Annotated in this window: 52 protein-coding genes and 1 tRNA gene; 24 read left to right on the forward strand and 29 right to left on the reverse strand. The window is 60.4% G+C overall.

Annotated elements, in window-relative coordinates; genetic code table 11:
* Window positions 1-256: 256 nt before the first annotated feature.
* Window positions 257-1,198, reverse strand: a complete 942-nt coding sequence (gene epsC, locus F2S13_RS01565; RefSeq protein WP_166358476.1) for a serine O-acetyltransferase EpsC — start codon at window positions 1,196-1,198, stop codon at window positions 257-259.
* Between the two features lie 217 nt (window positions 1,199-1,415).
* Here epsC and F2S13_RS01570 point away from each other — a divergent pair, with 217 nt between their 5' ends.
* From F2S13_RS01570 to F2S13_RS01625, 12 genes are all read left to right on the forward strand, one after another.
* The gene (locus F2S13_RS01570) at window positions 1,416-2,414 is read left to right on the forward strand and encodes a D-cysteine desulfhydrase (protein WP_166358330.1); all 999 of its coding nucleotides are present in this window, start codon (window positions 1,416-1,418) and stop codon (window positions 2,412-2,414) included.
* A gap of 117 nt (window positions 2,415-2,531) precedes the next feature.
* Window positions 2,532-3,326, forward strand: a complete 795-nt coding sequence (gene tcyJ / locus F2S13_RS01575; RefSeq protein ID WP_166358332.1) for a cystine ABC transporter substrate-binding protein — start codon at window positions 2,532-2,534, stop codon at window positions 3,324-3,326.
* Complete coding sequence (gene tcyL / locus F2S13_RS01580; protein ID WP_166358334.1) at window positions 3,323-3,991, forward strand: cystine ABC transporter permease; 669 nt, start codon at window positions 3,323-3,325, stop codon at window positions 3,989-3,991. Before tcyJ ends, tcyL begins: the two co-directional genes overlap by 4 nt.
* Before the next feature lie 4 nt (window positions 3,992-3,995).
* Window positions 3,996-4,748, forward strand: a complete 753-nt coding sequence (gene tcyN / locus F2S13_RS01585) for an L-cystine ABC transporter ATP-binding protein TcyN (RefSeq protein ID WP_166358336.1) — start codon at window positions 3,996-3,998, stop codon at window positions 4,746-4,748.
* 563 nt (window positions 4,749-5,311) lie between these two features.
* On the forward strand, window positions 5,312-6,031 hold the full coding sequence (locus tag F2S13_RS01590; protein WP_166358338.1) for a hypothetical protein: 720 nt from the start codon (window positions 5,312-5,314) through the stop codon (window positions 6,029-6,031).
* A gap of 204 nt (window positions 6,032-6,235) precedes the next feature.
* Window positions 6,236-7,477 carry an SfnB family sulfur acquisition oxidoreductase gene (locus tag F2S13_RS01595; protein ID WP_166358340.1) on the forward strand — a complete coding sequence of 414 codons (1,242 nt, stop codon included), beginning with the start codon at window positions 6,236-6,238 and terminating at the stop codon, window positions 7,475-7,477.
* Between the two features lie 20 nt (window positions 7,478-7,497).
* Window positions 7,498-8,703, forward strand: coding sequence for an SfnB family sulfur acquisition oxidoreductase (locus tag F2S13_RS01600; RefSeq protein WP_166358342.1), 1,206 nt, complete (start codon window positions 7,498-7,500; stop codon window positions 8,701-8,703).
* Entirely contained in the window at window positions 8,703-10,061 is a 1,359-nt protein-coding gene (locus tag F2S13_RS01605) for an LLM class flavin-dependent oxidoreductase (RefSeq protein ID WP_166358344.1), read from the forward strand. Before F2S13_RS01600 ends, F2S13_RS01605 begins: the two co-directional genes overlap by 1 nt.
* 91 nt (window positions 10,062-10,152) lie before the next feature.
* The gene (locus F2S13_RS01610) at window positions 10,153-10,941 is read left to right on the forward strand and encodes a MetQ/NlpA family ABC transporter substrate-binding protein (protein WP_166358346.1); all 789 of its coding nucleotides are present in this window, start codon (window positions 10,153-10,155) and stop codon (window positions 10,939-10,941) included.
* 1 nt (window position 10,942) lies between these two features.
* Window positions 10,943-12,067 (forward strand): methionine ABC transporter ATP-binding protein, encoded by a 1,125-nt coding sequence (locus F2S13_RS01615; RefSeq protein WP_166358348.1) that lies wholly within the window; start codon window positions 10,943-10,945, stop codon window positions 12,065-12,067.
* The gene (locus F2S13_RS01620; RefSeq protein WP_166358350.1) at window positions 12,057-12,701 is read left to right on the forward strand and encodes a methionine ABC transporter permease; all 645 of its coding nucleotides are present in this window, start codon (window positions 12,057-12,059) and stop codon (window positions 12,699-12,701) included. The genes F2S13_RS01615 and F2S13_RS01620 overlap by 11 nt, the downstream gene beginning before the upstream one ends.
* 38 nt (window positions 12,702-12,739) lie before the next feature.
* The gene (locus F2S13_RS01625) at window positions 12,740-13,366 is read left to right on the forward strand and encodes a class I SAM-dependent methyltransferase (protein WP_166358352.1); all 627 of its coding nucleotides are present in this window, start codon (window positions 12,740-12,742) and stop codon (window positions 13,364-13,366) included.
* 122 nt (window positions 13,367-13,488) lie between these two features.
* Here the strand turns inward: F2S13_RS01625 and F2S13_RS01630 are convergent, their stop codons facing one another.
* From F2S13_RS01630 to F2S13_RS01640, 3 genes are read right to left on the reverse strand one after another with little or no spacing between them, the layout of a single operon-like run.
* Window positions 13,489-16,545 (reverse strand): efflux RND transporter permease subunit, encoded by a 3,057-nt coding sequence (locus F2S13_RS01630; RefSeq protein WP_166358354.1) that lies wholly within the window; start codon window positions 16,543-16,545, stop codon window positions 13,489-13,491.
* Entirely contained in the window at window positions 16,542-17,612 is a 1,071-nt protein-coding gene (locus F2S13_RS01635) for an efflux RND transporter periplasmic adaptor subunit (RefSeq protein WP_166358356.1), read from the reverse strand. Before F2S13_RS01635 ends, F2S13_RS01630 begins: the two co-directional genes overlap by 4 nt.
* Window positions 17,609-18,703, reverse strand: coding sequence for an efflux RND transporter periplasmic adaptor subunit (locus F2S13_RS01640; RefSeq protein WP_166358358.1), 1,095 nt, complete (start codon window positions 18,701-18,703; stop codon window positions 17,609-17,611). The genes F2S13_RS01635 and F2S13_RS01640 overlap by 4 nt, the downstream gene beginning before the upstream one ends.
* A gap of 139 nt (window positions 18,704-18,842) precedes the next feature.
* Here F2S13_RS01640 and F2S13_RS01645 point away from each other — a divergent pair, with 139 nt between their 5' ends.
* Window positions 18,843-20,003 carry an AAA family ATPase gene (locus tag F2S13_RS01645; protein ID WP_166358360.1) on the forward strand — a complete coding sequence of 387 codons (1,161 nt, stop codon included), beginning with the start codon at window positions 18,843-18,845 and terminating at the stop codon, window positions 20,001-20,003.
* Window positions 20,004-20,272: 269 nt separating this feature from the next.
* Here the strand turns inward: F2S13_RS01645 and F2S13_RS01650 are convergent, their stop codons facing one another.
* The 4 genes from F2S13_RS01650 to F2S13_RS01665 form a co-directional block, all read right to left on the reverse strand.
* On the reverse strand, window positions 20,273-21,058 hold the full coding sequence (locus F2S13_RS01650) for a MetQ/NlpA family ABC transporter substrate-binding protein (protein WP_166358362.1): 786 nt from the start codon (window positions 21,056-21,058) through the stop codon (window positions 20,273-20,275).
* Between the two features lie 144 nt (window positions 21,059-21,202).
* Window positions 21,203-22,150, reverse strand: coding sequence for a sigma 54-interacting transcriptional regulator (locus F2S13_RS01655; protein ID WP_166358364.1), 948 nt, complete (start codon window positions 22,148-22,150; stop codon window positions 21,203-21,205).
* 68 nt (window positions 22,151-22,218) lie between these two features.
* Window positions 22,219-22,800, reverse strand: coding sequence for an alpha/beta hydrolase (locus F2S13_RS01660; RefSeq protein ID WP_166358366.1), 582 nt, complete (start codon window positions 22,798-22,800; stop codon window positions 22,219-22,221).
* Between the two features lie 275 nt (window positions 22,801-23,075).
* On the reverse strand, window positions 23,076-24,119 hold the full coding sequence (locus F2S13_RS01665) for a fatty acid desaturase (protein WP_246237675.1): 1,044 nt from the start codon (window positions 24,117-24,119) through the stop codon (window positions 23,076-23,078).
* Between the two features lie 144 nt (window positions 24,120-24,263).
* Here F2S13_RS01665 and F2S13_RS01670 point away from each other — a divergent pair, with 144 nt between their 5' ends.
* Complete coding sequence (locus tag F2S13_RS01670) at window positions 24,264-25,268, forward strand: AraC family transcriptional regulator (RefSeq protein WP_166358370.1); 1,005 nt, start codon at window positions 24,264-24,266, stop codon at window positions 25,266-25,268.
* 28 nt (window positions 25,269-25,296) lie between these two features.
* Complete coding sequence (locus F2S13_RS01675) at window positions 25,297-25,806, forward strand: Mpo1 family 2-hydroxy fatty acid dioxygenase (RefSeq protein ID WP_166358372.1); 510 nt, start codon at window positions 25,297-25,299, stop codon at window positions 25,804-25,806.
* A gap of 144 nt (window positions 25,807-25,950) precedes the next feature.
* On the opposite strand, the gene F2S13_RS01680 is transcribed toward F2S13_RS01675, so the two are convergent.
* The 6 genes from F2S13_RS01680 to dibA all read right to left on the reverse strand — a co-directional run bounded on the left by F2S13_RS01680 (window position 25,951) and on the right by dibA (window position 32,184).
* Window positions 25,951-26,940 carry a sulfate/molybdate ABC transporter ATP-binding protein gene (locus F2S13_RS01680; protein WP_166358374.1) on the reverse strand — a complete coding sequence of 330 codons (990 nt, stop codon included), beginning with the start codon at window positions 26,938-26,940 and terminating at the stop codon, window positions 25,951-25,953.
* 3 nt (window positions 26,941-26,943) lie between these two features.
* On the reverse strand, window positions 26,944-27,816 hold the full coding sequence (gene cysW, locus F2S13_RS01685; protein WP_166358376.1) for a sulfate ABC transporter permease subunit CysW: 873 nt from the start codon (window positions 27,814-27,816) through the stop codon (window positions 26,944-26,946).
* A 14-nt stretch (window positions 27,817-27,830) separates the two neighbouring features.
* On the reverse strand, window positions 27,831-28,649 hold the full coding sequence (gene cysT, locus F2S13_RS01690) for a sulfate ABC transporter permease subunit CysT (protein ID WP_166358378.1): 819 nt from the start codon (window positions 28,647-28,649) through the stop codon (window positions 27,831-27,833).
* A 66-nt stretch (window positions 28,650-28,715) separates the two neighbouring features.
* Window positions 28,716-29,723, reverse strand: a complete 1,008-nt coding sequence (locus F2S13_RS01695; RefSeq protein WP_166358380.1) for a sulfate ABC transporter substrate-binding protein — start codon at window positions 29,721-29,723, stop codon at window positions 28,716-28,718.
* A gap of 120 nt (window positions 29,724-29,843) precedes the next feature.
* On the reverse strand, window positions 29,844-30,026 hold the full coding sequence (gene oscA / locus F2S13_RS01700; RefSeq protein WP_166358382.1) for a sulfur starvation response protein OscA: 183 nt from the start codon (window positions 30,024-30,026) through the stop codon (window positions 29,844-29,846).
* Window positions 30,027-30,288: 262 nt separating this feature from the next.
* The gene (gene dibA, locus F2S13_RS01705; protein ID WP_166358384.1) at window positions 30,289-32,184 is read right to left on the reverse strand and encodes a phosphodiesterase DibA; all 1,896 of its coding nucleotides are present in this window, start codon (window positions 32,182-32,184) and stop codon (window positions 30,289-30,291) included.
* Between the two features lie 148 nt (window positions 32,185-32,332).
* Here dibA and desA point away from each other — a divergent pair, with 148 nt between their 5' ends.
* Window positions 32,333-33,517: a delta-9 fatty acid desaturase DesA gene (gene desA / locus F2S13_RS01710; protein ID WP_166358386.1), complete on the forward strand. Its 1,185-nt coding sequence runs from the start codon at window positions 32,333-32,335 to the stop codon at window positions 33,515-33,517.
* A gap of 75 nt (window positions 33,518-33,592) precedes the next feature.
* Window positions 33,593-34,582 carry a GGDEF domain-containing protein gene (locus tag F2S13_RS01715; protein ID WP_166358388.1) on the forward strand — a complete coding sequence of 330 codons (990 nt, stop codon included), beginning with the start codon at window positions 33,593-33,595 and terminating at the stop codon, window positions 34,580-34,582.
* A gap of 127 nt (window positions 34,583-34,709) precedes the next feature.
* On the opposite strand, the gene F2S13_RS01720 is transcribed toward F2S13_RS01715, so the two are convergent.
* From F2S13_RS01720 to gabD, 3 genes are all read right to left on the reverse strand, one after another.
* On the reverse strand, window positions 34,710-35,918 hold the full coding sequence (locus F2S13_RS01720) for a response regulator (RefSeq protein WP_166358390.1): 1,209 nt from the start codon (window positions 35,916-35,918) through the stop codon (window positions 34,710-34,712).
* Between the two features lie 128 nt (window positions 35,919-36,046).
* Entirely contained in the window at window positions 36,047-37,327 is a 1,281-nt protein-coding gene (gabT, locus tag F2S13_RS01725) for a 4-aminobutyrate--2-oxoglutarate transaminase (RefSeq protein ID WP_166358392.1), read from the reverse strand.
* Between the two features lie 180 nt (window positions 37,328-37,507).
* The gene (gene gabD / locus F2S13_RS01730; RefSeq protein WP_166358394.1) at window positions 37,508-38,950 is read right to left on the reverse strand and encodes an NADP-dependent succinate-semialdehyde dehydrogenase; all 1,443 of its coding nucleotides are present in this window, start codon (window positions 38,948-38,950) and stop codon (window positions 37,508-37,510) included.
* A 352-nt stretch (window positions 38,951-39,302) separates the two neighbouring features.
* Here gabD and F2S13_RS01735 point away from each other — a divergent pair.
* Window positions 39,303-39,379 (forward strand) — tRNA-Arg (locus F2S13_RS01735).
* Window positions 39,380-39,473: 94 nt separating this feature from the next.
* On the opposite strand, the gene F2S13_RS01740 is transcribed toward F2S13_RS01735, so the two are convergent.
* The gene (locus F2S13_RS01740) at window positions 39,474-40,499 is read right to left on the reverse strand and encodes a virulence RhuM family protein (protein ID WP_166358396.1); all 1,026 of its coding nucleotides are present in this window, start codon (window positions 40,497-40,499) and stop codon (window positions 39,474-39,476) included.
* A 514-nt stretch (window positions 40,500-41,013) separates the two neighbouring features.
* Here F2S13_RS01740 and F2S13_RS01745 point away from each other — a divergent pair.
* The gene (locus F2S13_RS01745; protein WP_166358398.1) at window positions 41,014-41,322 is read left to right on the forward strand and encodes a DUF3077 domain-containing protein; all 309 of its coding nucleotides are present in this window, start codon (window positions 41,014-41,016) and stop codon (window positions 41,320-41,322) included.
* Here F2S13_RS01745 and F2S13_RS01750 read toward each other — a convergent pair.
* On the reverse strand, window positions 41,220-42,380 hold the full coding sequence (locus F2S13_RS01750; RefSeq protein ID WP_166358400.1) for a helix-turn-helix transcriptional regulator: 1,161 nt from the start codon (window positions 42,378-42,380) through the stop codon (window positions 41,220-41,222). The genes F2S13_RS01745 and F2S13_RS01750 overlap by 103 nt on opposite strands.
* A gap of 78 nt (window positions 42,381-42,458) precedes the next feature.
* Between F2S13_RS01750 and F2S13_RS01755 the strand changes: the two genes are divergently transcribed.
* Both F2S13_RS01755 and F2S13_RS01760 read left to right on the forward strand, forming a co-directional pair.
* Window positions 42,459-43,262 carry an SEL1-like repeat protein gene (locus tag F2S13_RS01755; protein WP_166358402.1) on the forward strand — a complete coding sequence of 268 codons (804 nt, stop codon included), beginning with the start codon at window positions 42,459-42,461 and terminating at the stop codon, window positions 43,260-43,262.
* A gap of 55 nt (window positions 43,263-43,317) precedes the next feature.
* Entirely contained in the window at window positions 43,318-44,367 is a 1,050-nt protein-coding gene (locus F2S13_RS01760) for a hypothetical protein (protein WP_166358404.1), read from the forward strand.
* A 76-nt stretch (window positions 44,368-44,443) separates the two neighbouring features.
* Here the strand turns inward: F2S13_RS01760 and F2S13_RS01765 are convergent, their stop codons facing one another.
* Window positions 44,444-45,964 (reverse strand): amino acid permease, encoded by a 1,521-nt coding sequence (locus F2S13_RS01765; RefSeq protein WP_166358406.1) that lies wholly within the window; start codon window positions 45,962-45,964, stop codon window positions 44,444-44,446.
* Between the two features lie 599 nt (window positions 45,965-46,563).
* On the opposite strand from F2S13_RS01765, the gene F2S13_RS01770 reads away from it, so the two are divergent.
* Window positions 46,564-47,004, forward strand: a complete 441-nt coding sequence (locus F2S13_RS01770) for a CBS domain-containing protein (protein WP_166358478.1) — start codon at window positions 46,564-46,566, stop codon at window positions 47,002-47,004.
* Window positions 47,005-47,024: 20 nt separating this feature from the next.
* Here the strand turns inward: F2S13_RS01770 and F2S13_RS01775 are convergent, their stop codons facing one another.
* The 3 genes from F2S13_RS01775 to F2S13_RS01785 form a co-directional block, all read right to left on the reverse strand.
* On the reverse strand, window positions 47,025-47,663 hold the full coding sequence (locus F2S13_RS01775) for an NADH:ubiquinone oxidoreductase subunit N (protein WP_166358408.1): 639 nt from the start codon (window positions 47,661-47,663) through the stop codon (window positions 47,025-47,027).
* A gap of 66 nt (window positions 47,664-47,729) precedes the next feature.
* Window positions 47,730-47,969 carry a DUF2789 family protein gene (locus F2S13_RS01780; protein ID WP_166358410.1) on the reverse strand — a complete coding sequence of 80 codons (240 nt, stop codon included), beginning with the start codon at window positions 47,967-47,969 and terminating at the stop codon, window positions 47,730-47,732.
* 62 nt (window positions 47,970-48,031) lie between these two features.
* Window positions 48,032-48,493, reverse strand: a complete 462-nt coding sequence (locus F2S13_RS01785) for an aminoacyl-tRNA deacylase (protein WP_166358412.1) — start codon at window positions 48,491-48,493, stop codon at window positions 48,032-48,034.
* Between the two features lie 239 nt (window positions 48,494-48,732).
* On the opposite strand from F2S13_RS01785, the gene F2S13_RS01790 reads away from it, so the two are divergent.
* Window positions 48,733-50,118 carry an NfeD family protein gene (locus F2S13_RS01790; RefSeq protein ID WP_425500202.1) on the forward strand — a complete coding sequence of 462 codons (1,386 nt, stop codon included), beginning with the start codon at window positions 48,733-48,735 and terminating at the stop codon, window positions 50,116-50,118.
* A gap of 2 nt (window positions 50,119-50,120) precedes the next feature.
* Window positions 50,121-50,879: a slipin family protein gene (locus tag F2S13_RS01795; protein ID WP_166358416.1), complete on the forward strand. Its 759-nt coding sequence runs from the start codon at window positions 50,121-50,123 to the stop codon at window positions 50,877-50,879.
* Window positions 50,880-51,009: 130 nt separating this feature from the next.
* Here F2S13_RS01795 and F2S13_RS01800 read toward each other — a convergent pair whose 3' ends face one another.
* The 6 genes from F2S13_RS01800 to F2S13_RS01825 all read right to left on the reverse strand — a co-directional run bounded on the left by F2S13_RS01800 (window position 51,010) and on the right by F2S13_RS01825 (window position 56,986).
* Window positions 51,010-52,434, reverse strand: coding sequence for an efflux transporter outer membrane subunit (locus F2S13_RS01800; RefSeq protein ID WP_166358418.1), 1,425 nt, complete (start codon window positions 52,432-52,434; stop codon window positions 51,010-51,012).
* Window positions 52,431-53,321, reverse strand: a complete 891-nt coding sequence (locus F2S13_RS01805) for an efflux RND transporter periplasmic adaptor subunit (protein ID WP_166358420.1) — start codon at window positions 53,319-53,321, stop codon at window positions 52,431-52,433. Before F2S13_RS01805 ends, F2S13_RS01800 begins: the two co-directional genes overlap by 4 nt.
* On the reverse strand, window positions 53,318-53,527 hold the full coding sequence (locus F2S13_RS01810; RefSeq protein WP_166358422.1) for a DUF1656 domain-containing protein: 210 nt from the start codon (window positions 53,525-53,527) through the stop codon (window positions 53,318-53,320). Before F2S13_RS01810 ends, F2S13_RS01805 begins: the two co-directional genes overlap by 4 nt.
* Window positions 53,524-55,590: an FUSC family protein gene (locus tag F2S13_RS01815; RefSeq protein ID WP_166358480.1), complete on the reverse strand. Its 2,067-nt coding sequence runs from the start codon at window positions 55,588-55,590 to the stop codon at window positions 53,524-53,526. Before F2S13_RS01815 ends, F2S13_RS01810 begins: the two co-directional genes overlap by 4 nt.
* Before the next feature lie 23 nt (window positions 55,591-55,613).
* Complete coding sequence (locus F2S13_RS01820) at window positions 55,614-56,060, reverse strand: MarR family winged helix-turn-helix transcriptional regulator (RefSeq protein WP_166358424.1); 447 nt, start codon at window positions 56,058-56,060, stop codon at window positions 55,614-55,616.
* Window positions 56,061-56,152: 92 nt separating this feature from the next.
* Window positions 56,153-56,986 (reverse strand): tetratricopeptide repeat protein, encoded by an 834-nt coding sequence (locus tag F2S13_RS01825; protein ID WP_166358426.1) that lies wholly within the window; start codon window positions 56,984-56,986, stop codon window positions 56,153-56,155.
* Between the last annotated feature and the right edge of the window lie 157 nt (window positions 56,987-57,143).

Here is a 57,143-nt window from a genome sequence, read left to right on the forward strand (position 1 = left end):
TAAATAGAGCGGGTTCAGCAAGGGAATCCTCCTGTTGAACACCGGTAGCGAACCACCGATTTAACTTGAACGGACGTTCAAGTTAAACATGGATGGGGGTGACAAGACCAATCGGGGCAGACTTGAGGCCGCTTTGCGGCCTAATCGCTGGCAAGCCAGCTCCCACAGAGGTAACAGGTGACCACCAAATGATTGGCCGGTCACTAAACCCTGTGGGAGCGGGCTTGCCCGCGATGAGGCCCGCCATCTGAAATACTTACTTCTGCGACCCATCATCATGCTGCAGATTAGCCTGGGTCAGATTGCTCCCCGGCGCTACGCTGCGCGTCAACCAGACATTGCCACCGATGGTCGACCCCTTGCCGATCGTGATGCGCCCAAGGATAGTCGCCCCGGCATAGATCACCACATCGTCCTCGACGATCGGGTGGCGCGGTTGGCCTTTCTGCAACTGCCCGTCTTCGTCGGCCGGGAAGCGCTTGGCGCCCAGGGTCACGGCCTGATAGATGCGCACGCGCTCGCCAATGATCGCCGTCTCACCGATCACAACGCCGGTACCGTGGTCGATGAAGAAGCTCGGGCCGATCTGTGCGCCGGGGTGAATGTCGATGCCGGTCGCCGAATGGGCGAGCTCCGAACTGATCCGCGCCAGCAAGGGCAAGCCGGCACGGTACAGATGATGGGCCAGGCGATGATGGATCACCGCCAGAATTCCCGGGTAGCACAACAACACTTCATCGACGCTGCGAGCCGCCGGATCACCGTGGTAAGCCGCCAACACATCGGTATCGAGCACGCCGCGCAAGCCCGGCAAGGCCGCTGCGAAGTCCTGGACCAGGCGCACCGCATGGGCATCGATCTCGGTGTCATCGGCCTTGCCTCGGCGCGCCACATACCGCAGTTCAAGACGCGCCTGAGCCAGTAGCGAATTGAGGGCGACATCGAGGGTATGCCCGACGTAAAAGTCCTCGCTCTCTTCACGCAGGTCCACCGGCCCCAGCCGCATGGGGAACAAGGCACCGCACAGCTGCTCGAGGATTGTGCGCATGGCCTCGCGGGACGGCAACTCACGACCGCCATGTTCACCGCTGCTGCGCCCGTTCTGGCTGCGCCATTGATCACGGGCAGCACGCAGTTGACCCACAATCGTCTGCAACTGCCAATGCCCCGAACTGCTTTCGGCCTGTGCTTGCGCAATCTCGCTCACGGTTCCCACTCCTGCCACGCTCGTTGGTCGACGGCACCGTAAAAATGGCCGCCCTTTCGGCGCCCACTCTACGGCAAAACCGTCATGTTCAAAAAATAACGGATTCTGTCGGGACCGCTTCATCCGGACATAAGCCGGCTCGTGAAGGCAGTTGCCCAGTGCTCGATGGCTGCCTATAGTCGAGGCTTTACCCCACAGCTGAAATCCCATGATCAAACAACAGCTCGCTCGCTTCAATCGCCTGGATCTGCTTGGTGCCCCGACCGCACTGGAAAAGCTCGAGCGCCTGTCCGAGTGGGCTGGTCGCGACATCTACGTCAAGCGCGATGACACCACGCCACTGGCCCTTGGCGGCAACAAACTGCGCAAGCTCGAATACCTGGGCGCCGATGCCCTGGCCCAGGGTGCCGACACGCTGATCACCGCCGGCGCGATTCAGTCGAATCACGTACGGCAGACGGCTGCCCTGGCCGCCAAACTCGGCCTGGGTTGCGTCGCCCTGCTGGAAAACCCCATCGGCACCACCCAGAGCAATTACCTGCAAAACGGCAATCGCCTGCTGCTGGACCTGTTCGACGCCAAGGTCGAGCTGGTGGAAAACCTCGACAATGCCGACGAGCAACTGCGCGCCCTGGCCGTACGCCTGCAAGCCGGCGGCAAGAAACCGTACCTGGTGCCCATCGGCGGTTCCAATGCCCTGGGAGCCCTGGGTTATGTGCGCGCAGGTTTTGAACTGGCCGCACAAATCGAGCAGACCGGCCTGAACTTCGCCGCTGTGGTGCTGGCTTCAGGCAGTGCCGGCACGCATAGCGGCCTGGCCCTGGCGCTAGGCGAAGCATTGCCGCAACTGCCGGTGATCGGTGTGACCGTATCGCGTACCGACCAGGACCAACGTCCGAAAGTCCAGGGCCTGGCCGAACGTACCGCCGAATTGCTTGGCGTGCCGATGCCGGACAGTTTCAAGGTCGAGCTGTGGGACGAGTACTTCGCCCCACGCTATGGCGAGCCGAATGCCGGGACCCTGGCGGCGATCAAACTGCTGGCCAGCCATGAAGGCCTGCTGCTCGACCCGGTCTACACCGGCAAGGCCATGGCCGGCATGCTGGACGGCATTGGCCGTCAGCGCTTCAACGATGGCCCGCTGATTTTTCTGCACACCGGTGGGGCTCCTGCATTATTCGCCTACCCTGATGTCTGGGCGAGTTGATACGGGTAAATTCAAAGACACAAAAAGGTATATGAAAATTATTTTTTATTATTTTCCACTATATCTGGTCACCTATAATCTTGCCGCCTGACCTTAACAACAACATTGGGGCTTTCCATGAGAATTTCTGCATTCGGTAAACACCTTCTCTCTGCCAGCCTGGGCCTGGTGCTCGGCGCCAGCCTGCTCGGTCAGGCCGTTGCCGGTGACCAGCTCAAGGAGATCAAGGAAAAAGGCGTGATCAACGTCGGCCTGGAAGGGACCTACCCGCCGTTCAGTTACGTCGATGAAGCCGGCAAACTCGCGGGCTTCGAAGTCGAGTTCTCTGAAGCACTGGCCAAGGAGCTGGGGGTCAAGGCCAAGCTGCAACCGACCAAGTGGGACGGCATCCTGGCCGCACTGGAATCCAAGCGCCTGGACGTGGTGATCAACCAGGTGACCATCTCCGATGAGCGCAAGAAGAAGTACGACTTCTCCACGCCCTACACCATATCCGGCATTCAGGCCCTGGTTCTGAAAAAGAACGAAGGGACCATCAAGACGGCCGATGACCTGGCCGGCAAGAAAGTTGGTGTAGGCCTGGGCACCAACTACGAGCAGTGGCTCAAGGACAACCAGCCAAAAGCGATCATCAAGACCTACGACGATGACCCGACCAAGTACCAGGACCTGCGCGTTGGCCGTATCGATGCCATTCTGGTCGACCGCCTGGCCGCTCTGGAGCTGACCTCCAAGGCCAAGGACACCGCGGTCGCCGGCGAACCCTTCTCCCGCCAGGAAGCCGGTATCGCCATGCGCAAGGGCGAACCCGAACTGCTGGACGCGATCAACAAGGCCATCGCGAAGTTGAGTGCCGACGGTACCCTTGCCAAGCTGTCGCAGAAGTACTTCAACGCTGACGTCACCAAATGATCGAAGACAGTCTGCAGCTTGCCCTGGACTCCGCGCCCTTTCTGCTCAAGGGCGCGTACTTCACGGTCATCCTGAGTCTGGGGGGCATGTTTTTCGGTCTGTTGATGGGCTTCGGGCTGGCGCTGATGCGCCTGTCCCGTTTCATGCTGCTGCGCTGGATCGCGCGGGTGTATGTGTCGTTCTTTCGCGGCACACCGTTGCTGGTCCAGCTGTTCGTGATCTATTACGGGTTGCCGCAGCTCGGTCTGGAACTCGACCCGCTGCCGGCGGCCCTGATCGGCTTTTCATTGAACATGGCAGCCTATGCCTGCGAAATCCTGCGTGCGGCGATCAGCTCGATCGATCGTGGCCAATGGGAAGCCGCCGCCAGTATCGGCATGACCCGGGCCCAGACCCTGCGCCGGGCGATCCTGCCCCAGGCGGCGCGCACTGCGTTGCCGCCGTTGGGCAACAGCTTCATATCACTGGTCAAGGACACGGCGCTGGCCGCAACGATCCAGGTGCCTGAGCTGTTCCGCCAGGCGCAATTGATCACTGCCCGCACCTTCGAAATTTTCACCATGTATCTTGCCGCCGCCTTGATCTACTGGGTTCTGGCCACTGTCCTGGCGCACTTGCAGCACCGCCTGGAAGCGCGGGTCAACCGGCACGACCTGGAGTTCTGACAGCATGATTGTGGTAGAAAAACTGACGAAACAATTCAACGGCCAGACCGTCCTCGACGGCATCGACCTGCGGGTCGAGGCCGGCGAAGTGATTGCGATCATCGGCCCCAGCGGCTCAGGCAAGACCACCTTCCTGCGTTGCCTGAACTTCCTTGAAGTCCCCACCAGCGGCCGGATCCGCATGGGCGACATCGAGATCGATGGCAGCCGTCCGCTGAACCAGCAACAGGGCCTGATTCGCCGCTTGCGCCAGCAGGTCGGCTTCGTCTTCCAGAACTTCAATCTGTTCCCCCATCGCACCGCGCTGGAAAACGTGATCGAAGGCCCGCTGGTGGTGAAGAAGACCCCGCGCGTCGCTGCCGTCGAACTGGGACGCAAACTGTTGGCCAAGGTGGGGCTGGCTGGCAAGGAAAACGCTTACCCACGCAGGCTCTCCGGTGGCCAGCAGCAACGCGTGGCGATCGCCAGGGCCCTGGCCATGGAACCTGAGGTGATTCTCTTCGACGAACCGACCTCGGCGCTCGACCCTGAGCTGGTTGGCGAGGTGCTGGCGACCATTCGTGCCCTGGCCGAAGAAAAGCGCACCATGGTCATCGTGACCCACGAAATGGGCTTTGCCCGAGACGTGGCCAACCGGGTGATCTTTTTCGACAAGGGCGTCATCGTCGAGCAGGGAGAGGCCAAGGCACTGTTCGCCAATCCCCAGCAAGAGCGCACCCGCCAGTTTCTCAGCAAGTTCCTCACTTCGGGGAACTGACGCTGTCGTACTTTATAAGCAATTTTTCGATCGCGACTTTCACTACTTGAAGGTCGCGTATTGTCCTGCCCGCACAAACCCAATGAGCCCGAGATATTTACTTACCACCAAAACAGCCGCACTTATTACCACAACCATAAATTAAACATGACACTTTCAATTGCGCGAACGTTATCTCAGTGGAAGCACCCTCCCGGATAGCCAATAGCAATCTTCCTCGCTTCCTGAACTTCCGCTGAACGACAGCCACCAAATAAATCAAGGCTTTCAGCGCATTCAGCGTTCACACCCTCGCTAACGATTTATAGCTTGCGCGGAAGTTCAAGATCATACAAATGAAGTTCCTACGTAGGACCGTTCCGAACAAAGCCTGATCACAACAACCTGCTCCTTGCCCACTTGACACCCTCTCCCGTAAAACTTATCTAATCGAACAGCAACAACTTAACCCTCTTAACAGACTATATATTTGCCACCCGCCTGCCGTTATCCAACAGTCACAGCAAATGACTGTAACGAGTGGCTTCAGGGATTACATCATCGATTAGCCAAGGGAGAAGAAAATGACCCATGCATACAAGGATTCCGTACTGCCGCCGCCCTCACTCGCGCATAACGCGCACAAGGGCATCGGCTTGCATGCTGCAGCCAACCTGCTGATCCGCATCGACCCCAGCCCGGACATGGACGAAGGGGATCTGCTGGAACTGTTCTGGGACGATTGCTATGTCACTTCACACCCACTGACTGCAGCAGAGGTCGGCAAACCCGTGTTTCTCAGCATTCCGGAAAGCTTCCCCGACAGCACCACCGCCCGCATTCACTACCGGCTGATGAAAACGGGTCGTTGTCCGCGCATCTCTTGCGCGCTGCCGGTGCTGATCAAACTGGACTGCCCGGGCGGTCCCCCGATTCACCCCGATGATGAGGAAAACCAGGCGCTGGCCCCCGTCGTTCTGCCTACGGCGCTGCGCCGACAAGGGGTCAGCGCGCCACAACTCAGAAGCGGCGTGCCCTTTGCCATCGAGCCCTACCTGAACATGGCCCCTGACGATGAGATCACGTTGCGCTGGGGTGACGTGCGCCTGGACCTTCCCGTGCTCAAGGCCGGCAACGTCGGCAAGATGGTTCGCGGCAGGGTGCCTGCGGCCAGCATTCTGGAAGCCGGAGAGGACGACCATCTGGAAATCAGCTACTGCATCATCGACCGGGTCGGCAACAGCTCGCGCTGGTCGCCACCGCTCAGGCTCAAGGTTTTCGGGCTCGATCGGCGCCACGCCTGAGCGCTTCTATTCATATTCCTAAAAGTTAGTATATTTAAAATTTAAGGATGATTAGGGTATATAGACCGGACCACCGGACCACCGCATTTTTGTTATCGCTGCGATTACGCAGCGCTCCATATGACGTGAGGAAGGTATGGTCGGGAACACAATCACCCCAGTGGGTAACGCCAGGGCATTGAGCGCAGCCAAGGAGCGGCACTGATGTCCAGTCTGGCAGATTCCAACGTCCAGAGCGATCTGGACCACGCCCCGCTATTGCTGCCTGCCAAGGTCCTGCGCAACGATGCCCAGGTCCTGCAGGCAGCTCATGAACTGGCCGAGGCCGCACGGCCGCAAGCCGCTCGCCGTGATCAACAACGCAAACTGCCCTGGGCTGAAATAGAGCTGTTTACCCGTAGTGGGCTGGGCAGTATCACCATCCCGAGGCAATACGGCGGCCCGCAGGTTTCCTTCGTGACCCTGGCCGAGGTATTCCGGATTATTTCCGCAGCAGATCCTGCATTGGGACAAATTCCGCAAAACCAGTTCGGCATCCTTCAGGTGATACAAGCCACCGCGAGCGAGCGGCAGAAGCAACAGCTGTTCGCCTCGGTGCTCGATGGCTGGCGCATCGGCAATGCCGGGCCCGAGCGGGGTAGTAAAAACACCCTGGAGCTCAAGGCTCGCATCACCCGCAGCACCGATGGCTTTGTCATCAACGGACAGAAGTTTTACTCCACCGGCGCCCTGTTTGCGCACTGGGTGGCGGTCAAGGCCATCAATGACGAGGGTCGGCAAGTCATGGCCTTTGTGCGTCGGGGCAGCCCTGGGCTGCGCATCGTTGACGACTGGTCGGGCTTTGGCCAGCGCACCACGGCCAGCGGCACCGTACTGTTGGACAACGTGCCTGTCGATGCCGACCTGGTGGTGGAAAACTGGCGCCTGGCCGAATCGCCGAACATCCAGGGCGCAGTCTCGCAACTGATCCAGGCGGCCATCGACGCCGGCATTGCCGAGGCAGCCATCGACGACAGCGTCCGCTTCGTTCGCGAGCGCTCGCGACCGTGGATCGACGCCAAGGTCGAGCGGGCCAGCGATGACCCCTATGTGATCGCCGACATCGGTCGGCTCAAGCTGGACCTGCACGCCGCCCAGGCGCTATTGCGCAGGGCCGGGAAGGTCCTGGACGAAGTCCGTGCCGCCCCCATCGATGAAAGCGCTGCAGCTCGCGCCTCCATCGCCGTGGCCGAAGCCAAGGTGCTCACCACCGAGATCTCGTTGCTGGCCAGCGAGAAACTATTCGAGCTGTCCGGCAGCCGCGCCAGCCTCGCCGAATTCAACCTGGATCGGCATTGGCGCAATGCGCGCGTCCATACCCTGCATGACCCGGTGCGCTGGAAATACCACGCCGTGGGTGCCTGGCACTTGAACGGTAAGTTGCCTGCCCGGCATTCCTGGATTTGACCAGACCTCTGGAGCCCCCTATGAGCTTTTTGCCGCAACCGCACGACCCCGTGACGGTCATCGAAAGTGATGCCCACGCCCTGACCATTGCCAGCGAACTGGCGCAAGTCCTGCGCCAGGACAGTGCCCTGCGCGACCGTGAACGGCGCCTGCCCCATGCCGAACTTGCGCTGTTTTCGCGCTCTGGCCTGTGGGGTATCAGCGTACCGAAAGCCTTCGGTGGCGCCGGTGTATCCAATGTCACCCTGGCCCGGGTCATCAGCCTGATTGCCCAGGCCGATGCCTCCCTGGGGCAGATTCCACAAAACCATTTCTATGCCCTCGAAGTGCTGCGGGTCAACGGCAGCCCCGAGCAGCAGCGGCGTCTTTACGCCGAAGTACTGGCCGGTCGCCGTTTCGGCAATGCCCTGGCAGAGCTGGGAACCAAGACCGCTCACGATCGCAGCACTTCATTGACCCGAGAAGGCGATGGTTTTCGCATCAATGGCCGCAAGTTCTACGCCACCGGCGCGCTCTACGCCCAGCGCATCCCCACCTCGGTGATCGACGAACAGGGCGTACAACAACTGGCTTTCGTCGCCGCAGACAGCCAGGGCCTGAACGTGATCGACGACTGGAGCGGCTTTGGCCAGCGCACGACAGGCAGCGGTTCGGTGGTATTCGACAACGTGCCTGTCGCGGCGGCCGATGTGGTGCCGTTCCAGACGGCATTCGAGCGCCCTACGCCCGTCGGCCCGCTCGCGCAGATCCTGCATGCCGCCATCGACACAGGTATCGCTCGCGCAGCCTATGAAGATGCCTTGCACTTCGTCCGTACCCGCACTCGCCCCTGGATCGACTCAGGTTTCGATAAAGCAGTCGATGACCCGCTGACACTCAAAAGCTTTGGCCAGATTGCCATTCGCCTGCACGCAGCCGAGGCTCTGCTGGAGCGCGCCGGGGAGTACCTCGACCGGGCCCAGACGCAACCCACCGCAGAAACCGTGGCGGCCGCGTCCATCGCCGTGGCTGAGGCACGCGCCATCAGCACCGAGATCTCCCTGACCGCCGGCAGCACCCTGTTCGAGCTGGCCGGCAGCCAGGCCACCCTGGCCGAGCACGGCCTTGACCGGCATTGGCGCAATGCACGTACCCACACCCTGCACGATCCCGTGCGCTGGAAGTACCACGCCATCGGCAATTACTACCTCAATGATGAAAAGCCTCCGCTGCGGGGGACCATCTGATGGCGAAGAAAAAAATTCTGCTCAATGCCTTCAACATGAACTGCATCGGGCACATCAACCATGGCCTGTGGACGCATCCACGGGACACCTCGACCCAGTACAAGACGCTCGAATACTGGACCGAGCTGGCCCGGTTGCTGGAGCGGGGCCTGTTCGACGGCTTGTTCATTGCCGATATCGTCGGGGTCTACGACGTCTACCAGAACTCGGTCGACGTACCGCTCAAGGAATCCATCCAGCTACCGGTCAACGACCCGTTATTGCTGGTTTCGGCCATGGCCGCGGTCACCCGGCACCTGGGCTTCGGCCTGACCGCCAACCTGACCTATGAGCCGCCCTATCTGTTCGCCCGCCGCATGTCGACCCTTGACCACCTGAGCCGTGGCCGGGTTGGCTGGAACATCGTCACCGGCTACCTGGACAGCGCGGCCAAGGCCATGGGCCTGCACGAACAGCCCGAGCACGACCGGCGCTACGACCAGGCCGACGAATACCTGCAAGTGCTCTACAAACTCTGGGAAGGCAGCTGGGAAAACGATGCGGTGCTCAACGACCCGCAACAGCGGATCTATGCCCAACCGGACAAAGTCCACAAGGTGAAGCACCAGGGCGAGTTCTATCAGGTCGAGGGCTATCACCTTTGCGAGCCATCGCCACAGCGCACGCCCGTGCTGTTCCAGGCCGGCAGCTCCGAGCGCGGCCTGGCGTTCGCCGGGGAGCATGCCGAATGCGTGTTCATCAGCGGCCAGAACAAGGCCTCGACTCGCGCCCAGGTGGACAAGGTCCGCGCCAGTGCCCTGGCCGCAGGGCGTGATGCCGATGCCATCAAGGTGTTCATGGGCGTGAGCGTGATCGTCGCTGAAACCGAGCAACTGGCCCGCGCGAAATACGAGGAATACCTGCGTTACGCCAGTGCCGAAGCCGGAGTTGCCCATTTCTCCAGCTCCACCGGCATCGACTTTGCCGAATACGGGCTGGACGAGCCGATCCAGTACGTGAAGAGCAATGCCATCCAGTCGGCTACCAAGAGCTTGCAGAACAACGACTGGACGCGGCGCAAATTGCTCGACCAGCACGCCTTGGGCGGCCGCTACATCACTCTGGTCGGCTCAGCCGAACAGGTCGCCGACGAACTGGAGTCCTGGATCGCCGAGACCGGCTTGGACGGCTTCAACCTGACCCGCACTGTTACGCCGGAAAGCTATGTCGACTTTATCGATCTGGTGATTCCGGAACTGCAGCGACGCGGTTCGTACAAGACCGAATACGAGAGTGGGAGTCTGCGCGAGAAGCTGTTTCGTGGTGGGCAGGCGCATTTGCCTGCGCAGCATATCGGCGCTCGTTTTCGAGAATTTTGAAGGTACTGCGGACCTTGGCGCTGCCGCAGGCTGCGCCCGGCCGCAGAGCGGTCGTAACCCAAACAATCCTATACCGATTGGAGTACACCCAATGCTCAAACAAACCCTTCTCACACTGGCCATCGGCCTGTTCACCCTCGGCGCACACGCCGCCGATGCCCTGAAAATCGGCACCACCGCCGCCTTCGCCATCCCGCTGGAAGCCGCCGTCGCCGAAGCGGACAAGCAAGGCCTGAAAGTCGAACTGGTGGAGTTCAGCGACTGGATCGCGCCAAATGTCAGCCTCGCCAGTGGCGATATCGACGTGAACTACTTCCAGCACATCCCCTTCCTGGAAAATGCCAAGGCCGCTGCCGGTTTCGACCTTGTGCCCTATGCGCCCGGAATCATCAACAACGTCGGTCTCTACTCGAAAAAATACAAAAGCTTCGACGAGCTGCCCACCGGCGCCAGCGTCGCCATTGCCAACGACCCGATCAACAGCGGACGCGGCCTGCAATTGCTGGCCAAGGCGGGGCTGATCACGCTCAAGCCTGGCGTCGGCTACAAGGCTACCGAAGACGACATCATCGCCAACCCAAAGCAGCTCAAGATCCTGCAAGTCGAAGCCGTGCAACTGGTGCGCGCCTATGACGATGCCGACCTGGTCCAGGGCTACCCGGCCTATATCCGCCTGGCCAAGACCTTCGATGCCGGCTCCGCACTGCTGTTCGACGGCCTCGACCACAAGGAGTACGTGATCCAGTTCGTGATCAAGCCCGAGAGCAAGAACGATCCGCGCCTGGCCAAATTCGTCGATATCTACCAGCACTCGTCCAAGGTGCGTGCCGCACTGGAGCAGGCCCACGGCAAGCTCTACCAACCAGGCTGGGAGAGCTGAAATGACAACCGCCAATGCCCAACGAATTCAGGATGAAGTGGCACACGCGACGGTGCCGCCGACGGCACTGCACCCGGATCTGAACACCGCCCACGTGCGCTTTGTCGGCGTTGGCAAAACCTACAACGGCCAGCAAGGCCCGGTGGCAGCCCTGGAAGGCATCGACCTGGCGATCCAGCGCGGCGAAATCTTCGGCATCATCGGTCGCAGCGGTGCCGGCAAATCGTCGCTGATCCGCACGATCAATCGCCTGGAGCAGCCCAGTGTCGGGCGAGTATTGATCGACCAAATCGACATCGGCCCGTTCAATCAAGACCGTCTGGTGGAACTGCGCCGGCGCATCGGCATGATCTTTCAGCACTTCAACCTGATGTCGGCCAAGACCGTCTGGCAGAACGTCGAACTGCCCTTGAAGGTGGCGGGCGTAGGCAAGGCGCTGCGCCAGCGCAAGGTCACCGAACTGCTGGAACTGGTCGGCCTGCAGGACAAGCACGACGCCTACCCGGCCCAGCTGTCCGGTGGCCAGAAACAGCGCGTGGGCATCGCCCGAGCTCTGGTCCATGATCCGGAAATATTGCTGTGCGACGAGGCCACCTCGGCACTGGACCCGGAGACCACCGAATCGATTCTCGTCCTGCTCAAGGACATCAACCAACGCCTGGGCCTGACCGTCATTCTGATCACCCACGAGATGTCGGTGATCCGCGATATCTGCGACCGGGTTGTGGTGCTCGAGCGCGGTCGGATCATCGAGCAGGGGCCGGTATGGCAAGTGTTCGGCGATCCACGCCACGAGGTCAGCAAGACCTTGCTTGCCCCCTTGCAGCATGACTTGCCGCAAGAACTGCAAGCGCGCCTGCACAAGCACCCCATCAGCCCGAACGCCGCCCTGGCACTGCGCTTGCGGCTCACCGGCAACGACGATCGGGCGCCAGAACTCTCGACGCTGTTCAGCACCCTGGGTGGGCAAGTCAGCCTGCTCCAGGGCGGCATCGAGCAGATTCAAGGACGCACGCTGGGGCAATTGGTGGTGACGGTGGCCAACTCGCCCCACGACCGCGACACCTTGGTCAATCGTGCCCGACAGTGGGCGCATCAGGTGGAGGTACTCGGCTATGTGGTTTGAGCGCTTGCTGCAGGGCGTAGTCGATACCTTCCTGATGGTCGGAGTGTCGTCATTGATAGCGTTGGTGCTGGGCATTCCGCTGGCGGTGATCCTGGTCACCAGCAGCAAGGGCGGCATCTTCGAGGCGCCAGCGTTGAATCGGGCGCTGGGGGCCTTCGTCAATCTGTTCCGGTCGGTGCCCTTCCTGATCCTGATGGTGGCGCTGATCCCGTTCACCCGCCTGATCGTCGGTACCACCTACGGCGTCTGGGCTGCTGTGGTGCCATTGACCATCGCCGCAACGCCATTCTTCGCTCGCGTCGCCGAAGTCAGCCTGCGCGAGGTCGATCATGGCCTGATTGAAGCGGCGCAAGCCATGGGCTGCCGGCGTTGGCATATCGTTTGGCATGTGTTGTTGCCTGAAGCCCTGCCAGGAATTGTTGGTGGCTTCACCATCACCCTGGTCACCATGATCAATTCTTCGGCCATGGCCGGCGCCATCGGAGCCGGGGGGTTGGGTGACATTGCCTACCGCTATGGCTATCAGCGTTTCGACAGCCAGATCATGTTCACGGTGATTGTGTTGCTGGTGGTGCTGGTTGCATTCATCCAGTTGAGCGGTGATCGCTTGGCAAGGGTGCTGAACAAACGTTGAGGTATAGTCGTGGGACTCCCTTTTCCGGCAGCCCCGCGATGACCCTGGAACCTGACGAACTCAAGCAGATCAGCGCGACCACGGTCGCTCATTACAACTACAGTGCCGAAGATTTTCGCGCAGGCACCCGCGATCACGATGTCAGTCAAAACATCGAGGCACTGCTACGGCATATCCAGGGTCAGCCCCCCTTTCAGATTCTCGACTTCGGCTGCGGGCCGGGCCGCGACCTGAAAACCTTCACGGCCCTTGGCCACGTCGCCACCGGCCTCGATGGCGCCGAGCGTTTTGCCGAAATGGCCCGCGCCGACAGCGGTTGCGAGGTCTGGCAGCAGGACTTCCTCAATCTCGATTTACCCGATGGCCGCTTTGACGGGATCTTCGCCAACGCAGTGTTGTTTCATGTACCAGGCCAGGAACTGCCGCGGGTACTAAGGCAGCTGCACGCCACGCTCAAGCCCGGTGGCGTGTTGTTTAGTTCCAATCCACGCGGGGAGAATCAGGAGGGTTGGAATGGCAATCGGTATGGGGCGTACCACGACCTTGAGCATTGGCGGCAGTTGCTGACGCAAGCGGGGTTTGTGGAGTTGGAGCATTACTATCGGCCAGCAGGGCTGCCGCGGGAGCAGCAGCCTTGGTTGGCCAGCGTTTGGCGCAAAGATTGATGACACCGCCCATGTAGCCGCTGCCGCAGGCTGCGCTCGCGCGCGTAGCGGGCGCAGGGTCTCAAGACCACCAGGGGAGCCCCTGCGGGGCTCCAGCGCAGCCTGCGGCAGCGGCTACAGGGTTAGTGCGTCGCCGTATTGGCAGGCTCCTTGACCTTGTACCAGGCCACATAAAGCGCCGGCAAAAACAGCAACGTCAGCAAGGTCGCAATGATGATCCCGCCGATCATGGCATAAGCCATCGGCCCCCAGAACACTTCCCGGGCGATGGGGATCATGCCCATGCTGGCCGCCGCCGCCGTCAGCAGAATCGGCCTGCGCCGGTGCTCGGTAGCCTGTACCACGGCATCCCAGGGCGTATAACCACTGCGCTCGTAGGCATCGATCTGGGTCACCAGGATGACCGAGTTGCGGATGATGATGCCGATCAACGCCAGAATCCCCAGGATCGCCACAAAGCCCATCGGCGTGCCCGTCGGAATCAATGCCAGCACGACGCCGATAAGTCCAAGCGGCGCCACGCTGGCCACCAGGAACAGCTTCTGCACGCTGTGCAACTGGATCATCAGAAAGGTCGCCATCAAGAACAGCATCAACGGAATGACCTTGGCAATCGGCCCCTGGGCCTTGCCGCTCGACTCAACGGTACCCCCCGTGGCCACCGAATAGCCCTGCGGCAAGTTGGCGGCGAACTCATCGATACCCGGTTTCAGCAGCTTGACCAGATCGGTGGGCTGGATCGCGTCGCGCACACCGGCCTTGATGGTGATGGTCGGCTTGCGATCACGTCGCCATACCAGCGGCTGCTCCAGTTCATAGCGCACAGTCGCGAAGGACAACAGCGGAATCGATGTCCCGCTGGGCGTGACGATCTGCAGGTTCTGCAGGGTCTCGGGGGTGCCCCGTTCGCTGTCCACCGCACGCCCGACCACATTGATGAGGTAGATGCTGTCGTGCACCTGGGTGACGGTCGAGCCGCTGACAATACCGTTCATCAGGTTAGCCACATCCTCGGAGGACAGGCCCAACTGCCGCGCCTTGTCCTGGGCGATGTCGATACGCAGGACTTTGCCGGGCTCATTCCAGTCGTAGATCATCTCGCCGACGTGTTCGTTCTTGTCGAGCAACGTGGCCAGGTCAATCGCATGCTTGCGCACCTGGTTGATATCCGGGCCACTGACCCGATACTGGATAGGCCGACCGACCGGCGGCCCCATCTCCAGCGCCCCGACAAAGCTGCCGATGCCGACGAAGTCATCGCGCAGGCGTTGGCGCAAGCGTTCGCTCAAGGCGGTGCGCGCCTCGAAATCCTTGGCGACGATGACCAACTGGGCGTAGTAGGGGTTCTGCAGTTGCACATCCAGCGGCAGGTAGAAACGGATCGCGCCCTGGCCGATGTAGGAACTCCAGCGAACGATTTCCGGGTCATCCTTGAGCGTCGCTTCAAGGCGGTCGACAGCCTTGCGGGTTTCGTCGAGCGAAGCGTTCTGCGGCAGGTTCAGGTCCACCAGGATTTCCGGGCGGTCGGACGCCGGGAAAAACTGGTTTTGCACGAAGCGCATGGAAAACACGGCCAGCACAAACAGGAGCACAGTGAGGATGATCGCAGTCCAGTGATTGCGCATGCACCACATCAGCCCACCGTTGAAGGCCTTGCCGATTCGGCCGGGCTCTTCGGAATGGGGTTTTACGTCCTTGCTCAAGATATGTACGCCAAGCACCGGAGCGAACAGCACCGCGACTATCCAGGACACGATCATGGCCACGGCAATCACTGCGAACAGGGTGAAGGTGTATTCCCCGGCAGAGCTCGCGTTAAGGCCAATGGGCACGAAGCCGGCGACCGTCACCAGGGTGCCGGTAAGCATCGGAAACGCCGTCGAGGTATAGGCGAAGGTTGCCGCCTGCTCCTTGGTCTCACCCAGCTCCAGCCGCGTGACCATCATCTCCACGGTGATCATGGCATCGTCCACCAACAGACCGAGGGCAATGATCAGGGCGCCCAGGGAGATCCGCTGCATGGTAATGCCGCTGTACTCCATGAACACGAAGACCATCGCCAGCACCAACGGAATCGAGCAGGCCACCACCAGGCCAGCACGCACGCCGAGGCTGACGAAACTCACCACCAGCACGATCACGACGGCTTCGAACAAGGCGCTGGTAAAGCCGCCGACCGCCTCTTCAACCACCACGGCCTGGTCGGAAACGATATGCACGCCGACACCCACGGGCAGGTCGGCGATCAGGCTGTCCATCTTCGCGTGCAGCGCGCTGCCGAAGGCCTGGATATTGCCACCGGACTTCATGGCGATGCCCAGGCCGATGGCGGGCTGGCCGTTGTAGCGGAACATGGGTGAGGCCGGGTCGACATAGCCGCGGCTGATGTCGGCAATATCGGCCAGCCGATAGAACCGATCATTGACCCGCAGGTTGACCGCTTCCAGGTCTTTCTCCGAAGCGAACTGCCCCGAGGTGCGCACCGAAATCCGCTCGGGGCCGGCTTCGATCACCCCGGCTGGCGTCACCGCGTTCTGGGTCTGCAGGCTTTGCAGCACCTGGCGCTGATCAAGCCCGAGGCCGGCCAGCTTGCGCGTGGAAAAATTCAGGTAGATCACTTCGTTCTGCTGGCCGATCATCTCGAGCTTGCCCAGGTTGGGCACCTCACGAATCTCGGCGCGGACCTGTTCGACGTAGTCGCGCAGCTGGCGCATGGTCAGGCCATCGGCCGTGAACGCATAGATCGAACCGAACACATCGCCGAATTCGTCGTTGAACGCCGGCCCCTGGATACCCGCCGGAAATTGCCCGCGAATGTCCTGGATCTTCTTGCGCACCTGGTACCAGATCTGCGGAATGTCCTTGGCGCTGGTGGTATCGAGCAGGTTCACATACACCGTCGATTCACCGGGACGGGTATAGCTTTTCACGTAGTCGAGCGAATCCAGCTCTTCGAGCTTTTTCTCGATGCGGTCGGTGATCTGGTCCAGGGTTTCTTCCTGGGTCGCCCCCGGCCAGCTGGTCTGGATCACCATAGTCTTGATGGCGAAGGAAGGGTCTTCCTCACGTCCCAGATTGAAGTAGGAAAATACCCCCATCAACAACGCGACAAACATCAGGTACCAGACAAAGGATTGGTGCTTGAGCGCCCATTCGGACAGGTTAAAGCTTCCGTTCATCGCACTGCTTCCTCGTCGACCTTAACCTTCTGCCCCTCTTTGAGGCTGTTCACACCGGCGGTAACCACGTGCTCTCCGGGCTTGATACCCGATGTCAGCAATGCGGTGCCAGGACCCCGGCTGGCGACCTTGACCACACGCGTCGAAACCGTCTTCGCCTGCATATCGATCACCCACACCCGTACTTCGCCATCGCGCTCCAGCAGTGCGGTGAGCGGTACCTCGGTGTGCGGTTCGATCGACGAGCTGAGCGTGACGCTGATGGCCGAACCCAGCCGGAACCCCTCAGGCGTAGTGGCCAGCGTCAAGCGGGCACGGCGCGTGCGGGTGGTACTTTCGGCCTGGGGCTCGATCTCGCGCAGGGTCGCGGTGGTATTGATGCTCGGATCGAGCTGGGCCGCGACGATGAACTCGAGGCCGACCGGCAATTGTTCGGCCAGTGTCGCGGGCAGGTCGATCACCGCCTCCTTGACGTCCGGTCGTGCCAGGGTCACCACGCCCTGGCCGGCACTGACCACTTCACCCGCCTCGGCATGCCACTGGGTGACGACAGCGGCGTGGTCGTTGCGCAATTCAATGTAAGCCAATTGATCCTTGGCCTGGTCGACTGCCGCCTGGGCCTGGTCGACCGAGGCTTTGGTGGTGCTCAGGTCGGTTCGTGCGGCATCCAGTTGTGCCTGGGCACCCACGCCCCGGTCGAACAACTGCTGCTGGCGCCGCGCATTGGCCTGGGCATTGATCAACTGCGCCTGGACCTTGGCCAGGTCGCCCTGGGCCGCGCGCAACTGGTTCTGCTGATCGATCGGGTCAAGGGACGCCAGCAACGTGCCCTTCTCGACCTCGCTGCCGACGTCGACATAACGCTGGGCAATGCGCCCGGAGACACGAAAGCCCAGGACGCTTTCATAGCGCGCCTGGATGCTTCCGGCAAAACGCCCCAACTGCTCCTGGCTCTGTTCCTTGGCCGTAGTGAACAGCACCGGCCGCACAGGTTCGGCAGGTGCCTCCTTTTTTGAACAGGCTGCGAGCATCAGGCCGCACAACACAAGCACCGGTAAATGCCTCATGGCGCGAATCCATCCTTGCTCGAGTTGGCGATCTCCACTTGCATGCCCGGATGCAACAATTGTCCACCTGCAACCACCACTTTTTCCCCGTCCTTGAGGCCATCATTGAGAATGACTCTGCCGGTCAGGTACCGAACGACCTTGACCGAGCGCAAGCTCACCTTGTTGTCGCCATCGACCACCCACACGGCAGGCTCGTCCAACCCCTTGGTCAGTGCCGACCAGGGCAACTCGATGCTTACCTCGCCTTTTTGCACTTCCCCGGTCGCGCTGACGACGGCGCCGAGCTCCATCCCCGCAGGCACTTCCAGCAAAGCGATCTTGACCTGCACCGTGCTGGTTTCGGCGGAGACCACCGGCGTCACCTCACGGATTTTGCCGGGTGCCTTGATATCCGGGTTTTCAATCAGGCTGACCGTGACCGGTTGATCCCTGCGGGCACCGATCAGGACCGATTCGTAGACGTTGAACACCGCATCGCGCTCACCGTCCCGAGCCAGGGTGTAGATCGGCATTGTGGCTTGCACGACCTGGCCAACCTCGGCTTGCCGCGCGGTGATCACACCGGGTGCATCGGCGACCAGCGCGGTATAGCCCAATTGGTCGCGGGCATTGGCCAACTGCGCCTGGGCGGCTCGCAGCGCGCTCTGGGTGCTGCGCAGGGCCGCCTGGGCGGAATCGAATTCACTCTGGCTGGTGTAGCCCTTGGGCAACAGTTTGACCTGGCGGTCGTACGCCGCACTGGCCTGCTTGACCCGCGCCTGCTCGGCGGACACAGCGGCCACGGCCGAGTCGACATTGGTCTGCAAGTCCTTGGGATCAAGCCGTGCCAGTACTTGCTGGGCAGTGACCCGGTCGCCGACATCGACCGATCGGGAGATGATCTTGCCACCGACCCGGAATGACAGGTCGGACATCACCCGCGCCTGTATATCGCCCGTCAATGTCACGGACGCGGCAAAATCCCCTGCCTTGACCTGCTGGACACTGACTCGAGGACGTTGCGGTTCAGCAGGGTTTTGCTCGCCACACCCGGCGAGTACGGCCAGAACCCCCAGGCCGACGATAAACTTCCATCGTAAAACAGCCATGCAGGCTCCTTGCTCATGCTGTACTGCTCGGTTTTCTTGCGATTGTTAGCGTAGTTCACGGTTACAACTGTGCCCACCCCATTACAGACGCTTGCCTTTTATACTTCGTTGATTTGCCTCAACGAAGCAAGGACGCCACATGCTCACCAGCCTGGCAGTTGCCAATTACCGCTCCATCAACCACCTGGTCATGCCCCTGCAACGCCTGAACGTCATCACCGGCGCCAACGGCAGTGGCAAGTCCAACCTGTACAAGGCGCTGCGCCTGCTGGCCGAAACGGCCCAGGGCGGGGTGATCAATGCGCTGGCGCGTGAAGGCGGGCTGGAGTCGACCTTCTGGGCGGGGCCCGAGGCCATCAGCCGACGCATGAGCAAGGGTGAGGTGGAGATTCAGGGCGGGCCACGGCAAGGCGTCAAGCGTTTGCGCCTGGGTTTCAGTGGCGAGGATTTCAGTTACGCGATTGGACTCGGCTTGCCGGAACCGAGCCGCTCGATGTTTGCCCTGGACCCGGAGATCAAGAAGGAAAACATCTGGGCCGGCCCCGTGTACCGACCGGCCAGCCAACTGGTGGACCGGCAGGGGCCGATGATCCGTGCTCGCGAGGGACGCAACTGGGACGTGCTGGCGCAACACGTGCCCAGCTACGACAGTCTGTTCGATCAGGTCGGCAACCTGCGCTCTTCCCCTGAAGTCCTGCACCTGCGTGAACAAATTCGCGGCTGGCGCTTCTACGACCATTTCCGCACCGACAGCGACGCCCCGGCACGGCGCGCGCAACTCGGCACACGCACCCCCGTGTTGCACCATGACGGCCGCGACCTGGCGGCGGCGCTGCAGACCATTTTCGAGATCGGCGACCCGCAAGCCCTGCACGAGACCATCAGCGATGCTTTCCCAGGTGCGACGCTTGCAATCGACGCGGTACCGGGCGGGCAGTTTCGCGTGGAGTTTGCGCAGCAAGGGCTGTTAAGGCCGTTATCGGCCGCCGAGCTGTCGGACGGTACGTTGCGTTACCTGCTATTGGTCGCAGCCCTGCTGACGCCCCGGCCCCCGACCATGATGGTCCTGAACGAACCGGAAACCAGCCTGCACCCGGACCTGTTGCCGGCACTGGCCCGCCTGATCATTCGTGCATCGCAACATTCCCAGGTGTGGGTTGTGTCACATGCGCGCCGCTTGATTGCCGCGTTGGAAGCGGCGCCGGGCTGTAATTCGATTATGCTTGAGAAGCAACTGGGCCAGACGAGGATTGTCGGCCAGGGAATGCTGGATGAACCGGCCTGGCATTGGCCGGACTGATTCAACAGAGGAAATTGTTGCGCGAATCGGGATCTTTTCCGCGCAAACGCTATCGAAGCGTCGATAGCTCAACGCGTGACAATCACTTTCAAGGACGAAAACCATGAATGGCCAACAGTGCCCACCCACGCTCGACCCCCAGGATGCGCTCAAACTGCTCGAGGCATTGCGCCGCGCCTTGCAGTCGCATTCATGAACCTGCAGATGTAAAAACACCGACGCTGTAAAAGCCGTCGGCGTGGGAAACCTCATGACCGGTTGCAGTCGAATTAGAACGCCGGCAGTACCGCGCCATTGTATTTCTTCTCGATGAACGCCTTCACTTCCGGGCTGGTCAGTGCCTTGGCCAGCTTCTGGATCGCGGCACTGTCCTTGTTGTCAGGACGGGCGACCAGGAAGTTAACGTAAGGCGAGTCGCTGCCTTCGATGACCAGGGCATCCTTGGCCGGGTTCAGGCCTGCTTCAAGCGCGTAGTTGGTGTTGATCATGTCCAGGTCGACCTGATCCAGCACACGCGGCAGCATGGCCGATTCGAGTTCCTTGAACTTGAAGTTGTGCGGGTTCTTGGCGATGTCCTTTGGCGTGGCCAGCGCATTCTTCGGATCTTTCAGTTCGATCAGGCCGGCCTTCTGCAACAGGATCAACGCACGGCCGCTGTTGCTGCCTTCGTTAGGGATGGCAATGGTGGCGCCGTCCTTGAGTTCAGCCAGCGTCTTGACCTTCTTCGAGTAGCCGCCGAACGGTTCGACGTGAACGCCGATCACGGTTTCCAGGTGCGTGCCCTTACCTTCGTTGAAGCTCTTGAGGTACGGCAGGGTCTGGAAGTAGTTGGCATCCAGGCGCTTCTGATCGACCTGCACGTTTGGCTGTACGTAGTCGGTGAAGACCTTGATTTCCAGGTCCACGCCTTCCTTGGCCAGGGTTGGCTTGATCAGCTCGAGGATTTCCGCATGAGGGATCGGAGTGGCAGCGACCACCAGTTTTTCCCCGGCCTGGGTGAAACCGGCAACCGACAGGGCGGCCGCCAATGCAGTGAACAACAAAGCCTTTTTCATGCGCAGTCCTTATTCGAATATCACAGCCGTACAGCGACGGCTTGAAAGGGGGTGCCGAGCGTCGATTAGCGCTGGCGTGGAGCGGACGATACCGAGATTTTTTATACCGGAACAATATCTTTTAATTAGCTTCTTATTCCTTTTTTACAAATCCTGTTCCAGACGCTGCAGGCTTTGTTCCAGCAGCGACTTCAATACCGACAGCTCAGCCCGGTTCCCCTGCACCAACACCTGCTCCAACTGCTGCCCGATGTCGGTTACCGACGCTGCCGCGCGTGGCAGATTCAGGTGTTCGGGCAAGATCTCGTCACCGCTGCTGACCAGCAGGGCAAAATGAATAACGTTTTCCAGCTCACGGGTATTGCCCGGCCAACTGTGTTGTTCCAGCAACGCTTGTGCACTTTCGCTGATCAGCGGCACTGCCAGGTTGAGGCGTTGGCTGTAGATACCGACGAAGTACTCGGCCAACGGCAGGATGTCGCCGACCCGTTCACGCAAGGCCGGCAACAGCAGGTGGCCCTCGCGTAGATAGTGATATAGACGCTCATGGAACTTGCCGACCGCCACCGCCTGGGCCAGATCGATGCTCGAAGCCGCGACCAGGCGTACATCCACCGGGCTCGGCTGTTGCGCGCCCACGCGAGTGACTTCGTGGTTCTCCAGGGCGGCCAGCAACTTGATCTGAATCGGCAAGGGCAGGTCGCCGATTTCATCCAGGTACAGCGTCCCGCCATTGGCCGATCCGAACCAGCCGGCGCGGCTGCTGGCCGAGCCGCTGTAGGCGCCGGCGCTGTAGCCGAACAGCTCAGCGTCGGCATAGGTGGGGCTGATTGCACCGCAATTGACCGATACGAATAGCCCTGCGCGATCGCTGGCACGATGGATCTGCCTGGCCAGCAACTCCTTGCCGGTTCCGGTTTCCCCGCGGATAAGCACTGGCAGAGCGCTTGGCGCGAGCTGTTCGAGCTCTTCGCGCAACTGCCGCGAGCGCGGGTCGACGAAAACCAGAGCCTTGGCACGTATGCTCAAGGGGCTCTTGTCGGCTTCAGGGAAGGTCAGCAATGGCTGACCGGAGGTGTCTTGAAAACTCATGGCGAACTCCCGCCCAGGCGCTTATGGGCCTGGGCGTTTTCAGCAGAATCAATGGATGCGCGAGAAAATCAGGCGCGGCGTAAAGCGTGCTGTTCCAGCCGGTTCTGCAGGCGATACAGGTAGGCGAACCCCTGCTCCCAGCGCTGATGCCCGGACTTGACGTTGATGTGACCGGCGCCTGCAAGAATCCCTGCCTCGGCGCCCCATGCACGTGCCAGCTGCATCGCTCGAGGAGCGCTGACGGCAGCATCGTTGTCGGAGCTGACCACCTGGCACGGGAACGGCAACAGGTGTTGCGGGATCGGCGCAAAGTTGCGCAAGGCCGGAGCGCAGGTCGGGCGTTCGACATCGGCTGGCGCCACCAGCAAGGCACCACGCACCCGTCGCAACAAACTCACCGACGCCTGGCTGGCCCAATGCGCGACCGTGATGCAGCCCAGGCTGTGAGCGATCAGAATCACCGGCGTACTGTCGGCGGCAATCGCCTGTTCCAGTGCGCCAACCCAGTCCTGGCGCTTGGGTGTCAGCCAGTCGGCCTGCTCCACGCGGGCGCTGTTGGGCAGGCTGTTTTGCCAGTGAGTTTGCCAATGATCGTCTGGCGAACCTTGCCAGCCCGGCACAATCAGGTAACGGATCGACTCGTTGCGCATGGGGTGCGCCTCCTGCATCGTTTGCGTTCTTGGGCAAAGTATAGGGGTGGGTTATATATTCGTTAAGGAATAAGAAGCTATTTATTAATATCTTTATTGAATATTGATGCCGATTTGCGGCCGCATAACGGACAAAAAAAGACCGCCCCCCTGCCAGAGAGACGGCCCCCAAATAGCTGCTAATTCATTCAGCGTGCCGCGAATCATCAACGACAAACGCTTATCTCTCAAAGTAATTTTTAACGCTGAAATCAGATCAAAATAGAATATTAAAATCACACCTGCATGGCTTTCGCCGTGCCAGGAACCGTCCGCGAACGACGCGTGAAACGGTTGGCACGGGTGAAGGTGCCGAAATCGTTGAAACGCACTTCCATCTCGGCCATCACCTTGTGCGCCACCGGCGCGGTCATCTGGCGGATATAGAAGGGTTCCTTGACCACGAAATGATGGATGCCGTGGGTGCTGCCGAAGTTGAAGCAGAATGCCTGCAGCGGCCACAGCCACCAGGCGTTGAGCACCTGAGTCTGCTGGATGACGTTGCCCGGCTCGTTATCGCCGTAGTAGTGCATGTTCGAACTGATGAAGTGCAGGCAGAACGTACGCAGCACATTCGGCCCGATGATCACGACCGCGGCGATGTCGAGCACCTGCATCGTTGCCAGGGTATTGGCCGACCAATCGATGGACGCGCCCATCAGGCTGGCGATGCCGTTGGCTGCGTGAAAGCCAAGGAACACATACCAGGCAGCCCAGTGCATCAGACCCAGTGGGGCATAGCCCTTCACGGTGCGCTTGAGGATGCTGACTTTCATTTCCCAGGTTTTGGCCCGCAGCAGCCTGACCAGCGACGACATCATGTTGTCGCCAACCATCAACAACCGCGCGAAACCCCAGGGCTCGCCATTGGTGATGGCGCGCTCTTCGATATCGGTCTCGCTGCCGGAAACCTTGTGGTGGTTGAGGTGCAGATTGCGGCGAATCCACGGGCTGATGGTACTCGGCCGCGCCAGCCACACCAGTCCCATCATCAGGTTGTGCGGCACCCGCTGCTTGCGGAAATACATGCTGTGGATAAGGTCGTGTTCCAGCTCATGGGTCAACGAGGCGAAGAACGCATTGAGCAGCAAGCACGCCCACCAGGCCATGTGCCCGCCGACATACAACGCCGCCGAGCCGATCATCCCGGCCAGGGCGAACGCCAGAATGCCGGCCCCCAACGCATCCTGATGCTTGAGCAGCGGGTAGCGCTGACGCAGTTCATCGCCACGGGCCATCACCACTTCGCGAATATGTGCCGATCGCTGTTGTGAATTCATGTTTTCGCCGCTTGTCGATCGATGTTTTGCAGAAGAATGTTGCATGCTTCCATCCTCTTGTTGTGAGGATCAAACTGTGTGCTAGAACGAAAAGACAGGCTTTAGCCTTGAACGCCAACCTGTTGACCGGAAACGCCAATCAGCATGCCTGAACCGACTTCCCTCGCCAGCTGGACCCGCGCCCTGCGCAAGCAGCTCGATGCACTCGGGCTGGACAGCGCTGAACTCTGCCGTCAGGCCGGGCTCGACCCCCAGTGGATGGACGATCCCAACGCCCGTTATCCGCTGAAGGCCACCACGCGCCTGTGGGAACTGGCGGTCGAAGCCAGCGGCGATCCCGCCATTGGCCTGCGGGTGTCGCGCTTCGTCAGCCCAACCACCTTCCATGCCCTGGGCTATGCGTTGGTTGCCAGCGGCAGCCTGCGCGAAGTGTTCGAGCGGATTGTGCGTTATCACCAGGTGGTCAGCGATGCCCTGACCCTGCAATTGAGCCGCGAGCACGGTCGTTATCTGTTTCGTCTGCAATTGCCCGAAGGCAGCGTCCCACCCGCCCCTGAAGCCATCGATGCGTTCATCGCCATCTATGTGCGTACCTGTCGCAACCGACTGGGTCGCGACTACGCGCCGCTGGCCGTCGCTTTGACACGCCCGGAACCGCCAGACCCGACACCTTGGCACTCGGTGCTGCGTGCACCGATCCAATTCGGCGCCGAGGAGAATCGCCTGGAGTTTTCCTGCGCGGATTTCGATTGCCACCTGGATGACGCCAACCCGGAACTGGCCGAACACAACGAGAAGGTGCTCAACCGCACCCTTGAGGTCCTGCAGCCGCTGACCTGGGAGCGGCGGGTGCGTCAGACCATCGAGGTACAGTTGCCTGAAGGCGTGCCCTCGGCCGACAAAATCGCTCAAGCCCTGCACTTGAGCCTGCGCAGCCTGCAGCGCCATCTGGCCGATGAAGGCTGTCGCTATGACAGCCTGCTCGACGAATGCCGGCAAAACCTGGCATTGCAGCATCTGCGCGACGCCAGCAGCTCATTGAGCGAGATCAGTTACCTGCTCGGATTTGCCGATACCAGCAGCTTCAATCGGGCTTTCAAGCGCTGGACCGGCCTGTCGCCGGGACAGTACCGCGACAGCCTGGTCTGACCTTTGCCAATGACCGTGAGGAACAACAATGAAAAGCCTGGTCGAGCACCTGAGCCGATACGCGGCCTACCACCGCGACCCACGCAATATCGCCACCCACTTCATCGGCGTGCCGATGATCGTGGTCGCCGTCACGGTATTGCTGTCGCGTCCAGGCCTGTCTGTATTGGGTGGCGCCTGGGTGTCGCCTGCGGCGTTTGCGGCAATGGCGGCGGCCTGGTTCTACCTGCGGCTGGATGAACGCTACGGTGTGTTGATGTCGATTTTTCTGGGCCTGTGCCTGTGGGTCGGTCAGGTCCTTGCCGAACAGGACACGCTGGTCTGGCTGGGTGCCGGACTGGGGTTGTTCGTGGTTGGCTGGGCCATCCAGTTTGTCGGGCATTACTACGAGGGGCGCAAGCCGGCCTTTGTCGATGACGTTACCGGGTTGATTGTCGGGCCGTTGTTCGTGGTGGCGGAGCTGGGGTTTTTGATGGGGATGCGGTTGGAGTTGAAGCGGGAAATCGAGGCCAATGCAGGGCCGGTGGGGTTGCGGTGAAGCGCGACCGCTATGCGGTCGATTCTGTAGCCGCTGCCGCAGGCTGCGCTGAGGTCCGCAGGACCTCTCGGCGGATTTGAGATCCTGCGCCCGCGGTGCGGACGAGCGCAGCCTGCGGCAGCGGCTACAGGGACCGCAGCGTCCTTAAATATTCGCCACCTGCTGCCAAACCTTCGGCTTGAAGAACAAGGTCTCCCCCCGCGCCAACCCGATCAGGCTGTCATGATCCTTCACCACTTCCGCCTCGATCAGCTCGCTCTGCCCTTCGACCTTCAAGGTCACCCGCGTGGTCGCGCCCAATGGGCGGATATCACGCACCTCAGCAGCATGGTGATCCTCCAGCTCATGGCGTGATAGTGACACCTCGTGCGGGCGGAACAGTACATGCCGGTCTTCGCCCAGATGCAGACGGTTGGAGTCGCCGAGGAAGTGATAGACAAAATCACTGGCCGGGTTCTCGTACACCTCGCCCGGCGAACCGATCTGTTCGATCACGCCCTTGTTCATCACCACGATGCGGTCGGCAACCTCCATGGCCTCTTCCTGGTCATGGGTCACGAACACCGAAGTCAGGTTGATGTCCTCGTGCAGCCGCGCCAGCCAGCGCCGCAGCTCCTTGCGGACCTTGGCGTCGAGGGCGCCGAAGGGTTCGTCGAGCAGCAGCACCTTGGGCTCCACCGCAAGGGCACGGGCCAGGGCGATACGCTGGCGCTGACCACCGGACAGCTGCTCCGGGTAGCGGTCCGAGAGCCAGTCGAGCTGGACCATGTTCAACAGTTCATGCACTTTTTCGGCGATTCTGCTTTCGCTCGGACGCTCGCCCTTGGGCTTCATGCGCAGGCCGAAGGCGACGTTGTCGAACACGCTCATGTGGCGGAACAGGGCATAGTGCTGGAACACGAAGCCGACGTTGCGATCACGCACATCGTGCCCGGAAACGTCTTCGCCGTGGAACACGATACTGCCCTGATCGGGGGTTTCCAGGCCGGCGATGATCCGCAGCAGGGTGGTCTTGCCGCAGCCCGACGGGCCAAGCAGCGCCACCAGCTCACCACTCTGGATATCCAGGTTGATGCTGTTCAGCGCCTTGAAAGCGTGGAAGTTCTTGCTGACATTACGGACTTCGATCGACATGACTTATTCCTCCGCGGCGCTGGCGCGCAGGCGGTTAATACGGGATTCGCTCCACTGCTTGAGCAGCAGGATGAAGAGCGCCAGGATCAGCAACAGGCTCGCAACGGCGAACGCGGCAACGTGGTTGTATTCGTTGTAGAGGATCTCGACGTGCAGCGGCAAGGTGTTGGTCACCCCGCGAATGTGCCCCGAGACCACCGAGACCGCACCGAATTCGCCCATCGCCCGCGCCGTGCAGAGCACCACGCCGTAGATCAGGCCCCATTTGATATTGGGCACCGTGACGTGCCAGAACATCTGCCAGCCATTGGCACCAAGCAGGCGCGCGGCTTCCTCTTCCTGGGTGCCTTGCTCCTGCATCAACGGAATCAACTCACGGGCCACGAAGGGCACGGTGACGAAGATGGTCGCCAGGACGATGCCCGGCAAGGCGAAAACGATCTGAATGTCATGATCCTGCAACCACGGCCCGAACAGGCCCTGGGCGCCGAACATCAACACGTAGACCAGACCTGCGATCACTGGCGAAACCGAGAACGGCAGGTCGATCAGGGTCACCAGGATACTTTTGCCCCGGAACGAGTACTTGCTCACGCACCAGGCGGCGCTGACGCCGAACACCAGGTTCAACGGCACCGAAATCAACACGGCGATCACCGTCAGCTTCAGGGCCGACAAGGCATCGGGCTCGAAAATCGCGGTGAAAAAGGCGCCCAGGCCCATCTTGAGGCCCTGGGACACCACGATAAACAACGGCAACAACAGAAACAGCGCAAAAATCAGCCAGCCGAGGCCGATCAGGATCCGCCGGGAAACGGCGCTGCCACGGCGGGCGGCATTGGCCGATGCGGCGGCAGTGAGCGTAGGTGCAGACATGTCCGGTGCCTCCTTCAAGGGGTTTCAATGCGCCGCTGCAACAAGTTGATCAGCAGCAACAGGATGAAGGAAACGACCAGCATCAGCACGCCAATGGCCGTGGCGCCCGTGTAGTCGTATTGATCGAGCTTGACCATGATCAGCAGCGGCAGGATCTCGGTTTTCATGGGCATGTTGCCGGCGATGAAAATCACCGAACCGTACTCACCCACGCCACGGGCAAAGGCCAGGGCGAAACCGGTCAGCCAGGCGGGCAGCAGTGCCGGCGCGAGGATGTAGCGGAACACCTGCAACGGCTTGGCACCCAGGCATGCCGCAGCTTCTTCGACCTCACGCGGGATGTCGGCCAGTACCGGCTGTACCGTGCGCACCACAAACGGCATGGTGACGAAGGTCAGGGCCAGGGTGATCCCCAGCGGGGTATAGGCGATCTTGAAACCCAGGTCGGTGGCGAACTGCCCAACCAGCCCTGTCGGCGCATACAACGCCGTCAGGGCGATACCGGCAACGGCAGTCGGCAAGGCGAACGGCAGATCGATCATCGCGTCGATCACCTTGCGTCCGGGGAAGGTGTAGCGCACCAGCACCCAGGCCAGCAACGTACCGATCACCCCATTGATAATGGCCGCGTACAGGGCGGTACCGAAGCTCAGCTTCAGCGCCGCCAGCACGCGCGGTGCGGATACGATTGCCCAGAATTGCTCCCAGGTGAGTTGAGCGGCATGCACGAACATCGCCGCCAGGGGTATGAGCACAATCAGGCTGAGGTACACCAAGGTGTAGCCCAGTGTCAGCCCGAAGCCGGGTATGACGGGGGAGATACGACGCGACATAAGAGTCCTTGGTTAACGCACGAAAGCCCGGAAACGAATTCCGGGCTCTTGGCTGGCTAATACAGATTATTGCGCCTTGTAGATCTGGTCGAAAACGCCACCGTCATTGAAAAATTTCGGTTGGGCAGTTTTCCAGCCACCAAAGTCCTTGTCGATAGTGACCAGTTTCAAATCCGGAAACTGTTTGGCGTACTTGGCGGCCACCTCTTTGTCACGCGGCCGATAGAAGTTCTTGGCTGCGATTTCCTGGCCAGCCGGGCTGTACAGGTGCTTGAGGTAAGCTTCAGCGATATCCTTGGTGCCCTTTTTCTCGGCGTTCTTGTCGACCACCGCCACCGGGGGTTCGGCCAGGATCGAGATCGAAGGCGCGACGATTTCGAACTGGTCGCCACCCTGCTCCTTGAGGGCCAGGAAGGCTTCGTTTTCCCAGGCCAGCAGCACGTCACCAATGTTGTTGTTCACAAAGGTGATGGTCGAGCCACGGGCGCCGGTGTCCAGTACCGGTACATGCTTGAACAGGCTCTGCACGTATTCCTTGGCCTTGGCTTCGTCACCGCCGTTGGCTTTCAGGCCGTAGGCCCAGGCTGCCAGGAAGTTCCAGCGAGCGCCGCCACTGGTTTTAGGGTTCGGCGTGATCACTTCGACGCCATTCTTGGTCAGGTCGCCCCAATCCTTGATGCCCTTGGGGTTGCCCTTGCGCACCAGGAATACGATGGTCGACGTGTAAGGGGTGCTGGCATCCGGCAGGCGAGTCTGCCAGTTTTCCGGAATGCTCTTGCCCAGCTTGCTGACTTCATCGATGTCACCGGCCAGAGCCAGGGTCACCACATCGGCACGCAGCCCGTCGATTACGGCCCGCGCCTGCTTGCCCGAACCACCATGGGATTGCTGGATCTTGAGGTTGTCTTCGGGGTGCGCCTTCTTCCAGAAGTCGGTGAACTCGGCGTTGTATTCCTGATACAGCTCACGGGTCGGATCGTAGGAGACATTGAGCAGCTCAATGTCCTTGGCAACAGCGGAACCGGCAAATACAGCGCTGGCAAGAGCAGCCAGGGCATAACGGCGGATGGTCATGGTGAAGCTCCTGAAAGTGGCGTTTTTCTAATAATGTTTATTGGCAGTTTCTGTGGCGCTTCAGGTCCGCATTCGTTCCTGAACGCTGTATTGGCTGGCTGCGTTCATGGGTCGCTCGATTCAGCTGGGTTTGTTGTTCGGCGCCTGTAGTCGGAATTTTTCCTTGCGCTCGATCTGCACCACCTGAGCGTTGTGGACGGTGATTTCCACGGCTCCAAAACGCAGGTCGCGCAAGGCGGCCTGGATCTCGCGCAAAATGGTCGATTCGTCCTGACCGTCAACGCTTCGCAGTGATGCGCTCATGCTCGTGCTCCTGATATGAGAGGTGCCGTGCAGTGGCGTTGTCTGGCGACTGCTCCTGGCTTGAGAGCAATAGTAGATAGGCCGATATATTCTTAAAAATACTATTTAAGAATTTTAATATAACCAAAATATAGTTATCTTGAGCTCGTTCCCACGCTCTGCGTGGGAATGCAGTGTCAGCCGCTCTGCGGCGTGACGCGGAGCGTCCGGAGAGGCATTCCCACGCAGAGCGTGGGAACGAGGTGACGAGGTGTACGAGGTGTTAGATCCAGATGATCTGTTCGGCCGGTACTGGCCTTCCGAACCAATACCCCTGCCCCAAGTCGCACTGTTGCTCGAGCAGGAATAGCGACTGCGCGGCGTCCTCGATGCCTTCAGCTTGCACCAGCATGCCCATGCTGCGTGCCAGGGCAATGATCACCCGAACGATGGCGGCGTCATCTTCATCGGCGGGCAGGTCGGCGACAAAACCCTGGTCGATCTTGAGTTTCTGCACCGGCAGGCGCTTGAGCCGCAACAGCGATGAATAACCGGTGCCAAAGTCATCGATGGCCAAGCGCAGGCCCAATTCGCGAAGTCGGTGCATTTGCTCCAATGCGGCTTCAGGATCGTCCATGACCGCACTTTCGGTCACTTCAATTTCGAGGAGCGACGGGTCCAGGCCGGTTTCGCGCAACACTTGGGCCACTTGTCGAAACAAATCCTGGCGACCGAACAATCGACTCGAAACATTCACAGCGACAAATTCCAGCGCTCGCCCCTGCGCTTGCCACTGGACCATGTGCTCGCAGGCCTGGCGCATCACCCAGGCATCGATCTCACTGATCAACCCCGTCCGCTCGGCAACCGGAATGAATTCGCCAGGTGGCACCAGACCGCGCTGGGGGTGCTGCCAGCGCACCAAGGCCTCGACGCCGATCAAGCGCTGGCTGAGCAAGTCATGCACCGGCTGATAGTGAACACGCAGCTCCTGCTGCTCCAGAGCCCGGCGCAGTTCATTGGCAGTTTCCACTCGCTGCTGGGCGCAGGCAGTCAATTCCTCGGTGTACAAGGCATAGCCGGCACGACCACTGCTCTTGGCCTTGAACAATGCCGAATCGGCATTGCGCAACAGTTGCTCGGCATCCGAGGCATCGAGGGGGAACAAACTGATGCCGATACTGGCACTGACGAACAACTGATGGCTGTCGAGCACAAAGGGCTCCCTGAGCCCATCGATGATGGCTTGCGCCAGCGTGACGGCCTCCTCGACCTGCTCGCAATGCTCGGCCAGCATGGCAAATTCGTCGCCGCCGAGGCGGGCCAGCGTAATCCCACTTTCAAACACCGCCTTCAAGCGCTCGGCAACGGCCTTGAGCAATTGATCGCCCGTGGAGTGGCCGAGGCTGTCGTTGATGCTCTGGAAGTGATCGAGATCGAGCATCAGCAAGGCGCAACCGCGCTTGTTCGCGAAAGCCTGGGTCAGCGCTTGTGCGGTCCGGTCGTTGAACAGCAAGCGGTTGGGCAATTCTGTGAGCGGATCGTGATGGGCCAGATAAGCCAGCTCCCGCTCGGAATGCTTGATCGCACTGATATCGCTGAACACCGCCACATAGTGGCTGAGCTGGCCTTGATCGTCATGGATGGTGCAGAGGGTCTGCCACTGCGGGTAGATTTCACCACTCTTGCGCCGGTTCCAGATCTCGCCGCTCCACTCGCCCCTGGCTGCCAGGGTCGCGAACATGTGCTGGTAGAACTCGAGGCCATGGCGACCGGACTTGAACATGTTGGGGCGTTGGCCAAGGACCTCGTCATGCCGGTAACCGGTGATATTCATGAAAGCCCGGTTGACGTGCACGATCAGGCCCTGATGGTCGGTCACCAGCACCCCTTCCAGGGTGCTTTCGTACACCGCGGCAGCCATGCGCAAGCGCTCCCGATCCACTTGCTGTATCCGTGCGCCCGCACCGATCTTGCGATACAACCGCGAACGGGTAAAAAACATGAGCCCGGCGCTGAAAAAAACCCATAGGTAAACGTTGAGCTGCCACCCACGCAGCGACGCCAACGATTCATCGAAAAGGTTGTTCAATATTTGATCAGACAGCAGCACCCAGAGGAGTGAAGCCAGAAGGTAGAGCGCAGCCGTGCGCAGTGCATCTCGAGAAAAAACTGACATAACGTCCTGAATGTCCACACATAAAGTTGGGGGAATGATAAAGCAGAAACATCCCGCCACTCTTATCTAAAAGGGCGACTGGTTTTATTTAGTGGCTAAGTGATAATGCCTGCTGCTGTTTTTTATTCATCCGAGGTCCATACAACCTATGTGGTACAACGGTTTTCTCGACTTGTCGGCCTGGCAACTGGTGGCAGTCACCCTGTTGATGACCCACGTGACCATCGTCAGTGTCACGGTTTATCTGCATCGCTATTCCGCTCACCGCTCGCTGGAACTCAATGCCGGGCTCAAGCACTTCTTCCGTTTCTGGCTGTGGCTGACCACGGCGCAGAACACCCGCGAGTGGACCGCCATCCACCGCAAGCACCACGCCAAGTGCGAAACCGTCGATGACCCGCACAGCCCCGTGATCAAGGGCCTGTCCACGGTCTTGCGCAAGGGCGCCGAGCTTTATCGCGCCGAGGCCGAGAACCCGGAAACCCTGCGTATCTACGGCAAGAACTGCCCCGAGGACTGGATCGAGCGCAACCTCTACTCGCGCTACCCGCTTGCTGGCGTGGCGTTGATGGGCATCATCGACCTGGCGTTGTTCGGCACCATCGGTATCACCATCTGGGCCATCCAGATGATGTGGATCCCCTTCTGGGCCGCCGGCGTTATCAACGGTCTGGGCCATGCCGTGGGCTATCGCAACTTCGAATGCCGCGACGCCGCGACCAACCTGGTGCCCTGGGGCATCCTGATCGGCGGCGAAGAGCTGCATAACAATCACCACACCTACCCGAACTCCGCCAAGCTGTCGGTGCGCAAGTGGGAGTTCGACATGGGCTGGGCCTGGATCAAGCTGTTCAGCGCCCTGCGCCTGGCCAAGGTCCAGCGCGTCGCGCCGATCGCCCACCGGGTCGAAGGCAAGGGTCATCTGGACATGGACACCGCCATGGCCATCCTCAACAACCGCTTCCAGATCATGGCCCAGTACCGCAAGCTCGTGATTGCTCCACTGGTGCAGCAGGAGCTGGCCAAGGTCGATCATTCGGTTCGCCACCAGTTCCGCCGCGCCAAGCGCTTGCTGTCGCGTGAAACCAGCCTGCTGGAAGAGCGCCATCATGCGCGCATCCAGTCCATGCTCGAGCACAGCCAGGCACTGAAAGTGATTTACGAAAAGCGCCTGGCCCTGCAGCAGATCTGGGCTCGCACCAGCTCCAACGGCCACGACATGCTGGCCGCTATCAAGGACTGGGTGCATGAAGCCGAAGCCAGCGGCATTCAATCGCTGCGCGACTTCGCCGCACAGCTGAAAACCTACTCGCTGCGTCCGGCTCTGGGCTGACACCGCTAATTCGCGCGCCCTCCCCACGGGCGCGCGTCTTGCGGAACTTCAAGACAAGTTTGGCCTCTCACGACTATGGCCGACGAAACCTCACCACCACTCCCTTTCAATCAGCTGCCCGACACCGCGCAAACGCTGATGGCGTTGATGCATGCCCAGGGTGAAGTGGCTCGGCTGAGTGCGCGTGAGCAACTGATCAGTTCCCTGCTGGTCAGCGTCAATGCCGTGTTGTGGGCATTCGATTGGGAAAGCCAGCAGATGATCTACGTCAGCCCCGCCTACGAACGGATATTCGGGCGCTCGGCAGGCCTGCTGCTGGCCGACTACAACGAATGGCGCGACAGCATTTACCCTGACGATCTGGACTATGCCGAGCGCAGCCTGGCCGACGTATTGATCAAGGGTGCCGTAGAAGATCGCGAATACCGCATCATCGGCGCCGACGGGCAAATCCGCTGGCTGAGTGACAAGTGCTTCATCAATCAACAGGCAGCCCCCGGGCAACGCTTGATCGTGGTCGGCATTGCCGAAGACATCACCGACAAGAAACGAGCCGAAGGTGAGCTGCAACGCCTGGCGACCACCGACGTCCTGACCCAAAGCAGCAATCGTCGTCATTTCTTCGATTGCGCCCACCGCGAATTTGCCCTGGCCCGCGAGCAAGGAACCCCGCTTTCGTTTTTGCTGCTGGACATCGATGACTTCAAGCTCATCAACGACACCTACGGTCATCAGGAAGGCGATCAGGTATTGCAACGTATCGCCGAAACCGGCAAGGCTGTGCTGCGCCGTGGCGACGTGTTCGGGCGTATCGGTGGCGAGGAGTTCGCGGCGGTCTTCCCTGGCTGCGAACCACAGATGGCCAGGCAAATCGCCGAACGCCTGCAGCGAGAAATCCAGCGTCTTGTCTTTGAACGCGACGGTCACACCTATGGCGTCACCGTGAGCCAGGGCCTGACTGGCCTGACCGGGCAGGACGAGGTACTCGACAGCCTGTTTTCACGCGCCGACAAGGCCATGTACCAGGCCAAGCGGCTGGGCAAGAATCAGATTGTGTTGGCATAAAGGCAGCCACTGTACGTTGTAGCCGCTGCCGAAGGCTGCGCTGAGGCCCGTAGGGGCTCCCGGATTTTACGACCGCTTCGCGCTCGAGCGCAGCCTGCGGCAGCGGCTACAGGTATTGCATCGACTGTTAGCCCCGCCGCAACCGGTTCAACTCCGGCAAACTGATCTGCAACAACCGCGCAGCCTTGCCATTGGCAATCGCCTCAAGCCCCTCGTTGGCCGGCAACCGAGCCATCTGGGCTGCCAGATTCATCACCAGCGCGTCCCGTGAATACACCCCGCCACCGAGCTGATAAACCGCCGCAATCAACTCACGCAGCTCCAGAGGCAGGCGCCAGCGTGTTCTGAGCGCCGAACCGAAGGCCGCGCCGAAGGTTTCCAGCGAATCGGCAATTGCCGCTTCGTCCAGGGCACCACCTGCCAGTTTCCACTCCTGCAGGCACCGCAGCAGTGCCAGATCGCCGAGGCAATGCAGCAGCCCAGCGCAGTAACAGCGCTCCTGGTCGAGCTCCAGTACCCTGGCCAGGGTGCGGCCATATTCGGCGGTATGCAGGGACAGCTCCCAAAAACGCTCGGCATGTTCAGCCAGCAGCGGCTCGCTGAGCCGGGCACTGCGCTTGAGGGACAGGCCCAGGATCAGGTTCATGCTCTGAGTCGAGCCCAGCGTGTGCAACGCCTGCAACAACGTCTGTACCGCACCGTCGCGATGGTTCGCAGCGCTGTTGGCAGCCGCGATCAACACCGCCGTGATTTGCGGGTCGGTGCGGACTTCTTCCTCCAGCACCTTCAAGTTCAGGCCATGGGGGTTGAGGCTGCGCTTGACGGCCACCTGCACATCGGCCAATAGCGGCCCGCCATCAGATGTCGCTCTACGCGACTCCAGAAAACTCGCAAGGCTCATGTTCGGTTTCAACGCCGGGGTTTCGCAGGAAATCTCCTGGCCAGCTGTCAGCAACAGATCGTGCAAGCGTTCCTTGAGTGCGTCGATATTCAAGGGCTTGGTCAGGTAGGCGGTCGGTGCCAGCGGCAAGGCTTCGCGAACGCTGGCGATGTCGTTGCGGCTGCTCAGCAAAATGAACGGCACGACAGGGGTGCGTCGCTGATGGCGCACCGTACGCAGCAGTTCGAGACCGTCGATGCCGGGCAATTCACGATCGACAATTATCAGGTCAGGCCGTGTCTTGATCGCCTGCAACGCCTCCTGTCCATCACTGCAGACACTCAAGCGCGCGTCGCAGCGCACACTGAGTAATACCTGCGACAGGAGCTCACGCACCCATGGGTCAGCTTCCGCGATCAGAACATGCGGTACGGCAGATGAATCCACAGCAGTCATTTCAGGGCTCTCCAAGGCAATGCGCTGCACCTTCCCAAGGTGCCCGGCCTGCTTACATTAGCGTCAGGCGCTCTATCAGGGGCAAAAAAAAACCCGCCGGAGCGGGTTTTTTTCGATCACGTCGCAGTTTACGCCAGTTCGGCGAAGCACTCTTCGATGATTGCCAGGCCTTGGTCCAGCTGCTCGTCAGGCGAGGTCAGCGGAACCAGGATACGCAGGACGTTGCCGTAGGTGCCGCAGGACAGCAGGATCAGACCCTTGTCGCGCGCCTTGGCCACAACCGAAGCCACTGCAGTAGGGTTAGGCTTGTGGCTGTCGCCGCCTTCGAACAGCTCGACCGCGATCATCGCGCCCAGAGCACGCACGTCACCGATCACCGGGTACTTAGCCTGGATCTTGCGCAGGCCAGCCACCAGGCGCTCGCCTACAGCCTTGCTGCGGTCCAGCAAGTTTTCTTCTTCGAACACTTCCATCACTGCCAGGGCAGCGGCGCAAGCGATCGGGCTACCGGCGTAGGTGCCGCCCAGGCCGCCTGGAGCGATGGCGTCCATGTATTCGGCCTTGCCGCAAACGCCAGCCAGTGGGAAACCACCGGCGATCGACTTGGCGAAGGTGGTCAGGTCTGGAGCAACGCCCATTTGTTCCATGGCGAAGAAAGTACCGGTACGGCCAGCACCCGTCTGAACTTCGTCAGCGATCAGCAGGATGCCGTGCTGGTCGCACAGGGCACGCAGACGGCTCATGAAGGCTTTAGGTGCAACGTAGAAACCACCTTCGCCCTGAACTGGCTCGATGATGATGGCAGCGATGTCACGTGGCTCGGCGTCGTTCTTGAAGATGCGCTCGATGCTGGCGATCGAATCGTCAACGCTCACACCGTGCAGCTCGCATGGGTATTGAGCACGGAAGACACCGCCTGGCATCAGGCCCATGCCGGCCGAGTAAGGAACGACTTTACCGGTCAGACCCAGAGTCATCATGGTACGGCCGTGGTAGCCGCCGGTGAACGCGATCACGCCAGCACGGCCAGTGGCAGCACGGGCGATCTTCACGGCGTTTTCGACAGCTTCGGAACCAGTGGTGACCAGCAGGGTTTTCTTGGCGAAATCACCTGGGACCTTGGCGTTGATTTTTTCGCACACTTCTACGTACGGTTCGTACGCCAGCACCTGGAAGCAGGTGTGGGTCAGCTTGTGCAGTTGAGCTTCAACGGCAGCGATCACTTTCGGGTGCACGTGACCGGTGTTCAGTACAGCGATACCGCCGGCGAAGTCGATGAACTCGCGGCCTTCAACGTCGGTCACGGTAGCGTTCTTGGCCGAGTCGGCGAAGATCGGGTGGATCTGGCCAACACCGCGTGGTACGGCAGCTACGCGGCGTTGCATCAAGGATTCGTTAGTCTTGCTCATGGGTTTCCTCATTCGCCGCTCATCGGTCGGCGTGGTTCAAGGATTAAGCGGCCGGGGCCAACTGCAGCAGCATGCGATGATCGACTGCTGCAGCGTCCGCGCCGCAAGGGCGTAATTCATGTAAAAAATGCCAACGGAGCGCTCTTGCGCACCGTTAGCAAAAACATCGGCGCGACGGGATTACACGCTGATGCAGAGGTACTTGATTTCCAGGTAGTCTTCGATGCCGTACTTGGAACCTTCACGGCCCAGGCCCGAAGCCTTGATGCCGCCGAAAGGCGCGACTTCGTTGGAGATCAGGCCGGTGTTGATGCCGACCATGCCGTATTCCAGCGCTTCAGCCACACGGAATACACGGCTCATGTCGCGAGCATAGAAGTACGAAGCCAGGCCGAACTCGGTGTCGTTGGACATCGCGATCACTTCAGCTTCATCTTTGAAACGGAACAGTGGAGCCAGTGGGCCGAAGGTTTCTTCCTTGGCGACCGCAGCGCTCTTCGGTACGTTGACCAGAATGGTCGGCTCGAAGAAGTTGCCTTCGATGGTGTTGCCACCGGCCAGTACCTGGGCGCCTTTGCTGACGGCGTCGGCGATGTGTTCCTTGACCTTGGCCACGGCTTTTTCGTCGATCAGCGGGCCAGTGGTTGTGCCGTCTTCCAGACCGTTGCCGATCTTCAGTTTGGCCACAGCGGCTTTCAGCTTCTCGGCGAACACGTCATAGACGCCGTCCTGCACGTAGATGCGGTTGGCGCAGACGCAGGTCTGGCCGTTGTTGCGGTACTTGGAAATGATCGCGCCTTCGACGGCCTTATCCAGGTCCGCGTCGTCGAACACGATGAACGGTGCGTTACCGCCCAGTTCCAGGGAGACTTTCTTGATGTCCTTGGCGCATTCGGCCATCAGCTGGCGACCGATTTCGGTCGAGCCGGTGAAGGACAGCTTGCGTACGATCGGGTTGCCGGTCAGCTCGCTGCCGATGTCGCCGGCGCTGCCGGTGACAACGCTCAGCACGCCTTGCGGGATGCCGGCACGGTGCGCCAGCTCAACCAGGGCCAGAGCCGAGTAAGGGGTCTGCGAAGCAGGCTTGAGCACCATGGTGCAGCCAGCGGCCAAGGCCGGGCCGGCTTTACGGGTGATCATCGCCGCCGGGAAGTTCCACGGGGTGATGGCCGCGGTCACGCCGATCGGCTGCTTGATCACGATCAGGCGCTTGTCTGGCTGGTGGCCAGGAATGGTGTCGCCGTAAACGCGCTTGGCTTCTTCAGCAAACCACTCGATGAAGGAAGCCGCGTAAACGATCTCGCCCTTGGCTTCGGCCAGTGGCTTGCCTTGTTCGGTGGTCATCAGGCGAGCCAGGTCGTCCTGGTGCTCGATCATCAGTTCGAACCAGCGACGCAGCTTGCCAGCACGCTCTTTGGCGGTCAGGGCACGCCAGGCCGGCAGGGCCTTGTCGGCAGCTTCAATGGCACGACGGGTTTCAGCAGCACCCATTTTCGGCACGGTACCGATGATTTCGCCCGTGGCCGGGTTGTTCACCTTGATGGTCTGACCGTTGTCCGCGTCCAACCACACGCCGTCGATATAGGCTTGTTGGCGGAACAACGAGGCGTCTTTGAGCTGCATGTCGGCTTCCTTAACAGCACCGTGCAGGCACGGAGCGTATTATTGATTGTGAAAAAGGCGCCACAAAGTGGGCTGCCGTCAGGAATTCATTCACCGGGGCCGGAGTACAAAATAGCGCACTGAACAAAAATCGTGCGGTCCAGCACCCGGGCAGGAGCGTTTGAAATCTCAAACGAATCCTAGGATCAAAGGGGGGAAAGGACAATAGGCTGTTCGAAAAAAAGAACAAAAATAGGCCGGGCGGAGGGTTTTTCAGATCAACGTCACCTAAAGAACGGCACTCGTGCAATATCGACAACAGATTACCGGCATGGACGGCCATCACCGAGATGGGTATGATGGCGCCCGCGTTGCACTCGTAGCTCAGCTGGATAGAGTACTGCCCTCCGAAGGCAGGGGTCGTGGGTTCGAATCCCGCCGAGTGCGCCATATCGCAACACCAGAAAGGCCCCGCGCTGAACAAGCCGGGGCCTTTTTGCGTTTGGGGTGTTCACTCAATCGATGGAAGCGCATGCACCGCGCGCTACTCAGGAGTCTTGCCTGTCAGTTGATTGGCAAATCGGGTGAGGTCGGCGAAACGGTCGTCCTCATTGACGACATCCTCTAGCTGGCGTTGCTGGTGGAACTGTTCGTATTGAGCCTCGGCGTACTGTTTGGCCATATCGTGGGAAACCTTGCCGGCATTGTCGAGAATATCTCGGTCGTTCAAGGTCAGGAAGCCATCGAGTTTTTTTACCCAGTCGGCCATGGACATGGGGATTCGGCGCATCGCCTGCCCTTCTGCAAACAGCAGGTATTGCTCTACCAGATTGTTCAGGGCACCGAGTTCTTCTTCCAAGAGGTAGTTTTTGGCATTGACGATATCTTGCTTGCGCACCTTGACGCCGCGCCAGTTGGTCAACCCCATGTGGGGTTTGTTGCTATCGGCACGATTGTGGATAAGCTCTGCTGCGGTCTGGCCGGTGATCGCCCAGTGCACCTTGTTCTGTACCGTTTTGAAGAAGCTGATGCTGGCGTCCTGAGTTGGGTCATAGTCCACGCTGGTAGCATAGATATCCGTAATCTTCTGGTAGAAGCGCTTTTCACTGGTGCGAATATCCTGGATGCGGCGCGTCAGTTCTTCGAAATAGTCGAAGGGCTGCTCCGGGTTCTTCAGGCGTTCATCATCCAGCAAAAAGCCTTTGACGATGTACTCGCGTAGCTGCCTCGTAGCCCATTGTCGGAAACGGGTTGCCGTGTAGCTTTGCACCCGGTAACCAACAGAAATAATGACGTCCAGGTTGTAGTGCTTGAGGGTTCGCTTGACCTGCCGAGTGCCTTCCTGACGAACCACTAAGAAATCCTTAGTGGTTGAATTTTGATCAAGCTCACCCTCTCTGAAGATGTTCTTCAGGTGCATCAAGACATTTTCTGGTGTGGTGCTGAAGAGCTCTGCCATCAGGGCCTGCGTCAGCCATACAGTCTCGTCGACGAATCGCACATCCAGCCTGGTTTGTCCGTCTTCACCTTGGTAGATGATAAACTGGGAGGTGTTGCTGTCTGTATTCAAAGCTTGAGCTCTCCCTTCATGACCCGTTCCTCCAGCACCTGCTTGCCTGCTCCAGCTCCAGCTCCAGCTCCGCACGTTACTGCTGAAAGCGACCTGAGCTTACCTCAATAACCGATGAATGCATTTCGCTGGGTCCGCCATATTGCAACAACAAGCAAGGTCCGGTGCTGAGCAAGCCGGGGCCTTTTGCGTTTGGTGTTTCAAAAGGTTTAATTGCTGGCGGATGCAGTGCTCTGGGAAATACCCTACGTGGCCTGTCTGTCTTGGCTGGCTTGTCGCTATACACCCATCTCCCTAGGCTGGTTCGGTCGCTGTAGGTTCAGCGATCGGGTGTGGTAACCCGGGAAGCAGGGTAAAAGCACATAAGCAATCTCATGATCGTTTATGGCAGCTGTGCGCGGGAGGCCTTCGGGCCTGCCGGTTTCCCTATACCCCGGTTTACCACCCCGCGTACAGCTGCCACCCCTCGTGTGGTAACGAGTGGAAGCAGCTTCACCGTATAGGAAAGCTCATCATGAAGAAGATCGTCCCAGACCCACCCCTTTCAAAATCCTGCACAACCACCAACACAGCCTTCGGCAATTGCGACGCCGGCCATCCTCCACTCTTCTGCGTCAGCTCCGCCATCACCGCCCAGGATGCGCTGGTGCATGCCTCGCTCTATCTACGCTGTGCCTATGACACGGGCATCAAGGGCCTGGACGGCATTGACCCGTCCAGTCAGGGTTTGCTGTGGTCGACCCTGCATTCGGTCGAGATGGCCAAGGGCCTGGTGGATGCGCTGCTCGATGGAGTGGAGCAGCAGGCCGGATCATTGGTGTAATAGCTGGCTGCGGTGGTCACGCACTGGCCGACCTTCTGGCGCAATCTCGCAGGCTCCAGCACTTCCAGATTCTCGCCATGGCTCAAGATCCACCAGACCAGACCTTGTGAATAAGTCGCCTCGCACTCCAGCAACCACCACTTTTCATCCAGCCGGGTGAAGCGCTGGTGTTCGGCGAGCGGTGTTTCGCTGGGGTCCAGGCGTATTCGCATTTTCTCGTTGATGCGCAGTTTCAGTGTGATCGCATCAGGCTCCACCAACCGCTGCGTGTAAGCCTTCAGATTGAAACCCGCTGGCACAACCGCCTCCCACGCGTGCATCGGCGTGATGTCGCGAAAGCGTTGCAGCGGTAACGTGCGCACCAGCTCCTCGCCGGCATAGGTGCAGATCACATAAATGCTCGAATCCTGATAGGAAAGACCTAGCGGGTTGATCACCTTGCGCTGCTCTTGAGCGCTGTTTCTCGAGTAATAAAGCGCGTCGAGCTGGTAACAACCGAGCAATGCCAGCTGGACTTCGTGCAGCCAGCGTTTATTGATCTGCGCCTGACGCAGCTGCAGCTGTTGGGTGCCCATCACGACCTTGCCCAGCCAGCGACTTTCATGGCGCTGGTGCTTTTCAAGCAGCTGCTTCGAGCTCCGGTACTGCTCTTGAAGGTCGTCCAGCGCGGACTGGTGCAGCAGATGGCTGGCCTGTTCGTAAAGGGTGACGATGCTCAGCGCCACACGGGCCGACTTGAGCAGTTTGGGGTCGACCTTCGGTGGCGTGACGACTGCCTCATTGAGGCTCCATCGGGACGCTTCGGCCAGACGCCAGCGTGGCACCGTATCTCCCTCTACCCTGACAATCTCGTGATCATCGCGCAGATGCTTCACGTCCCGTTGCACCGTTCGTATGTCTTCCTTGAAACCCTCGTCCTGAAGAAAGCAGCCAAGCTCCGCCGTCGTGATGCCCGTCTTGCCCGCTGCCGCAATCTTCGCCTGCACGCGATTGCGCCGATCGCGGGTAATGGCCGCCAGCCCCCGTTCAGCAACCGCACCAGTAGTACGTTGATCCATTTCGTCTGACTCTCCGTGCGACAAGTCCTGTCGTTAGCAGGCGGATACTAGCCGGACAGCGAAAGAGGAGCGAGCGCAGTGACGCAAATATCGATCATCCATATTCTGGACACCCTGCTTCCCTCGGTTGAAAGTCTGGAGTTTCAAGCGCCAGCGGGGTCGCAATTCTATGGCGGGGGTATCGGCATGCCGGCGCAATGTGTCTTCAAGCGCGCAAGCGAGCCCAGCCTGAGCGGCGTCGAGGGGCTCAATATCGTCAGCCCGGAACAACAGCTGGAGGATAACCAGGCGCTGGCCCTGCACTATTCGCACCTGCGCCAGGCAGCCGTGGACGAGAATGTCGAAGCCCTGATCGATCTCGCCTGGATATGGCTCAACGGGCGCGGCGTACCCGCCGACCACCAGCTGGCATGGCGATTGAACAAACTGGCAGCGGCACAGGGACGTGGCGAAGCGCTGTTCAATCTGGGCGAACAGTGTGCCTGCGGCAAGGGTGTGAAAACGGACCTCTGTGAAGCTGCCGATTACTACGAACAAGCCTATAACAAAGGTATCCACCGCGCAGCGACAGCGCTGGGTGGCATCCACGAACAGTTTTCCAACCTCAACATGGCTTACATCTGGTACCTGCGAGGTGCCACCTCGGGGGATCTGCAGGCCGCTTGCGGGGTGGGACGGGTTTCACTGAATGACGCGATGCGCCATCATGATGTGGCCAGTGGCCTTTACTGGCTGCAACATGCAGCCCTGATGGGGCACAAGGAAGCGACGCGGTTGCTGATCACCTTTCTGGAAAGCCCACACAACTTCCCCGACATGGACGGGCGCCTGCACAGATTCTGGTGCGAGCATCTGTTGCGCCTGGAAGGGCGTCTTTTTTAAAAGCAACGGCAAAAGACAAATGGCATTGGACCTCAATTCGCGAAGGAGCAATAGCGTGACGCTGCATGACTCGATCATTCTGGAAATTCAAAATGGCAAGCTGGCGAGTGAGCTCAGATCGTCCGATCTGCTGGGTGAAGAGCGCAAGGTGTTGCGTCGTATCGACGGGGCTGACGAAGAACGCTACCGCGTGGGCTTCGACTTCTATGCCGAAAGCCATATCGCCACAGAACTGCCCAACAATGCCGAAGACACCGGGTATTGGGTAAAAGCAGGCCAGCCCGCCAAATACAGACGCGTAGCCCGAGGTCTTTATCGTGTAATTGCCATTGAAGAGTTGGAGGAGTTGCTGGACGAGAGCGAGGACGCTGCCGCCCCTGTCCTGGCGTGGTCGCAGGTCACGACCCTTGAAGAGCGATTGGCCTGTTTTCTCGAACAGGAGCCTTTCCAGATTTTCGACAAAATGCGCCGAAGCCATCACCCGCAACAGCCTGTAGTCGGTTTCGATGCTCGTCTATCCAGCTATTTCTGGCCCACCCCATCGGTAAGCTATGCTGCGACCGATCTACTGCTGCAGGGTTTCATGGGCCGGGCCCGGGACCTGCAAGCTGATCTGCACGCCAATGCCGTGCAGGTACTGGCGTTGTTCACGGATATCTGTGCATGGGGTGGTGTACGACTTCCGACCGACGATGCGCAGGTGGTAGTGGATAACCTGGTGCGGGCAGCCAGCCGGAGCCGCACTACACCGGCATTGATGAACAGTGCCTGGACCAAGCTCTATGCGATTTTCTACCCGGACGATTTCGTTATCTACGATTCGCGAGTTGCAACGGCCATGGTTGCAATCGCCGAGCAGTGCATGAGCGATGCCGAACTCGTCACGTTCAAGAACAGCTATCCGAATCTTGGAAATATTGCTGGTCGCGGCGGTTCGCGGCCGCGAGCCACTGCGACCATCTGGCGTAATGCCTACACCTCCTGGTCGGCCCAACTCGATGCAAATGAATTGGCTAAAAAGGTACTGGGTCAGCTCAATCGACGCTTGAACAAAACCTACAGCCTGCGGCAACTGGAAGCTGTGTTGTTCATGGAAGGCTACTGATCGAGGCTTTCCATCACTGAAAGCTCAAGGCCGCCAATGGAGCTCCGCCAGAAGCTCCATTCGGGGGGGGGTAGCGCTACTTCAGATCAAGCCGCGCCCCAACCGGCACATCCAGCAACTGCCGCGCCGAAGGCGCTTCATCAGCACGCAGCCCACCCACATCCATCTCGCCGTACTTCACCAACCGGCAACGGTGCTTGAAGCGGTAGCCCAGCCAGATCGCCAAAAACAGCGGCAAGCTGATATAGGTCGCCACCAGACCACCCCAGTCAATGTGATCGCCCATAAAGGCGCTGTAGTTCTGCCCAAGGGTAATGAACAGGCACAGGGCGAAGGCGAACAGCGGGCCGAACGGGAACCACTTGGCCCGGTAGGGCAAGTCTTGCAGGCGGCCGCCCTGGGCCAGGAAGCCTTTGCGGAAGCGATAGTGCGAAACGGCGATACCGAGCCAGGCAATGAAGCCGCACATGCCGGAGGTGTTCAGCAGGGCGTTGTACACAACCTTGTCACCGAAGGCCGAGGTCAGGAAGCACAGCGCACCGATCAGGGTGGTGGCATACAGCGCATTGCGCGGCACGCCGCTGCGCGAGACCTTGGCGAACAGTTTCGGCGCCTTGCCTTGCATGGCAAGGCTGTAGAGCATCCGCGTGGAGGCGTACATGCCCGAGTTACCGGCCGAGAGAATCGCCGTCAGGATGACCGCGTTCATGACCGCTGCCGCCGCGGCAAAGCCGGCGCGCTCGAACAGCAAGGTGAAGGGCGAGACGCTGATGTCAGTGGTTTCGTTACGCAGCAGGCTCGGGTCGGTATAGGGGATCAGCATGCCGATCACGAAGATCGCCAGGATGTAGAACAGGGTGATGCGCCAGAACACCTGGCGGACTGCGATAGGCACGTTCTTGCTCGGGTTCTTCGACTCGGCGGCGGCAACACCGACGATTTCGGTGCCCTGAAAGGCGAAGCCGGCAATCATGACCACGCCCACCATGGCCTGGAAGCCGCCGACGAAGGGCGCATCTCCGCTGGTGAAATTGCTGAAGCCGGGCGATTCGACGCCGTGCATCAAGCCAAAGATCGTCGCCAGGCCGATGATGATGAAGACGACCACTGTGATGACTTTGATCAGCGCGAACCAGAATTCACTTTCACCGAAGTTGCGCACCGAGATCACGTTGAGCAGGAACATCAGGCCCAGGAACAGTGCACTCCAGTACACCCCCGGCACATCCGGGAACCAGAAACTCATCACCAGTTGCGCAGCCACCAGTTCAGCCGCGATGGTCACGGCCCAGTTGTACCAGTAGTTCCAGCCCAGGGCGAAGCCGAAGCCGTCTTCGACGAATTTGCTGCCATAGGTGCTGAACGAGCCGGCGACAGGCATGTGCGCTGCCATCTCGCCGAGGCTGGTCATCAGGAAGTACACCATGATCCCGATCAAGGCATAGGCCAGCAGCGTGCCGCCGGGGCCGGAGGTGGCGATGGTCGCGCCTGTGGCAACGAACAAGCCTGTACCGATGGAGCCGCCGATGGCGATCATGTTCAGGTGGCGGGGCGAGAGCGCCCGCTTCAAGCCAGGTTTTTCTGCACTCACTTGCACGCCTCCTGTTCGACGAACACAGGATCAGGCGCATAGAGAATGCCGCTGTTGTGGTTGATCATTGCCGACCTTTTTATTGGATTTATTGTGAGTCCGTCCCGTCTTTGGCGCGGGCGGATGCATGCAAGGTGCGGGGCTCCATGTCCTGTTCCAGACAGGTCGCGCTCCTGGTGAACGGGGAGACAGAGCTCGCGGGGAGAGAAGTCTAGAAGCAAGCGAGTGCGACGATAAGACGCAAAGTGCATTGATTTGACGAATGATTGGTCATTATGACGAGCAATAGTGACTATGTGATGCTTTGACGCTAATTCATTAACCATGAAGAGCCGCTGCGACCGGGAACAAATCGCCCAGTTTAAATGCCTCGGCAACCCGGTTGAGTACTTTTTAAGGTTTGGCCGACAAGCAGGGCGAGGAGAGTCTGAGGTCGGCGCTGGCCTTGTAGGAGCGGGCTCGCCCGTGATGAGCCCCTCAAAAACACCAAATAACTATCCCCATGACGTTTTTCTATCGAGTGAATGCCGCTTTCCACCTTGCCCTGCACGCCGCTGTCTACGATTCTGTATGAACGCCCCATGCACCGTATTGGAGAGGCCCGCATGAAGACCGTTGCCGAACTGCTGAAACTCAAAGCCGACAAGCACCAGCAAGTCCACACCATCGCGTCGCACCAGATGATAGTGGAAGCCTTGAAGGTGATGGCTGAAAAGAACGTGGGGGCGCTGCCAGTGGTGGACAATGGCCAGGTGGTCGGCGTCGTCAGCGAACGTGACTACGCGCGCAAGGTGGTGCTCATGGGTCGCTCGTCTGTCGGCACTCCTGTCAGCGTTATCATGAGCGCTCCCGTCATCACCGTGGACACCCATCAAAGCGTCGAGAAATGCATGGCTATCATGACCGACAGCCACTTGCGTCATTTGCCGGTGGTGGAGAACGGGCAACTGCTGGGCCTGCTGTCGATCGGTGACCTGGTCAAGGAATCGATTGCCGAACAGGCCAGTCTGATCCAGCAGCTTGAGCAATACATTCGCGGCGAATAGACGCTTGGGAAACCACGGCATCAGCCGTGGTATTCCCCTTCCAGTTCATCGAGCTGATGGTCGAAACTGCGCAAGCGCGCCGACCAGGTGTACACCAGCACTTCCAGGTCGCGATTGATCACCGCCCCTCCCGTTGCGCTTTCCTGTGAATCGCACAGGTCCAGTTGATAGCGCTCGCGGGCCATGGCCACCGCGACGGTGGAGAGTTCCCGGGCATTGTTCAGCCAGTGCCAGCCATCGCTGTGGATTTCCTGGTCCAACGTTCGGCATTGCTGCTTGAGAGCTTCCAGGCTTTTTTCCAGCGGGGTGCCGGTCAGTTCGCCCATGACTTCCTGAAAGGTGCGGCCAGGCTGCCAATAGCTGCCCCAGAAATAACGATCGAAGACGGTCTCGACCCGGCGCAGTGCCACCTTGGTGTCCCAGATCGCCACCAGGGTCTTGCCCTGCGCCAGTTGGCGTTTCTTGACTTGCACACTCTGGTACGCCGACCACGCAAGCACGCACAGCGCCATGGCCGCAATCACTGCCGATGCACTTAAAAGAAAAATCAACGCCTTGTCGATCTGATAGGCCCGCATGACCCCATAGAAATAACCCGCAGTCAGCAGGACCAGTGCCGTGATTGCGCACCAGAAGCCAGGTGCATAGGGATCTTTCATGGTGTTAATCCCCCCTCTTATTGTATTGCTGAGCATAGCAACGCTTGCGAAAGTGCAAGGGCGTCGTCAGCCCATTTTGCGCAGCATCAGGTTGAGTTGGTCGACCACCTCGGCCCAGTCGGCATCCTCATCGATGCCCTCGCGCAGGAACGCGGCCTGGGCCGGGGTCCAGAAAAAGGCGTCAGCCAGCACCAGGTTGGGCTTGAGCGGCGAATGGCTGGCGATGAAGGCGTCGATACCGACCGGGTCAGCCGAAAGCCCGAGCTGTTTGAACAGGGAAGGCAAGCTATGGTTGGGTGATTCCACGGGTCACTCCTTTGGCCAGGCTGCGCGCAACTGGCCGCAACCTGGTACCGGGTTGATGTTCATCAATGACAAACCTCACGCACTTCAGCGTGGGGCACCAGTTTCAGGTACTGCTCCATGCTCATGTGGACCAGGTAGCTGTGATTGCCGGCTTCAAGGTAAATATCGCCTTGGCGAGTCAGCGTCGGGTCGAGCAGCATTTTCATGCCATAGGCCTCACCCAGTGCCGGAATGGCACCGCGCTCGCAGTCGTCGAACAAATGTGGCAAGCCGCTTTCGCGGGTCAGTTGCCAGTTACCGCTGGTTTGGATCTTGCTCAAGTCCAGATGTTTGTTGGCCGGCAAGACGGCCATGATGTAGTTGCCATGCCGGTCATCGAGAATGACCGATTTGGCCACCCGCTCTGCCGGGACGCTGGCCACCCGTGCCGATTCCAGGCTCGTCGACGAATGTGGGTGGGCCACGATGTCGAAATCGCAACGCGCTTGTTCCAGGCTGCGCTCGACGGTTCTTGCCATACGCATGATGCACCTCCACGCCCTGCCGGAATTGACAGGGCAACCGCTATGAGTCTTCCCCCCTGTGCTCAAGTTTAGGCAGTCCGGCGCTACCAGGCGGCCCGATGGCTGTAACAGTTGAAGCTATGGCCGGGCGTCGATAGTCGAGAATGAGCTAACCGATGCGCGTGATTTCGCCCGCGGCTGGCTCAACTACGCTTTAGATGAAGGTTGTCGGTCTTTGCCCCCGTCCCCGGGAGGGTCAGGTGAACAGTCGCTGGTGGTGTCGCATGCTCTTGCTGCTGATGCTGGGCGGGTTACCGGCTGGCTTGGCGAGCGCGGCCGGCTCGGTGGTGGTGGTCCTGACCGTCAACGACGCGATCGGCCCGGCCAGCGCCGATTATGTGGTGCGCGGCCTGGAGCGGGCGGTGACGGAAAACGCCCAATTGGTGGTCATCACCCTCGACACCCCCGGCGGCCTGGACACCTCGATGCGTTCGATCATCAAGGCAATTCTGGCCAGCCCCCTGCCCGTGGCCAGTTTCGTTGCCCCCAGTGGTGCGCGCGCAGCCAGTGCCGGTACCTATATTCTCTATGCCAGCCACGTTGCCGCCATGGCGCCGGGCACCAATCTGGGGGCCGCGACGCCCGTACAGATCGGCGGCCTGCCAGGGATGCCCGAACCCCAGCGGCCTCCCGCAGCGCCGACCACCGACAAGAGTGCCCCGCCCGAACCGCAGGACACCCTCACGCGCAAACAGGTCAATGACGCGGCGGCCTACATCCGCGGACTTGCGCAACTGCAGGCGCGCAATGCCGAGTGGGCCGAAAAGGCTGTGCGTGAGTCGGTCAGCCTCTCGGCCGAAGACGCCCTCAAACTCAATGTGGTCGACTACCTGGCCAGCGACCTGGCTGACTTACTCAAGCAACTGGACGGCAAAAGCCTGACCGTCGCAGGCGAAGTCATGCAACTGCACACCGCCGGCGCCACGCTGGTCAGCCATGCGCCTGACTGGCGTACCCAACTGCTGGCCGTGATCACCAACCCCAGTGTGGCACTGCTGCTGATCATGCTGGGCGTCTATGGCCTGATGTTCGAGTTCATGAGTCCTGGCTCGGGCGTCGGTGGCGTCCTGGGTGGCATCTGCCTGTTGCTGGGCTTGTATGCCTTGCAATTGCTGCCGGTGAACTACGCTGGTGTCGGACTGATTCTGCTGGGTCTGGCTTTCATGATCGCCGAGGCCTTTCTCCCGAGTTTCGGCGTGATCGGCTTCGGCGGCATCGTCGCATTCGTCGTCGGCGCGGTGATTCTGATGGACACCGATGTGCCGGGTTTCGGCATCCCATTACCACTGATCATCAGCCTGTCACTGCTCAGCGCGTTGTTGCTGGTGGCCCTGATCGGCATGGCGCTCAAGGCCCGTCGTCGCGCCCTGGTCAGTGGCGATGCGGGCCTGGTCGGCAGCGTGACCCCGGTTTCCGGGCTGATGCCGGGCATGCCGTTGAGTGGCTGGGTGCAGCTGCAAGGCGAAAACTGGCAGGTGCTGAGCACCTCGCCCCTGCGACTCGGGCAGCAAGTCCGGGTGGTGGCGCGCAAGGGCTTGCTGCTGGACGTCATCGCCCTGGATGAGATACCACCGCAAGGAGACTGAACATGTTCGTTGAACTGGGTTTTGGCACGCTGTTGGCGCTGGCCATCGTTTTGCTGTTCTCAGCCTTCCGGATTCTGCGCGAATACGAACGCGGCGTGGTGTTCCAGCTCGGACGCTTCTGGCAGGTCAAGGGGCCGGGGCTGATCCTGCTGATTCCAATGGTGCAGCAAATGGTCCGGGTGGACTTGCGCACCGTGGTGCTCGATGTGCCGCCGCAGGATGTCATCACCCGCGACAATGTGTCGGTGAAGGTCAATGCGGTGCTCTATTTTCGGGTACTCGACCCACAGAAGGCGATCATCCAGGTCGAGGACTTTCTCATGGCCACCAGCCAGTTGGCGCAAACCACCTTGCGGGCCGTGCTCGGCAAACACGAGCTGGACGAGTTGCTCGCCGAACGCGAACGGCTCAACACCGATATCCAGCAAGTGCTCGATGCCCAGACCGATGCCTGGGGGATCAAGGTGGCAAACGTCGAAATCAAGCATGTCGATCTCAACGAGTCGATGATCCGCGCCATTGCCAAACAGGCTGAAGCCGAGCGCGAACGGCGGGCCAAGGTGATTCACGCCGAAGGTGAATTGCAGGCGTCGGAGAAGTTGATGCAGGCCGCCGAGATGCTGGGGCGCCAGCCGGGGGCCATGCAGTTGCGCTATATGCAGACGTTGGGGGCGATTGCCGGGGACAAGAGCTCGACCATTGTGTTTCCGTTGCCGATTGAGCTTTTGAAGGGGATGGCGGATTTGTCGGGGAAAAGCTGAGTGTTTATTTGCCTGTACTGGCCTCATCGCTGGCAAGCCAGCTCCCACAGAGATCATTGGTGTCCATAAATCATGAACCTGACACATAACCCTGTGGGAGCTGGCTTGCCAGCGATGAGGCCGGGGCAGGTTAATTATTACTACTTTCCCAACCCCCACCCAACGCCAGAAACAGATTGATCTGCCCCGCCGCCACCTGCGTATTGGCCGCCGCCAGTTGCGCGCGCACGTCTGTGTAGGTGCGCGTGGCCTGCAAATCCGCCAGGAACGAAGCACGCCCGGCCTGGTAGAAGCGGTGCGTCTGGTCGGCGGCTTCCTGGGCCGAACGTTCGGCATCGGCCAGGGCGTCGCGGCGATCGAGCAAGGCGGTGTACTGGGCCAGGCCGGTCTGGGTTTCGCGGATGGCGTTGAGCACCACACCATCGAAGTGCGCCAGGGCCGCCTGGGTCGAGGCTTCCGCTTCGCGGATACGCGCCCGCGAGCCGTTGGTGGGCACTGTCCAGGTCAACAGGGGGCCAAAACCCCAGCGGTTGGTGGACGGCTGGCCAAGGTTATCCAGAATACCGATGGTGCCCACTGTGGCACCAATACTGATGTCCGGGTACAGCTGGCCGGTCGCCACGCCAATATTGGCAGTGGCCGCCGCCAGTGTGCGCTCGGCCTGGCGGATGTCCGGGCGACGCTTGAGCAATGCGGCGCCATCACCGACCGGCAGCAGTTTCGCCATGTGCGGCAGCTCGGCACACTGGGCAGTACCGGCCGGCAGGTCGGCCACCGGTTTGGCCAGCAACATCGACAGGGTGAACAGGCCCGCCTGTTGCGCCGCCTGGTAGCGCGGCAATTCGGCCCGCAGGGTTTTGAATTGGGTCTGCGTGCGGGTGACCTGGGTTTCGTCGCCACGGCCGGCATCGCGCAGGCGCTGGACCAGGGTCAGGCTCTGCTCCTGCAGATCGAGCGAGCTGCGGGCAATTTCATACTCTTCGTTGGCGGCGCAAACCTGGGTATAGGCTCGCACCACTTCAGCCACCAGCGTGATCCGCGCCGTGTCGGCAGCGGCCTGGGTCGCATCGGCATTGGCCTGGGCCGCCTCGACGCCGCGCTTGAGGGTGCCCCACAAATCGAACTGATAAGAAGCATTGAGCGCAATCTGGCCGATGTTGGCGACTGGCACTTTTTCCGGTATCAGGAAAGCTTCACCGGACTCCTGCAGACGCTCAGCGCCCATTTTTACGCTGCCATTGAGGCCGCCCTGGGCCTGCGCTTCCTCGACCTGCGCATGGGCACGGGTAAGGTTGGCCGCTGCCACGCGCAGCTCGGTGTTGGAGGCCAGGGCCTGACGCACCAGCTCGTCCAGGCGCGGGTCCTGATACAAACGCCACCAGTCCTGGGGCACCGGTGCTGAAACCACATTGCTGTTCTGGCTGGCCAGCGCGCCCTGCAGGTCTGCACGGTTGAGCGCAGCGTCCTTGGGCACTTCATAGTTCGGCCCGACCATCTGGCAGGCCGACAGCAGCAGCCCCAGGCCTACGACGGGTAGACGTAAAGCGAACTTCATTGCACCGCTCCCGCCCCGTGGGCGTCATCGATAATCGAAACGGTCGCGGTGCGTCCGGCGATCATGCGAAAGTCTTCGGGTACGCTGTCGAATGCAATGCGCACCGGAATCCGCTGGGCCAGGCGCACCCAACTGAACGCAGGGTTGACGTTGGGCAGCAGGTTGGCGCCGCTGCTGCGGTCGCGGTCTTCAATACCGGCGGAGATGCTCTGCACATGGCCGCGCAAGCGCGCGTTGTCACCGACCACGCGGATATCGACGCCCTGGCCGATCTGGATGCCGGATAGCTTGGTTTCTTCGAAATAGCCATCGATATGAAACGAGCTGCCATCGACCACCGACAACACCGGCCGCCCGGCAGTCACGAACTCATGCATGCGCGGCGCGCGGTCATTGAGGTAACCGTCGACCGGGCTACGAATGACCGAGCGATCGAGGTTGAGCTGGGCCGCGTCTACCGCCACTTGCGCTTCAGCCAGGGCCGACTCGGCACGCATCTGGCGGGACTGGCTTTCCTCGAGTTGTTCCTGCGCTACCAGGTTGCCCAGCCCGCGGTTGCGCTTGGCCTCTCGTTGGGCCTGGGCGAGGGCTTCCTTGCGTTCGGCGGCAGTGGCCTGGGCATTGCGCAGGGCCAGGTGGAAGCGGTCCTGATCGATGGTGAACAGCACATCGCCACGCTTGACCGGCTGGTTGTCGCGAACATCGACCTGCTGGATCAGCCCGGAAACATCCGGGGCAATCTGGATGATGTCGGCGCGGATGTGCCCGTCACGGGTCCAGGGCGCGAACATGTAATACATGACCATGCGCCACACCAGCACGCTCGCAAAGGCCACTACCAGAAACGTCAGGACCACACGGCCCAGGGTCAGCAAAGGTTTTTTCATAGCATCAGGTTTCGACAGATAGCGTCCACCGCGCCGAGCAATACAGCGTAGAGACCGACGTTGAACAAAGCCCGGTGCCAGACCAGGCGATAGAAGTGCACCCGGGTCAGCAGCCCGTGCACCAACAGGTAAAGCAAATAGGTGATGGCCATCATCACCAGCACCGTGGGCAGAAAGACGCCACTGATATCCAGTTCACCGATCACAGGGGGGCTCCATCGATGCCATAAGGCGTTTGTTCCTGTTCATTGACCGGGTCGACGATTTCCACGCCGGGAAGCAAGGCCATGCGCAGGCCGGCCAGGGCGTGCAACAGCTGAACCCGCGCATCGCCGCTATCGTCCTGGTCGTGATGGCGCAAAGTGCGTCGGGCCTGGTCCATGGTTTTCAACATGCCTTCGGGCACCGGCAGGCGCTCGTTCGCCTTCAAGCAGGCCCGGAAGTACTCGCCGACTTCCACAATCACGTGCTCCAGCAACGCACGTGGCGCCACCGGGATGCGCGGCAAGTACGCATGCAGGTCGAGCAGGCTCAGGGCCACGCGCAAGTCGCGCAGTGCAGAGCCGCTGTCCTGCCCGGTTTGCGCCAAGCGCGGCAAGTGCTGCATCAGCCGGTCGAGCATTTGCACACCCATGTGCCGATGCTCGGCCAGGGTGCCGGGCTGGGTCAGGCTGACAATGTCGTGCCAGCTGAAGCGCGTCAGCCGCTTGGCCGCCAGTTCGACGCCGAATGGCCGGAATACCAGTGTCCAGATGAAGGCGAACAACAGGCCAACCGGGCCGGCCAGGTTGGCGTTGATGAAGGTCAGGAAGTCCGCGTCGTAAGTACTCTGGATGCTGATGAAGGACGAGGTGTTGACGATGGTCAGCAAGGTGCCCAGGTAGAACTGCGGCTGCACAGTCAGGGTGCCGACGCAGATGAATGGAACGGCAAAGGCCAGCACCAGCATGGGAAAGTCATGCAGGTTGGGCAGGACCAGAAAGACGTAGAGACTGGCGAATATCACCGACATCGCGGTCCAGAAAAAGAACCGGTAGATCTGCGGCGCCGGGTCGTCCATCGCGGCAAAGAAGCTGCACGACACCGCCGCCATGATCACTGCGCTGCCGCCATTGCTCCAGCCGAGCAGCATCCACAGCAGCGACGCGACAATGATCGCAACCACCGTCGAAAACACCGAGTAGAGCATCAGGCCACGGTCGAGAAACGGGGTCAGCCGGCCCAGGCGCCAATGCCGGTACACCGCCCGCCAGGACGACAGGTCTTCATTGAGTATGGCGTGCTGCAGGCTGCGGCAGTCCTGCCACAAATCGACCCACTCACGCAGCCGATACAAGACATTGGAGAGCAGCAACTGCCGGCGATCGTCGAGCGCATCGGCCGTCGGTTGCAGGCGATCGAGTTCGTTGCGCAAGGCCGACCAGCGTGCCGGGCTGGCATCCCTGGCCGTCCCTTGAAGCCATTCCCGGGCCAGCGCCAGCATCGGTTGCAGCTCGGCCGCCTGGGCAGGCGCACGGCGCTCCAGGGCAATCAAGGCATCGTCCAGGGCATCGATCACCGGTAACAGGTGAATCATTCTTCCGCGCAGCTTTTTGGTGTTGCGTACGATCTGGGGCCGCACACCTTCGTGGGGCAACTGGCCGATCATCAGCTCGAGCGAGTTGAAGGTCATCACCATCGAGGAGCGTAACGCGCCCACCTCCTGGGCAGGGACTTCCCGCGCCAGAAAGCGATCACTGTATGCCGTGGCCTCGGCAAACCACTTGTCCGTCGAGCCGGACAACACCGGCGCCAGCCGACGCGGCCAGAACACGGCACCGACCACAGCCGCACAGATGATCCCGAGAAAGATCTCCTGGGTTCGCGCCGAGGCGATATCGAAGACCGCCAGCGGATTATCCACCACGGGCAGGGCAATCATCGGCAGGGTGTAGCCGGCGAGCATCAGTGCATAACTGTTGGCGGTACGCAGGTGCAACGAAAGAAACAACAGCGTGCCTGTCCAGAGCGCGATCATCACTACCAACAGCAGGGGTGTCTGCACGAACAGCGGCACCATCAGCACGGCTCCGGCTGCGCCGATGAAGGTACCGACGGCGCGGTACAACGCCTTGGAACTGGTAGGCCCGACAAACGGGTTGGAGACAATGTAGACCGTGGCCATGGCCCAGTAAGGCCGGGGCATCTGCAAGATCAGTGCGATATACAGGGCGATCATGGAGGCAGCGAACGTGCGCACGCCGTAGAACCAATCCCGCGCTGGCGGCATGCCGCTGAAAAAGCCTTTGAAGATCACTCGACCACCTTGCGCTGAACCGCATCTTCGAAGGCGCGCACGACACGCAGGGCGGCTTGCAGGTCGGCCTCGTCGATACCCCGGAGCACTTCGCGACGCAAGCCCACCATTTCGCCCTCGATCGCCTCGGCCACGACACGCCCTTTCTCGGTCAGACTCAGGGATTTGGCACGCCGGTCGGTGACATCCTCACCCCGGCAGACAAACCCGCCGCGGCACAATTGATCGAGCAGGCGCACCAGCGAAGGGCTTTCAAGGCCTGAGGCCTGGGCCACCGTGACCTGGCGAACACCATCGCCCAGGCGCGCGATCATCAGCAAAGGCATCGCACAGGCCTCGCTGATGCCGTGGTGAGCGAGCGTGGCGTGGCAGATGCGTCGCCAGTGCCGGGACGCCACCACCATGCCGCTGCTGATACTGAGTTGCAGTGCGTCAAGATTCATAGGAAGGGGTAGTCGAAAATATTCATAGCTTGCTAACTATCTATATTCTTCGATCACCCCGTTCCTCGTCAAGAGGCGCCAAGGGTCAACGGTCACTTTTCCCCGGAAGGCTGAACCTGGTCATCGAGTTTCATGGTCAGGGCCAGCTCACTGCCCAGGGCAATGGCCTGATCACGCCAAAACCGGTAGGGCCGGCTCGGCTCGATGAGGCTGAAGTACACCGCCAACTCTTCGGCGGCCGCCATGACGCCCGCGACTGCCGCCAACTCCAGCCAGTACACACCTGCCTTGCGGTCGGGTGCGACCTGAATCCCGTGCAGCAGGCGATAGCCCACTTCAAAGCGGCAGCGGGCATCGCCTTTCCGGGCACCTTTATCGAACCATCGATAGGCCTGCTGCAGGTCTACCTGCCAGGGCTGCGCCAGGTCGTCCGTGCAGACTTCTTCTTCGTACAAGTCGCCCAAGGCTGCCGCCGCTTGCACAAAACCCCGATCGAATGCCAGCCGGTAGTAGTCGGCAGCGCTGGCATAAGCCACGGGCACGCCCTTGCCGAAATAGCACTGCTGGCCCAGGTTGTAGCAGGCCACCCCACTGCCCTGCACCGCAGCCATGCGCAGCAGTTGGCGCGCCAGTTCGTGATCGGCGACCCAGTACTTGCCGTTGAGCCAGATCCAGCCCAGGTCATTGAGGGCGGTGACGCTCCCGCCCAGTGCCTGCTGGCGCAAGTCGAGGTACACCGTCTGCAGGCACGCGGCTTCGTCCAGTCGGGCGACCAGGGTGAACGACTCCCCCATCAGGGCCCGCTGCGCGGGCAAGCCGACGCTGGCATACAAACGCTGCAAATAACCGGGCCTTCCAGGCGCCGGAATGATGCTTTCGGGCAACAGCCGCGCAAGCATCGAATAGATATTGGTCTCGACAAACATGCTCATCCTTGATGGCTCAGCCCCCCGCTAAAGGCGCCGAGGGTGACAGGACAGGATTGTCCTCAAGCCAGCGACAGAACCTGTCGCATGCAAATCCTTGTAGTGATCCTGTACCCGTCAGGGCACGACAAATGGCCAATTGCCATTTCCGTTTTCT

It is taken from the genome of Pseudomonas akapageensis (assembly GCF_011355085.1).
GTDB lineage: Bacteria > Pseudomonadota > Gammaproteobacteria > Pseudomonadales > Pseudomonadaceae > Aquipseudomonas > Aquipseudomonas akapageensis.

Coding starts and splice junctions, on each gene's coding strand:
- F2S13_RS01570 (WP_166358330.1), top strand. CDS start 1,416: ATGATCAAACAACAGCTCGCTCGCTTCAATCGCCTGGATCTGCTTGGT.
- tcyJ (WP_166358332.1), top strand. CDS start 2,532: ATGAGAATTTCTGCATTCGGTAAACACCTTCTCTCTGCCAGCCTGGGC.
- tcyL (WP_166358334.1), top strand. CDS start 3,323: ATGATCGAAGACAGTCTGCAGCTTGCCCTGGACTCCGCGCCCTTTCTG.
- tcyN (WP_166358336.1), top strand. CDS start 3,996: ATGATTGTGGTAGAAAAACTGACGAAACAATTCAACGGCCAGACCGTC.
- F2S13_RS01590 (WP_166358338.1), top strand. CDS start 5,312: ATGACCCATGCATACAAGGATTCCGTACTGCCGCCGCCCTCACTCGCG.
- F2S13_RS01595 (WP_166358340.1), top strand. CDS start 6,236: ATGTCCAGTCTGGCAGATTCCAACGTCCAGAGCGATCTGGACCACGCC.
- F2S13_RS01600 (WP_166358342.1), top strand. CDS start 7,498: ATGAGCTTTTTGCCGCAACCGCACGACCCCGTGACGGTCATCGAAAGT.
- F2S13_RS01605 (WP_166358344.1), top strand. CDS start 8,703: ATGGCGAAGAAAAAAATTCTGCTCAATGCCTTCAACATGAACTGCATC.
- F2S13_RS01610 (WP_166358346.1), top strand. CDS start 10,153: ATGCTCAAACAAACCCTTCTCACACTGGCCATCGGCCTGTTCACCCTC.
- F2S13_RS01615 (WP_166358348.1), top strand. CDS start 10,943: ATGACAACCGCCAATGCCCAACGAATTCAGGATGAAGTGGCACACGCG.
- F2S13_RS01620 (WP_166358350.1), top strand. CDS start 12,057: ATGTGGTTTGAGCGCTTGCTGCAGGGCGTAGTCGATACCTTCCTGATG.
- F2S13_RS01625 (WP_166358352.1), top strand. CDS start 12,740: ATGACCCTGGAACCTGACGAACTCAAGCAGATCAGCGCGACCACGGTC.
- F2S13_RS01630 (WP_166358354.1), bottom strand. CDS start 16,545: ATGAACGGAAGCTTTAACCTGTCCGAATGGGCGCTCAAGCACCAATCC.
- F2S13_RS01635 (WP_166358356.1), bottom strand. CDS start 17,612: ATGAGGCATTTACCGGTGCTTGTGTTGTGCGGCCTGATGCTCGCAGCC.
- F2S13_RS01640 (WP_166358358.1), bottom strand. CDS start 18,703: ATGGCTGTTTTACGATGGAAGTTTATCGTCGGCCTGGGGGTTCTGGCC.
- F2S13_RS01645 (WP_166358360.1), top strand. CDS start 18,843: ATGCTCACCAGCCTGGCAGTTGCCAATTACCGCTCCATCAACCACCTG.
- F2S13_RS01650 (WP_166358362.1), bottom strand. CDS start 21,058: ATGAAAAAGGCTTTGTTGTTCACTGCATTGGCGGCCGCCCTGTCGGTT.
- F2S13_RS01655 (WP_166358364.1), bottom strand. CDS start 22,150: ATGAGTTTTCAAGACACCTCCGGTCAGCCATTGCTGACCTTCCCTGAA.
- F2S13_RS01660 (WP_166358366.1), bottom strand. CDS start 22,800: ATGCGCAACGAGTCGATCCGTTACCTGATTGTGCCGGGCTGGCAAGGT.
- F2S13_RS01665 (WP_246237675.1), bottom strand. CDS start 24,119: ATGAATTCACAACAGCGATCGGCACATATTCGCGAAGTGGTGATGGCC.
- F2S13_RS01670 (WP_166358370.1), top strand. CDS start 24,264: ATGCCTGAACCGACTTCCCTCGCCAGCTGGACCCGCGCCCTGCGCAAG.
- F2S13_RS01675 (WP_166358372.1), top strand. CDS start 25,297: ATGAAAAGCCTGGTCGAGCACCTGAGCCGATACGCGGCCTACCACCGC.
- F2S13_RS01680 (WP_166358374.1), bottom strand. CDS start 26,940: ATGTCGATCGAAGTCCGTAATGTCAGCAAGAACTTCCACGCTTTCAAG.
- cysW (WP_166358376.1), bottom strand. CDS start 27,816: ATGTCTGCACCTACGCTCACTGCCGCCGCATCGGCCAATGCCGCCCGC.
- cysT (WP_166358378.1), bottom strand. CDS start 28,649: ATGTCGCGTCGTATCTCCCCCGTCATACCCGGCTTCGGGCTGACACTG.
- F2S13_RS01695 (WP_166358380.1), bottom strand. CDS start 29,723: ATGACCATCCGCCGTTATGCCCTGGCTGCTCTTGCCAGCGCTGTATTT.
- oscA (WP_166358382.1), bottom strand. CDS start 30,026: ATGAGCGCATCACTGCGAAGCGTTGACGGTCAGGACGAATCGACCATT.
- dibA (WP_166358384.1), bottom strand. CDS start 32,184: ATGTCAGTTTTTTCTCGAGATGCACTGCGCACGGCTGCGCTCTACCTT.
- desA (WP_166358386.1), top strand. CDS start 32,333: ATGTGGTACAACGGTTTTCTCGACTTGTCGGCCTGGCAACTGGTGGCA.
- F2S13_RS01715 (WP_166358388.1), top strand. CDS start 33,593: ATGGCCGACGAAACCTCACCACCACTCCCTTTCAATCAGCTGCCCGAC.
- F2S13_RS01720 (WP_166358390.1), bottom strand. CDS start 35,918: ATGACTGCTGTGGATTCATCTGCCGTACCGCATGTTCTGATCGCGGAA.
- gabT (WP_166358392.1), bottom strand. CDS start 37,327: ATGAGCAAGACTAACGAATCCTTGATGCAACGCCGCGTAGCTGCCGTA.
- gabD (WP_166358394.1), bottom strand. CDS start 38,950: ATGCAGCTCAAAGACGCCTCGTTGTTCCGCCAACAAGCCTATATCGAC.
- F2S13_RS01745 (WP_166358398.1), top strand. CDS start 41,014: ATGAAGAAGATCGTCCCAGACCCACCCCTTTCAAAATCCTGCACAACC.
- F2S13_RS01750 (WP_166358400.1), bottom strand. CDS start 42,380: ATGGATCAACGTACTACTGGTGCGGTTGCTGAACGGGGGCTGGCGGCC.
- F2S13_RS01770 (WP_166358478.1), top strand. CDS start 46,564: ATGAAGACCGTTGCCGAACTGCTGAAACTCAAAGCCGACAAGCACCAG.
- F2S13_RS01775 (WP_166358408.1), bottom strand. CDS start 47,663: ATGAAAGATCCCTATGCACCTGGCTTCTGGTGCGCAATCACGGCACTG.
- F2S13_RS01785 (WP_166358412.1), bottom strand. CDS start 48,493: ATGCGTATGGCAAGAACCGTCGAGCGCAGCCTGGAACAAGCGCGTTGC.
- F2S13_RS01795 (WP_166358416.1), top strand. CDS start 50,121: ATGTTCGTTGAACTGGGTTTTGGCACGCTGTTGGCGCTGGCCATCGTT.
- F2S13_RS01800 (WP_166358418.1), bottom strand. CDS start 52,434: ATGAAGTTCGCTTTACGTCTACCCGTCGTAGGCCTGGGGCTGCTGCTG.
- F2S13_RS01805 (WP_166358420.1), bottom strand. CDS start 53,321: ATGAAAAAACCTTTGCTGACCCTGGGCCGTGTGGTCCTGACGTTTCTG.
- F2S13_RS01815 (WP_166358480.1), bottom strand. CDS start 55,590: ATGCCGCCAGCGCGGGATTGGTTCTACGGCGTGCGCACGTTCGCTGCC.
- F2S13_RS01820 (WP_166358424.1), bottom strand. CDS start 56,060: ATGAATCTTGACGCACTGCAACTCAGTATCAGCAGCGGCATGGTGGTG.
- F2S13_RS01825 (WP_166358426.1), bottom strand. CDS start 56,986: ATGTTTGTCGAGACCAATATCTATTCGATGCTTGCGCGGCTGTTGCCC.